The organism is Lyngbya sp. CCY1209, assembly GCF_035615495.1.
In the GTDB taxonomy this organism is placed as follows: Bacteria; Cyanobacteriota; Cyanobacteriia; order Cyanobacteriales; family Microcoleaceae; genus Limnospira.
Window position 1 is genome coordinate 1 of record NZ_JAJENU010000497.1, and the last position, 48685, is coordinate 48685.

33 protein-coding genes are annotated in these 48685 nt (G+C 53.6%); 14 read left to right on the forward strand and 19 right to left on the reverse strand.

The window, feature by feature from the left end; genetic code table 11:
* Positions 1–72: 72 nt before the first annotated feature.
* Both LKE08_RS15545 and pheT read right to left on the reverse strand, forming a co-directional pair.
* Entirely contained in the window at positions 73–219 is a 147-nt protein-coding gene (locus LKE08_RS15545) for a hypothetical protein (protein WP_324705154.1), read from the reverse strand.
* Between the two features lie 401 nt (positions 220–620).
* Positions 621–3080: a phenylalanine--tRNA ligase subunit beta gene (gene pheT, locus LKE08_RS15550; protein WP_324705155.1), complete on the reverse strand. Its 2460-nt coding sequence runs from the start codon at positions 3078–3080 to the stop codon at positions 621–623.
* Between the two features lie 401 nt (positions 3081–3481).
* Between pheT and LKE08_RS15555 the strand changes: the two genes are divergently transcribed.
* Positions 3482–5095 (forward strand): serine/threonine-protein kinase, encoded by a 1614-nt coding sequence (locus tag LKE08_RS15555; protein ID WP_324705156.1) that lies wholly within the window; start codon positions 3482–3484, stop codon positions 5093–5095.
* Between the two features lie 10 nt (positions 5096–5105).
* On the opposite strand, the gene LKE08_RS15560 is transcribed toward LKE08_RS15555, so the two are convergent.
* Positions 5106–5321 carry a hypothetical protein gene (locus LKE08_RS15560; protein ID WP_324705157.1) on the reverse strand — a complete coding sequence of 72 codons (216 nt, stop codon included), beginning with the start codon at positions 5319–5321 and terminating at the stop codon, positions 5106–5108.
* Positions 5322–5530: 209 nt separating this feature from the next.
* Positions 5531–6772 (reverse strand): glycosyltransferase, encoded by a 1242-nt coding sequence (locus LKE08_RS15565; protein ID WP_324705158.1) that lies wholly within the window; start codon positions 6770–6772, stop codon positions 5531–5533.
* A 155-nt stretch (positions 6773–6927) separates the two neighbouring features.
* Here LKE08_RS15565 and LKE08_RS15570 point away from each other — a divergent pair, with 155 nt between their 5' ends.
* From LKE08_RS15570 to LKE08_RS15590, 5 genes are all read left to right on the forward strand, one after another.
* The gene (locus tag LKE08_RS15570; RefSeq protein WP_324705159.1) at positions 6928–8973 is read left to right on the forward strand and encodes a glycosyltransferase; all 2046 of its coding nucleotides are present in this window, start codon (positions 6928–6930) and stop codon (positions 8971–8973) included.
* Between the two features lie 70 nt (positions 8974–9043).
* Positions 9044–9856: a DUF547 domain-containing protein gene (locus LKE08_RS15575; protein WP_324705160.1), complete on the forward strand. Its 813-nt coding sequence runs from the start codon at positions 9044–9046 to the stop codon at positions 9854–9856.
* 101 nt (positions 9857–9957) lie between these two features.
* Positions 9958–10818 (forward strand): DMT family transporter, encoded by an 861-nt coding sequence (locus LKE08_RS15580; RefSeq protein ID WP_324705161.1) that lies wholly within the window; start codon positions 9958–9960, stop codon positions 10816–10818.
* A 535-nt stretch (positions 10819–11353) separates the two neighbouring features.
* Positions 11354–14656, forward strand: coding sequence for an ATP-binding protein (locus LKE08_RS15585; RefSeq protein WP_324705162.1), 3303 nt, complete (start codon positions 11354–11356; stop codon positions 14654–14656).
* 421 nt (positions 14657–15077) lie between these two features.
* On the forward strand, positions 15078–15455 hold the full coding sequence (locus tag LKE08_RS15590; RefSeq protein ID WP_324705163.1) for a hypothetical protein: 378 nt from the start codon (positions 15078–15080) through the stop codon (positions 15453–15455).
* Positions 15456–15579: 124 nt separating this feature from the next.
* Here the strand turns inward: LKE08_RS15590 and LKE08_RS15595 are convergent, their stop codons facing one another.
* The 7 genes from LKE08_RS15595 to LKE08_RS15625 form a co-directional block, all read right to left on the reverse strand.
* Positions 15580–16374, reverse strand: coding sequence for a 2OG-Fe(II) oxygenase (locus tag LKE08_RS15595; protein ID WP_324705164.1), 795 nt, complete (start codon positions 16372–16374; stop codon positions 15580–15582).
* 83 nt (positions 16375–16457) lie between these two features.
* Positions 16458–17771, reverse strand: coding sequence for a DNA methyltransferase (locus LKE08_RS15600; protein WP_324705165.1), 1314 nt, complete (start codon positions 17769–17771; stop codon positions 16458–16460).
* Positions 17772–17835: 64 nt separating this feature from the next.
* Entirely contained in the window at positions 17836–19749 is a 1914-nt protein-coding gene (mnmG, locus tag LKE08_RS15605; protein ID WP_324705166.1) for a tRNA uridine-5-carboxymethylaminomethyl(34) synthesis enzyme MnmG, read from the reverse strand.
* Between the two features lie 155 nt (positions 19750–19904).
* Positions 19905–21434 (reverse strand): adenylate/guanylate cyclase domain-containing protein, encoded by a 1530-nt coding sequence (locus LKE08_RS15610; RefSeq protein ID WP_324705167.1) that lies wholly within the window; start codon positions 21432–21434, stop codon positions 19905–19907.
* A gap of 91 nt (positions 21435–21525) precedes the next feature.
* Positions 21526–22059, reverse strand: a complete 534-nt coding sequence (locus LKE08_RS15615) for a Rab family GTPase (RefSeq protein WP_324705168.1) — start codon at positions 22057–22059, stop codon at positions 21526–21528.
* Positions 22060–22069: 10 nt separating this feature from the next.
* The gene (locus LKE08_RS15620) at positions 22070–24583 is read right to left on the reverse strand and encodes an OmpA family protein (protein ID WP_324705169.1); all 2514 of its coding nucleotides are present in this window, start codon (positions 24581–24583) and stop codon (positions 22070–22072) included.
* 110 nt (positions 24584–24693) lie between these two features.
* Complete coding sequence (locus tag LKE08_RS15625) at positions 24694–25302, reverse strand: hypothetical protein (protein WP_324705170.1); 609 nt, start codon at positions 25300–25302, stop codon at positions 24694–24696.
* A 524-nt stretch (positions 25303–25826) separates the two neighbouring features.
* Here LKE08_RS15625 and LKE08_RS15630 point away from each other — a divergent pair.
* Positions 25827–26855, forward strand: coding sequence for a hypothetical protein (locus tag LKE08_RS15630; protein ID WP_324705171.1), 1029 nt, complete (start codon positions 25827–25829; stop codon positions 26853–26855).
* On the opposite strand, the gene pyrF is transcribed toward LKE08_RS15630, so the two are convergent.
* Both pyrF and tyrS read right to left on the reverse strand, forming a co-directional pair.
* Positions 26856–27569 carry an orotidine-5'-phosphate decarboxylase gene (pyrF, locus tag LKE08_RS15635; RefSeq protein WP_324705172.1) on the reverse strand — a complete coding sequence of 238 codons (714 nt, stop codon included), beginning with the start codon at positions 27567–27569 and terminating at the stop codon, positions 26856–26858.
* A gap of 141 nt (positions 27570–27710) precedes the next feature.
* The gene (gene tyrS, locus LKE08_RS15640; protein ID WP_324705173.1) at positions 27711–28958 is read right to left on the reverse strand and encodes a tyrosine--tRNA ligase; all 1248 of its coding nucleotides are present in this window, start codon (positions 28956–28958) and stop codon (positions 27711–27713) included.
* A gap of 473 nt (positions 28959–29431) precedes the next feature.
* Here tyrS and LKE08_RS15645 point away from each other — a divergent pair, with 473 nt between their 5' ends.
* The 5 genes from LKE08_RS15645 to LKE08_RS15665 all read left to right on the forward strand — a co-directional run bounded on the left by LKE08_RS15645 (position 29432) and on the right by LKE08_RS15665 (position 36187).
* Positions 29432–31246, forward strand: coding sequence for a penicillin-binding protein 1A (locus tag LKE08_RS15645; RefSeq protein WP_324705186.1), 1815 nt, complete (start codon positions 29432–29434; stop codon positions 31244–31246).
* A gap of 135 nt (positions 31247–31381) precedes the next feature.
* Complete coding sequence (locus tag LKE08_RS15650) at positions 31382–31609, forward strand: type II toxin-antitoxin system CcdA family antitoxin (RefSeq protein ID WP_324705174.1); 228 nt, start codon at positions 31382–31384, stop codon at positions 31607–31609.
* A 351-nt stretch (positions 31610–31960) separates the two neighbouring features.
* Positions 31961–33736, forward strand: a complete 1776-nt coding sequence (locus LKE08_RS15655; protein ID WP_324705175.1) for an ATP-binding protein — start codon at positions 31961–31963, stop codon at positions 33734–33736.
* A 255-nt stretch (positions 33737–33991) separates the two neighbouring features.
* Positions 33992–34537 (forward strand): NUDIX hydrolase, encoded by a 546-nt coding sequence (locus tag LKE08_RS15660; RefSeq protein WP_324705176.1) that lies wholly within the window; start codon positions 33992–33994, stop codon positions 34535–34537.
* Positions 34538–34759: 222 nt separating this feature from the next.
* The gene (locus tag LKE08_RS15665; protein WP_324705177.1) at positions 34760–36187 is read left to right on the forward strand and encodes an FAD-binding domain-containing protein; all 1428 of its coding nucleotides are present in this window, start codon (positions 34760–34762) and stop codon (positions 36185–36187) included.
* A gap of 4 nt (positions 36188–36191) precedes the next feature.
* Here LKE08_RS15665 and LKE08_RS15670 read toward each other — a convergent pair whose 3' ends face one another.
* The 3 genes from LKE08_RS15670 to LKE08_RS15680 all read right to left on the reverse strand — a co-directional run bounded on the left by LKE08_RS15670 (position 36192) and on the right by LKE08_RS15680 (position 43000).
* Complete coding sequence (locus tag LKE08_RS15670; RefSeq protein ID WP_324705178.1) at positions 36192–39422, reverse strand: UvrD-helicase domain-containing protein; 3231 nt, start codon at positions 39420–39422, stop codon at positions 36192–36194.
* 44 nt (positions 39423–39466) lie between these two features.
* Positions 39467–42109, reverse strand: a complete 2643-nt coding sequence (locus tag LKE08_RS15675; protein ID WP_324705179.1) for a PD-(D/E)XK nuclease family protein — start codon at positions 42107–42109, stop codon at positions 39467–39469.
* Between the two features lie 66 nt (positions 42110–42175).
* On the reverse strand, positions 42176–43000 hold the full coding sequence (locus tag LKE08_RS15680; RefSeq protein WP_324705180.1) for an Rpn family recombination-promoting nuclease/putative transposase: 825 nt from the start codon (positions 42998–43000) through the stop codon (positions 42176–42178).
* A gap of 171 nt (positions 43001–43171) precedes the next feature.
* Here LKE08_RS15680 and LKE08_RS15685 point away from each other — a divergent pair, with 171 nt between their 5' ends.
* Together LKE08_RS15685 and LKE08_RS15690 are read left to right on the forward strand one after the other, a co-directional pair.
* Complete coding sequence (locus LKE08_RS15685) at positions 43172–43978, forward strand: Uma2 family endonuclease (protein ID WP_324705181.1); 807 nt, start codon at positions 43172–43174, stop codon at positions 43976–43978.
* A 95-nt stretch (positions 43979–44073) separates the two neighbouring features.
* Positions 44074–45630, forward strand: coding sequence for a serine/threonine-protein kinase (locus LKE08_RS15690; protein WP_324705182.1), 1557 nt, complete (start codon positions 44074–44076; stop codon positions 45628–45630).
* Positions 45631–45712: 82 nt separating this feature from the next.
* Here LKE08_RS15690 and rbsK read toward each other — a convergent pair whose 3' ends face one another.
* From rbsK to LKE08_RS15705, 3 genes are all read right to left on the reverse strand, one after another.
* On the reverse strand, positions 45713–46636 hold the full coding sequence (gene rbsK, locus LKE08_RS15695) for a ribokinase (protein ID WP_324705183.1): 924 nt from the start codon (positions 46634–46636) through the stop codon (positions 45713–45715).
* Between the two features lie 60 nt (positions 46637–46696).
* Positions 46697–47338, reverse strand: a complete 642-nt coding sequence (locus tag LKE08_RS15700) for a GUN4 domain-containing protein (RefSeq protein WP_324705184.1) — start codon at positions 47336–47338, stop codon at positions 46697–46699.
* Between the two features lie 305 nt (positions 47339–47643).
* Positions 47644–48567: a TraB/GumN family protein gene (locus LKE08_RS15705; protein WP_324705185.1), complete on the reverse strand. Its 924-nt coding sequence runs from the start codon at positions 48565–48567 to the stop codon at positions 47644–47646.
* Positions 48568–48685 lie beyond the last annotated feature (118 nt).

Below are 48685 nucleotides of genomic sequence, written 5' to 3' on the forward strand. Positions count from 1 at the left end.
AGCATCGGGCATCTTGCCTGTGGATTCAGATCCGATCGCCTCATTTAAGATGAAACAGTCCAGTCGGGTGGGTTAGGTGCCGCGGTAATTTTTCGGAAAAATCCACAACTGTTCATCGGCGCCGTAACCCACCATTTCCCCACCTTCAAGGCGGTTCGGATCTGATTGCCGGTCCGGAGTCCACTTGAGTGGACTTTTGCTATCAGCCTTGAAATTCATTTCAAGGCGGGTCTCAAATTGGCAGATCTGTCCTAACCATTCTGTCGGTTGCTATAACTGATGGGGAGGTAGAAACCGGGTTTCTCTGAGCATTTTGTGGGAGACACAAAGATTGTTGCAGAAACCCGGTTTCTTGCCCACTTTTTCATGGGGAGGAAGAAACCGGGTTTCTAGGGGAGATTTGGATGGGTTGGAGAAATGTTGGTAGAAACCCGGTTTCTAGGTGTCTGTGTGGGGGGTCGGTCATTCTTCACCCCGCGTTCAATTATTATCAACCCGGTTTCTCGCCCGCTTTTTCATGGGGGGAGGAAGAAACCGGGTTTCTAGGGGAGATTTGGGTGGGTTTCAGAGATGTTGGTAGAAACCCGGTTTCTAGGTATCTGTAAAGCCCCCCATGGTGATTAACTTCTCAAATCCACGTCAAATTGTTTGACCAGGGCATCCCGGACTTTTTGTTGCACCGGTTCGATGTCCTCGTCGGTGAGGGTGCGATCGCTCACCCGATACACCAAACGAAATGCCAAACTGCGCTGATTTTCGGGAACATTTTTACCCCGATATTCGTCGAACAATTCCACCGACTCCAACAGCTTTCCGCCGGCTTTGACGATGCAGTTCTCCAAGTCCGCCACGGGGACCGATTCCGATACGAAAAAGGCGATATCGCGATCGGAGGCGGGGAAAGTCGAGTAGGGTTTGAACTGCCGTTTCAGGTTGTCTGCGGCCGTCATCGCCGCCAGCAATACCGCCAGGTCGAACTCGAATAAATAAACCGCTTCTGGAAGTTCCCGTTCCCGCTGCAATTTGGGGTGGAGTTGGCCGAAAACCCCCAAGCGATCGCCGTTTAACCACAGGGAAGCTGTCCGCCCCGGGTGCAGCGTTTCCACATCCGATTCTCGGCGGTATTCTGCCACCAAAGACAGGCGCCCGAATACGGACTCCAGGAGCCCTTTTGCCTCGAACCAACTCGGGGGATTATCGCGACCGCCGCGCACCCAGCGGCCCTCGGCGGGGTCGCCGCCCATCACGCCCGCGATCGCATCTTTTTCGCCGTATTCTTCCCCGTTCCGCCAGAAAATGCGCCCGAGCTCGAATCCGTTTAAGGGTCCGTTGCCGTTTTCCAGGTTGAACACGAAGGCATCGACGAGCCCGGAGAGCATCTCGGTCCGCAAGGCGGAATATTCCACGAACAGGGGATTGCCGAGGACGACCTGATTTTCGCCCTGCCGCTTCACCAGGGAATAGTGCATCAACTCCGTCAGGCCTGCGGCCCGGAACGCCGTCCGCAACTGGCGCCGCGCCTCCTGGTCGGGGGGGAGGTAGCCGGGGACGCTTTTGGTGGGGAGGGTGTCGGAAAAGCGATCGTAACCGTACAGGCGGGCGACTTCTTCGATCAAATCGACTTCCCGTTCCAAGTCCCGCTGGCGGTAGGGGGGCACCGTCACCGTCCAGACGACGGACTCGCCGGTTTTTTCGCGCCGCGTCCCGCATCCCAAAGCGGTGAGGATGTTTTCCACCTCTTCCGGTTGTAAATCGGACTCCATTTCGGTGCCTTCTCCCCGCGTCAGGGGTCCGAGGAGGGCGTTGAGGCGATCGCGCCGTAGGGACACTTCCTGGGTTGCCCCCACCTCGGTGACGCTGCTGGCGGTTTCCTGAAGGGTGGCGGTGCCCCCGGCGAGTTCGGAGATCAACAGGATGGCGCGGCGACAGGCTAAAGCGAGTTCGGCCCGGTTGATTCCCCGTTCGTAGCGGGTGGAGGATTCGGTGCGGAGTCCCCCCTGGGCGCGGGCCGATCGCCGAATCGTAACGGGGGAAAATACCGCCGCTTCCAGCATTAAATTGGTGGTCCCGTCGTGGACTTCCGTTTCCTCGCCCCCCATTACCCCGGCCAAAGCCACGGGTTTATCGTTGGCGGTGATGACCAGATTTTGCTCTTTGAGCTCGCGGGTTTGGCCGTCGAGGGTTTTCAGGGATTCCCCGGGTTTGGCGAAGCGGACGCCGACGGCGAGATCGGAAGATCCGGTCAGGGTGTTGAGACGATCGCGATCGAAGGCGTGGAGGGGCTGTCCCCACTCCAGTAGGATATAATTCGTGACATCGACCACGTTGTTGATGGGGCGAATGCCCGCCGCCTGCAGGCGCCGTTTCAGCCAGTCGGGGGAAGGGGCGATCTTCACGTCCGCGATCGCCGTGCCGATGTAGGTGGGACAGGCCTGGGGTTCGGCGATTTCGACGGCCAACTTCCCGGCGGGATCGCGATCGCCGATCAGCACCCCCGCCGCGTCGGGAATTTTCAAGCTTCCCCCGGTCAGGGCCGCCACTTCCCGGGCGATCCCGACCATACTCAAGCCGTCGGCCCGGTTGGCGGTGGCGGTGACGTCCAAAACCACGTCATCCAATCCCAGTAGGGGTCTGACGTCGCCCCCCAATTCGGGATCGTCCAAATCGAAATGATAAATCCCCTCGGAATCCTTTTCTAACCCCAATTCCGCCAGGGAACAGATCATCCCCTGGGAGGGAACCCCCCGCAACTTGCTCTTTTTCAATTTGAGATCGACGGCGGGGAGGTAGGTGCCGATGGTGGCCACCGGAACGATCAGGTCTGCCGCGGCGTTGGGGGCCCCGCAGACGATGTTCAGGGGGTCTTTGTCGCCGATATCCACCTGACAAACCCGCAATTTGTCGGCGTTGGGGTGGGGTGCGATTTCTACGATTTGGCCGAGAACGACCCCGTCCGCCCAGGTGCTGCGATCTTCAATATCTTCGACCTCAAATCCCGCCACGGTCAGGGTTTCGGCGAGTTCTTCGGGACTGAGGGTGATGTCTACCAGTTCTCGTAACCAATTTAAAGAGATACGCATTATCGTGTTGGTGGTAATTCGTCGTATTCTGTCATCCGCGATCGGGGTGTCGGGAAGGCCGGGAAGGGACACTTCCCAGTCCAACCCCCCATTTTGACATTGCCCGGTTCAAAACGGCGAATCGATTCCGGACTCCCCGTCCCGCCGTCGAATTTTCGGGGGCGATGGCGGGTCGGATTTCCCAATTTGGCCGTCGGTGTGTTGAAATCGAAACTAACGTGATAATAGAAATAGGGGAACCATTCTTTCCTGAGAGGACGTGGGGTGCATCGAATGGCTGTCCGAATCTGCCGGAGGATTCCGATCGCTTCGGAAATCCGTATGATACCGGTGTAGGTAGGCAGCGATCTACAAGTATTTCAGGTCCGGTATCCATTTTAAAGAGAGCGTCTCGAACCACCATGAGTTACTGTACAAATCCGGCTTGTCCCAATCCAGAGAATCCCAATGAGGCCTTGAAGTGTCAGGCCTGTGGTTCGAGACTGCGGTTGAAAAATCGTTACCTTGTCCTGAAGCCACTGGGAAAAGGGGGATTTGGCGCCACGTTTCTGGCCCGAGATTTGTCCCTCCCCGGCTATCCCACCTGCGTGGTGAAACAACTGCGCCCCACCGCCAATTCCAAGCGGGTTCTGGAAATGGCGCGGCAGCTTTTCCAGCGGGAGGCGAAAACCCTCGGTAAAATCGGCGACCACCCCCAAATTCCGCGCCTGTTGGACTATTTTGTGGGGAAACAGCAGTTCTATCTCGTCCAGGAGTTTATCGACGGTTCCACCCTCAAGCAGGAAATTCGCAGCCGCGGACCGTACACGGAAGAACAGACTAAAGATTTTCTGCGGGAGATTCTCTCGGTTCTGGACTATATCCACTCCCAGGAAGTGATTCACCGGGATATCAAACCCGCCAACATCCTCCGCCGCCGTCAGGATAACCGCCTAGTGCTCATCGATTTCGGGGCGGTGAAGGATAAGGTGACGCAGGCGACGATGATGGGGACGGGGGAGACGGCGTTTACTAATTTTGCGATCGGGACTTCGGGATTTGCTCCCATCGAGCAGATGTCCCTGCGCCCCGTCTACGCCAGCGACGTCTACGCGGTGGGGATGACTTGCGTTTATTTGCTCACGGGGAAATCCCCCAGCGCTTTGGAACACGACCCCACTACGGGGGAGGTGCACTGGCGGGAACATACCGACGTGAGCGATTCTTTTGCGCTCATCCTGCAGCGGATGCTGGCTGTGTCGGTGTATCAGCGCTATCAGTCGGCTCAGGACGTGTTGTCGGCTCTGGACAATGAGAGCGATTTTGAGGACTTGTCGGGGAGCATGGCGGTTCAGACTCCCCTGCCGGAAACCCCGGAAGATCCGACGATTTATAACGAAGATCAGACGTCGGTGGTGTTGTCCCCCCGGCAGCAGGAGGCGCAGTTGATCCGGGCGCGGCGGGAACGGCAGCGACAGCCGGATATTACCCAAATTATTGATTCTCGGATGCCGGTGGCGGGGGGACTGAGCGCCTCCCAGGGGGCGCCGGCGGCGATGGTGGACGGTACGGTGCTCCGAACTCGGGGAACTCAGGAGTCCCGCCAGTGGAACGAAAGCAGTTTCAGGGCTGCCTATCGCAAGGGACAGCGGGATTTTGGGGACTGCGAATTGAGTGGTCTGAATTTGGAGGGGGGTACTTGGAAGGGGACGAATTTTTACGAGGCGCGGCTGGCCCGGGTGAATTTCCAGGGGGCGGATTTGCGGGATGCGAATTTCGGGCGGGCGCGGCTGGTCCAGGCGAATTTGCGAAAGGCGAATTTGCAGAATGCGTATCTGAGTACGGCGAATTTGGAGGCGGCGGACCTGCGGGGGGCGAATTTGAGCGGCGCGTGCCTGAGTCGCGCCAACCTGCGGGGGACGAACCTGTGCGGCGCGAATCTGAAGGGGGCGATTGTCGGGGACGAACAGTTGGGGATGGCCCGCACGAACTGGCGGACGATTTTACCCAACGGGAAGCGGGGGTTCGGACTCTAGCGATCGCCTCCTATATCGGGCGGTAGCGATCCTCGGGTTGGACTTCCCCCACCAACCCCGGGTCGGTGTTGATGCAACCGGGCTTTTTGACATATTGGCACACCCGAGCCCACAGTCGGGCGCGGGTTCCGGGGGGTCCGACGGAAAAGAAAACGCGATCGCCTCCGATCGCTTTGACGATCTTCACGCCACAAACCGGGCAGATCTGCTCCTGGGGATTGGTCATGGGAAGTTGTAGTAGGCAACAGGCAACAGGCAACAGGCAACAGCAAGACAAACCGTTCGCCGTCTGGATTTCAGACTCGCTCGATGTCCTGATCGCCCTGGCGGTTGCTATTACAGATATTAACGCGATTTTTTGATTGAGACATTATAGCAGAAGAAGCGGGGGGGAAGAAAGTTGGGAGCCGAGCCGGGACTCTTCCCCCGATCGCATTAAAATCGATGGGATTCGATCCGATCCTGTAGCCATTCCAGCCACCGATTGAGGGTTTGATAAATATTTGTCAATCCCCGAATGTGGGAATATTGCGATCGCCCGTAGAGGAAATCATACAGACTCATTTGATAATTGTCCTGAATGGCTAGATCCAGCCAAAGATTGTTGAACGGTGCGCTACTTTGGTAGTCGGGGATGGATTCTTCGTAGTAGGGAAAGGCTTTCAAACAGGTGTTGAAAAAGTTCTTTCTGCCCCGATATTTTAAATAGTTGAGTCGGGGTTTGAAGGATTTCGGATTTTCCAAGACTTTGTGGATGGTATCGGCTAAGGATTCGGGGTCGAAGGGGGAACACAAACCCGATCCGTCCGGAAAGATGCGATCGCCCCCCCGCGCATATTGGTTGAATTCCTCAAAACAAATGACGGGGACGTTGCAACTCATCGCCTCGCTGAGACTGCGATTTTTTCCCTCCAATAAAGACCCCAACAAATAGGCTCGCGATCGCGAATAATATCGGGGCATTTCTTGATAGTGTTCGGCGGAATATATCACGTCAATGTAATCGGAAGGATCGGTTAAAATCGACCGAACCTCATTCCAAATTTGCCGGACGTGGGGGGCAGCGGATTCCCAGTGATTCCAATCCAGACTCGAACCCGAAATCAAGGTCAGTTTAATTTTATTCCGATATTTTTCTCGGTAAATTTTTAGCGCCTCGGCGATAACGGGCAGGTTCTTTTCTCGGGATACCCTGGAAACGCAAATGATATCGATATCTTTTTTATCGACGGGCTGGGGTGCCATGACATACTCGTTGATGAAGTCGGAATTGTAGCAGGTCATCAGCACTTTATCGGCGCGATCGCGGTTATTTTCTCGAAACCAAGTCGCCCGTTTGGGGTTATTGTAGAGGCAGGAATAGGCATCGGCAGTCTTCGACCACGGATAGGAACAGCCCATCGAATAAGCCAGGGAAAAAAAGTGGCGGGAGAGTTGGGGCAGGACGTGATTTAATAAATCGACGGATTCGCTGTAATAAAATCCTTTGACGAATCGACCCTCGTAAAAAACCGGGGGCAAGACCGTATAAAAACTGACGGTATCAAATCGGTGCGGTTCTGGGTCGGTAATTTCGTAAGAAAAACTGTCCAGATCCCCATAGATTTCCTCGATGGGTTTGTCCACGCGGGGATGATTTAAATATGGATGCTGACGGCTGTAGTCTCCCTGTCCCATCGGTCAAAATCAATCTGACGCCACCGTAATTTTGACACGGGGGACGGCAAACGTCCAGACATTGCCATTCAGTCCGAATTCAATTTCATCTCAGGCAAAACTCAGCTTTATCCCATAGGATTCGACAATTATCAACCCCACTCAATTTTCCAGCCGTGCTCCCCGATGTCAATTCCCCGAATTCTCACCCCGCCGGAAATTCTACCTTTTCCCTCGACGAGGTTCTGGTCATCATCCCCGTCCTCGACGAGGAAGAAACGATCGCGGCGACGGTGCGATCGCTGCGGGGTTTGGGTTTGACCCAGATTCGAGTTGTCGATAACGGCAGTTGCGATCGCAGTGCGATTATCGCCGAGGAGGCCGGCGCCGAGGTGTTGGTGGAACCGATCGCGGGTTACGGTCGCGCCTGCTGGCGGGGGTTGCAAGCCATTCCCGACCCGATCCGGTGGATTTTGTTCTGCGACGGGGACGGCAGCGACGATTTGGCGGAATTGGGGCAATTTTGGGAAGCCGCCCCCACCGCCGATCTGATTTTGGGGGACCGCCGCGCCACCCGCGAGGGACGGCAAGCCATGACCCCGGTGCAGAATTTCGGCAACGGGTTGGCCGCGTTTTTGATTGGGGCTGGCTGGGGCTACCGATATCGCGATTTGGGGCCCCTGCGGCTGATCCGGCGTTCGGCGTTGGAGGCGATCGCGATGCGGGACCGGGGATTCGGTTGGACGGTGGAAATGCAGGCGAGGGCGATCGAATTGGGGTTGAGGGTTCGCGAAATTCCGGTCAACTACTGTCGCCGCCGGGGGGGACGGTCCAAAATTTCCGGGACGCTATCGGGCAGTCTGCGGGCCGGAACCGTGATTTTATCGACGTTGGGGCGGTTGTATTTCCGATATCGGGGCGATGCCGTTTTGACCGGGTTCGCCGCCCTATTTTTGATTTTGGGATGCCTGTGGATGCTGCCTTACGGGGACTTTCGCGCCCCGGGTGCGGTGCCCCAGTTTTGGATCGGCGCGGGACTGATGGGGGTGGGATTCGCCCTCAGTTGGGGGATTGGCCGAATTGACGCGCTCAAATTTTGGGCGATCGCACTTTTGACTCGCCTGCTGCTACTTCCCATGTATCCCGGCGATGACGTTTGGCGATATCTGTGGGAGGGATACATCCAAAATTTCGGTTTCAGTCCCTACCATTTCGCCCCGAGTGCGCCGGAACTCGTGTCGCTGCAAACCCCCTGGTGGTCGCTCATCAACCATCCGGATACGTCCGCGATTTACCCCCCCGTCGCGCAGTTGGGGTTCCGGGGATTGGCCGCGATTGCCCCCTCGGTTTTGCTATTTAAACTGGCGTTTGTGTCGGCGGACTTGGCGGTTTGTTGGCTGCTGGCGCGGCGGTTCGGCGAACAAAAAACCCTGATTTACGCCTGGAATCCCCTGATTATATATTCTTTTGCGGGGGGGGCGCATTATGACAGTTGGTTTATTTTGGCGGTGGTGGCGGCTTGGTTTTGGTGCGATCGCCGGCGTTGGCCCGGGAGTGCGGTGGCGATCGGAGTCGGGGTGGCAATTAAGTGGATGTCCCTGCCGTTATTGGGGATTTTGGCGGGGTTGCAGTGGCCGCGGGTGCGATCGATTTTGATCATTTTCGGGTTGGGAAGTTTGCCGTTAATTTGGACAGCGATTCCCTTTTGTTCGGGTGGGGAATGTCCCCTGATTCCGGCGCGATCGCAGTTCGTTTCTCGGGGCCGCAGCGCGGATTTTTTTCCCTATTTTATCGAGACATGGGGCTGGCATCTTCCCGAAGGAAACTCGATTTACTTGTTGCCATTAGCCGCTGTTTTACTGGTGCTTCTATTGTGGGATTTTCGCAAATATGGCGGCAAGCGAAGCGACCTGAACGCCCGATTTCTGCATTTGTCGGAATCCTATTTTGTCGCCCTGCTGCTGATTAGTCCCATCATTCACGCCTGGTATTTTACCTGGCTGGTGCCGTTTTCGGTGGCGACTCGCAACCTGGGGACTCGCCTGGTTAGCTGTTCGGCTTTCGTTTATTTTGTCTTGCAATATCAGAAGGCGATGGGGAGTTCGAGTTGGTGGATGAGTCGGGAGGATCGGCTGTGGATGTGGTTGCCGTTTGGTGTCGGTTTGGTTTGGCATTGGATGCCTTCTCGGTTGAAAAAATTGTTGCCAAAATCGTCGGTCTGAAATTCGTCGTATTTTCATTATGGAGTCAAATCAAATGCGAAAAATAACTCAAATTTCCCTATCGGTTTCGATGATAGTCTTGATCAGTGGCTGTGCTGGAGGTACGGCTTTAAATGTCGGCGAAAGTTCGATCAACTCCGAACAATCCGCCGCTTTGGTGAGCGATCGCCCCTTCAGTTATGATGATTACGAGACGGTGCTCCAGACCTACGTTGACGATCGCGGACAGGTCGATTATAAAGCCCTGACCGCCAATCCGCAAGCCCTAGAGCAATTCAATGCGGCCCTCGCCCGCCTCTCCCGCGATACCTATGAATCTTGGACGGAGGCGGAACAAATCGCCTTTTGGATTAATGCTTACAATTCCCTGACGCTGCAGGCGATAATCGCCAATTATCCGACTCAAAGTATTCGGGATATTCCGGGGGTTTGGAAGTGGTTGAAGTTTGAGGTGATGGGAGAGGAAATGACGCTGGATGAAATTGAACATGAAGTTTTGCGGAAGGAGTTTGATGAACCCCGAATTCACATGGGGTTGGTCTGTGCTTCCATCGGCTGTCCGATTTTGCTACGGGAACCTTATGTCGGCGGTGAATTGAACCGACAGTTGGACGGACAGACGCTCAAATTTCTCGCCCTGGAACAGAATTTTAAAATTGATCGCGACCAAAATAAGGTTCATTTATCTTCGATTTTTAAGTGGTTCGGGGATGACTTCAAAAATCAATACGGCGGGACGGAAAAATTTGCGGGGACGGAGAAGGAAAAAGCGGTGTTGAATTTCACGAGTCAATATTTGGATGAAAGGAACCGGAAGTATTTGGTTGAAGGGGGCTATGATATCCAGTATTTGGATTACGATTGGTCCTTGAATGAACAGTGAGAGGGTGGGGGGAGATGGCGCCAATTTTCGTCCGATATCTCCCCAATCGCGGCGATTTGCTTTATGGTGGAGAGATCGAAATAGTCTGACCCGAAAATCATATGATGTGGTTGATTCTCTCCCTGCTGACGGCAAGTTTGGAAGCCGGCAAAGATTTGCTGAGTAAGCAAAGTTTGAAAATCTTTGACAGTTACGCGATCGCTTGGATTTTGACGACGTTGACGGCTTTTTTGTTGATCCCCGTGTTGCTGTTGTTGGGAATTCCGACGTTGGGCGATCGCTTTTTGTGGGCGTTGCTGGCTGGGGGGAGTCTAAATATTCTCGCCCTGCTGTTGTACATGAAAGCTTTGGAATCCTCCGATTTATCCCTATCGATTCCGATGATTACATTCACGCCCTTATTTTTGTTAATTACTTCTCCCTTAATTGTGGGGGAAATTCCGACGGTTCGAGATGGGTTCGGGGTATGTTTTATCGTGGGTGGTGCCTATGTTTTAAAGTTGGAGGCGCGACGGCGGGGATATTTGGCGCCGTTTCGGGCACTGTTGAAGGAAAGGGGTCCGAAATTCATGCTGGGGGTGGCGTTCGTCTGGAGTATCACGTCTAATATTGACAAGATCGGCATTCAAAATTCTTCTCCGATCTGTTGGGCGATCGCGATCTTTCTATTTAATTCCCTGATTTTTCTGCCCGTCATGTTATTGTACTCGGACGGAAGTTGGCGATTCATTCCCCGGGAGTGGAGGGGATTACTTCGCCTGGGAATCTGCGGCGCACTGTCCATCTCCTGTCAGACGTGGGCGCTGACTTTGACCTCCGTCGTCCACGTCATTTCCATCAAACGGTTGAGTGCCCCCATCGGCGTTTTGTGCGGGCATTTTATCCTCGGAGAACGGAAAATAGAGGAACGGCTATCGGGGGCGAGCGCGATGGTTTTGGGGGTATTTTTGATCGCGTCATGACCGAAAAATTAATCATTCAAAAAAATTGACCCCAGGCGGCGACAAATCTCTCCGGAGAGAGAGGTAAAAATGTGAAAATTCCGAACGCCCGGTTTCCGAAACGTCTCGGCGTGGCAAATGTCCTTCCCCGGGGGAGATGGGATGCGATCGCGATCATCCGCCCAATTTTTCTTAAATCAATCCGAACAAAATCAGCCGGAAAGGGGAATTAAATTTAATGATTTCTATATTGACATCTTATGGTTCAATCCCCGAAGATCTAAATTAGATTAGGGTACATCCTGAGAACAGTTCCTTTCGGGGTGAGCCGCGATCGCTAACAGAATTGAGTTGACCGGCAAAGTTTGTCAATTGTATCCGGAGACTTTCGGATTTTACACCCGAACCGAAACCCGAGCCAGTTTGAAGCCCGAGATCCCGAAAATCGCAGGTTGAGAGTCCGAGGTCGGATGCCGGGGGAGGTGAAATCGTCCCGTTTTCAGTCGAGAGGATGCTGTTAGCCGAATATCGATGTACGCCCAACACCCAACGATCCATGTCTTCTCCAATTTCTCTCCAAACGCTAATTCGGAGGGTGCCCGTCTGTTTCCGGGGCATCACCCTCGATGCGTTGTGGTTAGTGTTATCGGAAGGCAATCACGATTGCGCCGTCGTCGTCAACGCCGAGCAACATCCCGTCGGACTGGTTCATCTCCGCAGTTTGATGCCTTACATTTCCCCCGGTTCGTCGCGGCGGGGACCCCGGTCAAAACGGGGTCTGGACGATCGCCTGATCGAGCCCCTGCTGCTGGTTCCGGCCCATCTGAGTTGGAAGGATTTTTGGGCCTACTTGCAGCAAATCGGCCAGGATTTGGGGTGGAACCCGATCGCCTCTTTCTCGGGAAATAATGATGAAACCCAGAACCTCTCGCCCATCGCCCTGATCGACGAGACGGGGCAGTTTTTGGGGCTCGTGGATCTGCTGAAACTGCTGCAACTGGCGGTCATGAAGCCCCCCGGCCGACCCAAACGACGCCGGTCTGTCTCCCGGGAGTCGGCGGTGGAGGCGCCCCAAAGCTTTCCCTTCGTGGCGTCCCTGCTGCAACTGTTGGAACCACTGCCCCTGCCGATGATGCTGCAAACGGAAGGGGGGCAGGTGTTGGGTCAAAATCTGGCTTGGCGATCGCAGGTGGGGAACGAACCCGAAGCCGTCCGCGACGCGGCCCGGACGGTGACGAAGTGGGACGGCGGGGAAACCGCTTCTTTCCGGTGTCGGACGGGCTTCCAACCCGGGATGTGCGGGGCTGTCGGTGGCGGCGACCCGACCCGGGACGGCTCCCAAACGGCCGGAGCGATCCTCCTCCAAACCGCCAACGCCCCCGACCCGGAACCCGCCGGCGACGACACCCCCCCTGTCGCTTCTGCCATGCCGCCCTGGTGCCACCTGGGTTCGAGTCCGGACACCTACGTCTGCATTTGTCCGTCCCCCGACAGCCAGGAGCGAGTCTGGCAGTTCGCCCGCCAGCCGTTGCAGGAACCGAACGCCTCCCAAACCCCGAGCGGGCTGTGGCTGATCCTGGCTCAGGATATCACCGAACAGCACCGGGTCGCCCAGGAACTGGCCGCCAAAAATGCCGACCTGATCCAACTCAACCGGCTCAAAGACGAGTTTTTGGCCTGCATCAGCCACGAACTGAAAACCCCCCTGACGGCGGTTTTGGGATTGTCGAGCTTGCTCAAAGACCGCTCTTTGGGGGAACTGAGCGATCGCCAGGCCCGCTACGCCCAACTGATCCACCAGAGCGGGCGCCACCTGATGATGGTGGTCAACGACATTTTAGATCTGACCCGCATCGAAACCGGACAGTTGGAACTGGTCTCGGGAGGGGTGGACATCCGCGCCGCCTGCGATCGCGCTCTGGAAACGGCCCGACAACTGCAACAGCAGGACGGGGGCGGGGGCGGGGGCGAAACCGAATCCCCCGAAACCGGGCAGCCCTTCACCTTGGAGATCGAACCGGACCTCAAGACCATCGAAGCCGACGAACTGCGGCTGCGGCAGATGCTCGTCAACCTGATCTCCAACGCCTTCAAATTCACCCCCGACGGGGGTTCCCTGGGGCTGCGCGTCGGCCGTTGGGAGGACTGGATCGCTTTCACCGTCTGGGATACGGGCATCGGCATCCCCGAGGACAAGCAACACCTGATCTTTGAAAAATTCCAGCAGCTCGAGAGCCCCCTGACCCGCAAATTCGAGGGGACGGGGTTGGGGTTGGTGCTCACCCAGCGGTTGGCCCGACTCCACGGCGGCGACGTCAGCTTCATCTCCAAACACGGGGAAGGCTCCCAATTCACGCTGCTACTGCCCCCGGCTCCCCCCCAAAAGCGCTGGAAATCGGACGCCTTGGATTGGGAGCACAGCCCGTCCCCGACACCCGATTCCCGACGCCCGCCCCCCGCTTCGACCCGGCCGACCCCCCAGGTGCAATCCCGCCTGATCCTGATCGTGGAGGCCGTCCCCCGGTTCATCCACGACCTGAGCGATCGCGTGGCGAGTTTGGGCTACCGGGCGATCGTGGCCCGCACCGGCACGGAGGCGGTGGAAAAGGCGCGGCGGCTGCAACCCCGGGTGATTTTCCTCAACCCCCTGCTGCCCCTGCTCTCCGGTTGGGACGTGCTGACGCTGCTGAAGACGGACGCGGAAACCCGCCAAATTCCGGTGTTCATCACCGCCACCCTCGGGGACAAAAAGCGGGCGGTCCAGGGTTGCTGCGACGGCTTTCTCAGCCTGCCGGTGCACAAGTCGGACCTACAGTCGGCCCTGGCCCAACTCGAACAACGTCCCGAGCCCGAACCCGCCAAGCGGCTGACGGTGCTGTGGTTGAGCCCCGTCGGGGACAGCTACCGCCCCCCGGGGGACAGGCCGGAATCGACGTTTCCCAGACCCTCCCGCGTCCGCGGCAACTTGCAGTTGCCCGGCGGCGGACTCCCCCACCGCCACCGCCACCCCCAGATTTCCCACTGCCGGATTTTGGAGGCCGACGACCTCAACCAGGCGGAACTGCTGGCGCGAATTTGGCATCCGGATGCGATCGTGCTTGACAATACCGACGGCGTGGACGACCGGGTGGCGTTCCTGCAACAGTTCGGCGAACAGGAACATTTGGCGAACATCCCCTTGGTGACGCTGGATTCGGCGACGACGGCCGCGGCGAATCAGGTCGAAACCCTGTCGGTGTTCCCCTGCTTGGCCTCCCAAACTGACCGGAACCGCCCCTCCGACACCGCGACTTCGGCGCTCTTGCAGGTGATTCAGGTCGCCGCCGGGATGAGTTGGAAGCCGAATATTTTGGTGGTCGATCTCTCCACCCTCCCGGATTTTGCCGAGTCGGAGGGGACTCCGATGCCGCGGGAACGGGGCGATGACTCCCCCGCCACATCCTCGAATGACCCCACCGGAAAAATTGAGCGGGCGTTGATTCAATACCTGCAGACGGCGGGGTTCCGGGGGTCCTTGGGGCGGTCGTGGGAGGAAATTCTCCAGCAGTTGCAATTTCTGAGCGTCGATCTGCTGCTGATTTGCGTGCGAGATCCGGCCTCGCCCCTGCTGATGCGGGCTCTGTCCACCCTGCTGCGGGTCGCCTCCCCCCGGGAACATCCCCGGGTCACGCTGCCGCCGATCCTGATTTTGGACCACTCCAGTTTGAAAATTGGCGGGGGTCAAAAATCGCTCCCCGTCTGTCCGGCCCCGGATCTTCCCGCCGACCTGCGGGGACTGATGGAGCGGATGGCGATCGAGTTTTTGTCGGGTCAAATTTCGATCGCGGAGTTGTTGGACCGGATTCGCGATCGCATCTGAGGGGAAAAATGCGGCGACGAATCAACCGGAACAGGTTTTGACCCAAACCGACCGAATCGGGTGGACTCGGCATCGCCCCGGGAATCCGATTCGGTTCGGTTTAGGAAAAGAAGCCAGCCAGAATCAGGGGAATAAATAATAGCGCCACCACGATCGCGGTCAGGGTGATCGGGTCGATTTCGCGATCGTCGGGGGGAGGAGGGTTGTTCATGACAGAAACTCACGTCGCACGTTTGTGCCCACTATAGCAGGGGTCGAGGGTGCCGCAACTTTCAAACGGAATACCGACCGGAACTCGGCCTGCCCCGACGAACTGAAAAACTGCGATCGATTGAATTTCAATTTTGTGGTATAAGCCTTAATAAATTTATCTTTAATGTGAGGAGAAGCACGATTGAACGGTTTGAAATCTATCAAATTGATGGCAATTTCGACGCTGGCGGGAATCGGCGTTTTGGGAATTTTCGTCCCCGCAGCCCGGGCATTTGACCTGATCTGTATGGGTGTCATCCCCGCCGCGCGCCTGTCTTTTACCGTCCCCCACAGTCCGGAGTCCGGCTTCATGCAGCAGGTGGAATTTCGCAACGTGATGACAGGTGCGGGGGTCGCAACATCCGATCATTTGACATTCGATCGCAACAACGAACAGGGTCAGGGAATCTTTCGGGGTAGTGTGCGGGGAATGGCCGATGTGGTTTTAATCGATATGGCGGATTTCCAACCCGAACCGGGAAGCGAAATTTCCGTCGGCTATGACGGCCAGTGGGGTCGCGGAACCTGTGCGCCCTACGACCGCTAATCTTTGGTGTGGGGAATTTTAGATTTTAGATTCCCCGAGTGGGGAGGAGTCAGGAGTGAGAAGTGAGGATTGAGGCGTTTTTCCCTCTTCCCTACTCCCTACGACCGACTCCCCACTCCCCACTTTACCGGTGAATCCAGCCGTTGATCGTAAATCGACTGTCTTCAAACTGTCGGGAAGGACAATAAACCGGAAGCACTTCGTGTTTGAAGCGACTGTCAAAAAAGACGATGCTGTTGTGGCGGGGTTCGACGGTTTTCAATCGATCGCCAATTCCGGCTTTTTCACCGTCGATGTGGGTTTCGTAAAGCCTCAGCTCGCCCCCGTAAAATGCCTTGGGTTCCCGATAAAAATAGTAGACGTAGGACAAAACCCGATTCGCCATTTTGTCGCCGTCCACATCTTGATGGATGCGATAATATTCCCCGTCATTGTGGGCGGTCATCTGCATTTCCAGCCCGGACACCAAAAAAGGGGGGAGGTCGAGTTTTTCGAGGATATCCGGTCTAAATTTAAGAATTTTAAATCTAAATTTTTGATAAAATTTTTCAAAATTTTTCATCAACAAAACGGAAGATTTACGAACTCCTTTTTCTTGTTTTACGACCCCTGACGGCAAAAATTGGTCGCGATTTGCAAAGGCAATTTCGAGGGTTTCTTCCTGCTCTTCGGGGGATAAAAAGTTGTCAATTTGGACGACATTCGGATATAAAATTTCTGAGGTTCCCGAACTTCTGAGAGAACTCGGGTGCCCAGCCAGTTCCAACACTTTCAACGCCATCTCTGCGCGATCGCGCGGCGGGAGTTCCGGGTCGTTCAACGCCGCTTCGATCACATCCAAGGACTGTCCCACCAAACCCGTCAGGCGATGGTCGGGTGCGATCGCGTTTCCGTCATTCCTCCGGCAATCTTGAGCCACAATTTCCCTATCCTAAGCCAAAGCATCTCGATTATTTTATCGCATCTGACCCAATTTTCGATCCGATTCCGAGAATCTAACGGTCAAAGTCGAGACCTATTCAGTCCCCGCGAATGGTTGGCGACCCAAAGGATTCCTTCGTGTAAGGGAAATCGATGTTTTCGATTTTTCCATTTGGTATTTCGATCGCGCCATTTATCAAATTCATAATCTGCAAAACCGGCGGCGATCGCCAATTCTCCCAACCAGCGATCAACGGGAACGTGAATCCCATAGGGTGCGGAATCGCCAATCGCGAAACAGATTTTTGAATCGTCATGACAGACTCTTTTCAGTTCGGACCAGACTTTTGCCATCCCGACAAAATAGGCGGCTATCATCGTATGATAGTGCTTTTTTCCGCCGTGCAATAATCGCTCCGATGACAGGCGATCGCAAACCCCCGCAATTTCTTCTCGGATCGGTCGGAGTTCGGGGGAATTTAAGAGAGTTTCGAGGGACAATCGCGATCGCGATGCGTGTTGGGATGAGGAAACGATCAGATATTGTCTGACTGCCACGTGCAAATCTCCCCAACCGTCAATTTCTCCCCAAAATGACAGTTCAAATCGGGTCGCATCGGCATAATCGTAATTGTTGGCGTAGGGAGGAGAAGTGATGACTAAATCGATGGAGCGATCGGGTATTTCTGGACAATTTCTGGCATCAGATTTGATAATTTTAGCGGCGGGTTGACGGCCGATTTCTTGTAACTCCCTCATGTCGGCTTTCATCATTTCAACCTGTGCCACAAATGCTTCCAAAGGGGGAATGACTTTCTTTTTTGTTTTGTTGGGTAAGATATACTGCCATTGTGCGGTTCCCACGCCGGAACACACTCGGAGAATGGCGGTAATTGCCAGCCAATTCAACTCCGAAGCCGGAGAGCGATCGCTGTAAGATTCCCAAGCCAACTTCAGCTTATTTAACTCCGTAAGTACGTCGGGTGAAAAGCTGCGGATAATTAATGAGGGGTAGTTTTGCGGTATTGCAGAACAGTTTTTTGCAAATTTCAGGATATCAAACGCCCGATTTTCAAATTCTGTAATTGACGATGACCAGAACGTTTTGGCTTTGGCGATTCGACGGACGAATGGATGCGCTTCGATGCCGATGCCGTTGACTCCCAAGCGATCGGCCGCGATCGCAACCGTTCCCGACCCGACAAATGGATCGAGAATTTGAGGGGAATCAAAACCGCAGTTTTCGATGATTTCCTCGACCCATTCCGCCGAAAAACCCGCCGAATACCGAAACCAGCGATGAACGGGCAATTTCATATTATCAGAAAATGTACCCGATCGCCCTTTCTTTTTGGAAACAGTTTCCAACGGAAATAATTCGAGTTGAATCGCCATAAAAATCCTCAAATAATCGATCATAGCCCTCCCCTTGCGAAGGGGAGGGTTGGGTGGGATCAAACTACTTCCCCGCCGCCGCCGGTTGCCGGTTTCGCACTTCCAAATAAATCAACAAGGCGTTGATGTCCGCCGGATTCACCCCGCCAATTCGGGATGCCTGACCGATGGTCAGTGGCTTGACTCGGTTCAACTTTTCCCGAGACTCCATCGACAGGGTTTCGATTTTCATGTAGTCCAAATTTTCGGGAAGTTTGCGGTTGGCGTGGCGGCTGATTTGGTCGATCTGGTTTTTCTGGCGTTCCATGTAGCCGGAATATTTGATCTCGATTTCCGCCCCTTCTTTTTCGGCTAATTCCAACTCCGGACGGCCGAGGCCGTATTGTTCCAATTGGGGATAGTGGAATCCCGGACGCCGCAACAATTCCGCCAGGGTGATCGATCCTTTAATTCGCTGTTGGGTATCGGATGCGATCGCCACCCCCACTTCCTCCCGTTCCTTGACTCGGGTGGTTTCCAACCGTTTTTTTTCGGCGAGAATATTCGCCTGTTTGCGTTGGAACAATTCCCAGCGGCGATCGTCGATCAAACCGATTTCCCGGCCCAACGGCGTCAGCCGCCGGTCGGCATTGTCCGATCGCAGCAACAGCCGATACTCGGAACGACTCGTCAGCATTCGGTAGGGTTCCCGCAGATCTTTCGTACACAAATCGTCAATCAACGTGCCGATATAACTCTGTTCCCGAGGAAAGATTATCGCCTCCTCGCCCCGCACTAATTTAACCGCATTAATTCCGGCGACGATGCCTTGGGCCGCCGCCTCTTCATAGCCGGTGGTTCCGTTGATCTGACCCGCACAAAATAGCCCCTCTATTTTCTTGGTCATCATCGTCGGATAACATTGCGTCGCGGGCAAATAGTCGTATTCCACCGCGTAGGCCGGACGCAGCATCACGCAGTTTTCCAAACCGGGGAGGGTTCGCAACATTTCCAACTGCAATTTCTCCGGCAATCCGGTGGAAAATCCCTGGATGTAAAGTTCGGGAATATTGCGCCCTTCCGGTTCGATAAAAATCTGGTGACTTTCCTTGTCCGCAAACCGGACAATTTTATCTTCGATACTCGGACAGTAGCGGGGTCCTTTCGCGTCCACCCAGCCGCCGTAAACGGGAGATAAATGCAAATTTTCCTGAATTAAACGGTGGGTTTCTGGGGTCGTCCGGGTCAAATAACAGTTCATTTGTTCCCGTTCCACCCACGCTTGGGGGTCGAAACTGAACCACCGCACGCGATCGTCTCCCGGCTGGGGTTCCAAGTGGGTATAATCGACGGAGCGCTTGTCCACCCGCGCCGGAGTTCCGGTTTTCAGGCGCCCGGTTTCAAACCCCAAACGGTTGAGGGTTTCCGTCAATCCCACGGCGGCGAATTCTCCGGCTCGTCCGGCTGGCATGGATTTATTTCCCACCCAAATTACGCCGCCCAAAAAGGTGCCGGTGGTGAGGATGACGGCTCGGCAGCGAAAGGCGACGCCGAAATAGGTTTCGACGCCGATAATTTCGTCGTTATTTCCTAATACTAAATCCGTCACCATCCCTTCGCGGACGGAGAGATTTTCTTGATTTTCGACGATGCCGCGCATCACTGCCGCATATTCCCGCTTGTCGGTTTGTGCCCGCAGCGCCCAGACTGCGGGGCCGCGAGAACTGTTGAGGAGGCGCTTTTGCAGGTAGGTGCGATCGGCCATTTTGCCGATTTCTCCCCCCAACGCATCGACTTCGTGGGTGAGTTGGGATTTAGCCGGCGCCCCGACGGCGGGGTTACAGGGTTGCCACGCGATTTTATCCAGGTTGAGGGTGAGCAGCAAGGTGCGACACCCCAAACGCGCCGAAGCCAATGCCGCTTCACAGCCAGAGTGTCCCGCACCCACCACGATGATGTCAAATTCGTCTTGAAAGTCTACGGGGGAAGTTACTGTCATGGTCGGGATTCGTGCGATGTTCGATTGATTTTTATTTTAGCGATATCGTCTATATTTTACAGGTTTGAATGGGGATCGTGCGATCGCGCCCCTTTAGAATTCCGGATTTCCGAAACTCTCGATCGCTATTGTATCTCAACTCGGGGGCGATCGCCTCAATTTCCCGGCCGTTCTGTTTCGGAAATGGGGGCGAAAGGTGGCGGAGTGCGATCGGGTGGTATAAGACAAAAATTTTCGCCCTGATTGTCGTCGTTATTTTCATCCATATCGAAGAGAAAATAGGTGTTCATTTGACCTTTTCCTTTGACGTAGATCGGCTCTCGCTTCTCGAATAAATACCGGTCTTTTAACAGTTGATATGTCACCTCTGAGACGTGAATTTTTCCGGGTATGCCGTGAGACTCCATCCGAGATGCGGTGTTGACCGTATCCCCCCACAAATCGTAGATAAACTTTTTCAGGCCGATCACCCCTGCCACGACGGGTCCGCTGTGAATGCCGATGCGGATGCTCAATTTTTTGTCCCGTGTACGATTGAACTCGCCCAAAACTTTTTGCATTTTCAGGGCCATTTCGGCGATGGCGATCGCGTGATCGTCCCGCCGGGTGGGCAGGCCACCGACCACCATGTAAGCATCTCCGATCGTTTTTATTTTCTCCAATTCGTAGGCTTCGGTGAGGAGGTCGAAAGCGGAAAAAATTTGATTAAGGAGGTTAACCAAATCCACCGGAGAAAGCTGGGATGCCAACTCCGTAAAACCGACGATATCGGCGAACAAAACTGTCACCTCGGAAAAACTTTCGGCCATGATGCTGGGTTGGCGTTTGAGCTTGTCGGCAATTTTTTTGGGCAATATGTTCAGCAACAGCCGTTCCGTTTGTTCTCGTTCCCGCTGCAAGGCTGCTTCCGACAGCAACCGTGCGGTGATGTCTCTCAAAATCGCCCGGGTGGCGATCGCTTTGCCATCTTTCAATTTGCAATTGATACTGCCTTCGACCGCGATCGTCCGGCGATCTTTTGTGATAAATTCTGACCTCAAAGAATCGATCGCTTCCCCCGATATCAAACGGGAAAAAATTTGCAAAAATTGAAATTTGCTGTCGGGATGAATGATATCAAAAATCGTCAGATCTTTGATTTCCGAGTCCGCATATCCGAGGGTTTCTTTCCAGGCTCTGTTGACGTACATGAAATGACCGTCGGGGCCGAAAGACTGGATCAAATCGCTGGCATTTTCAAACAGATCGCGATATCGTTCTTCGCTTTCCGCCAGAGCATTTAACAAAAGGCTGGTTTCGTTGGTCGCTTGGACTAACTTTTGTTCCAGAACCATCCGTTCTGTCACGTTTGCCAAGAAAATAATGAGCTGCTCTTCCTGGGTTTCTGGATGGCGATGGGGGTTGACAAATAAATCGAAATAAACGGGGGGAGATGCTTCGGAGAAACGACCGATCCCCTTCAATTCAAAGCTGGGCAGTTCTCCCCGCAAAACTTCCGCCAAAATTTCTTCGGTTCCGAACAGTTCCGGGAACCCGTTGCGGACATCCTCGCCGGGAATTAACTGTTCGGGTGGGTCGGCAAAATCCCCCGCCGTCGCCGAAATTTCACGGACGATGAAATTGCCATCCAAAATCAGATATTCTAAGTGATGGGGAACTACAATTTTGGGCCGAACCTGTTTCATGTCGTCCTCGATTTGATTTTCGACACATCTTGACACTCATTAATTATACTGGTTCGAGCTGTCCTTCTCCGGCTCAAATTGCGATCGCGGGTCAAGCGGGTTCCACCATCTTCTCGGCCAATTTTTGAAAAATTTCATCGACATAATCGCCCGTTTTCGCTGAAGTCTGATAAATTCCCACGGCTTTTTCGCAGATTTCGGGCGGGACGCACCGGGTCAGCTTTTGCAGTTGGGACTCGCCCACCAAATCGGATTTGTTCAAAGCGACGATTATTTCTCCCTTGGGATTCACGGATAAAAACAAATTAAAATGTTCGATCAGGCGCTCGATCGTTTCTGGGCGGGTCAGATCCGCGACCAACATCACCCCGGCGGCCCCCCGCAGGTAAGAGGGCGCGATCGCCTTGAATTTCGTGTGTCCTTCGATATCCCAAATTAACAACTGCAAATTCAGCGTTTCTTGCCCTTTTACATCCCGCAATTCGACATTTTTCCGGGAAATTTTGACTCCCACGGTTGATAAATATTGGTCGCTGAATTGGCGATCGACGAATTGCCGGATCAGGCTGGTTTTGCCGACGCTGAAATCGCCGACCATGCACATTTTTTTGGAGATTGTAGACATTTTATTGAGGTTATTCTGCCGATTTTTCTATGATTTCAAATACCACAGTTCTGCCCAACAGGAAAGGTTGATGAGATGCGACATCGGTCGGTGGCTCCGGGTTCCCCACCACTTCCAGGCGGTTCGGGTCGATACCCTGTTGAGTGAGAGCGTCCCGCACGGCTTCGGCTCGCTTGAGGGCCAATTGCTGGTTTTTGGCGGCATTGCCCCTGACATCGGTGTGGCCGATTATTTTGAGGGAGAGTCGGGGATAGCGATGGAGAACGTCTTTGATGCGGGCGATGATGGCGATATCTTTGGGGTTCAATTGGGCCGACCCCCCGTCGAAGTAAATGCGGTTTTCGATGTGTACCGGATCGACTTTTAAGGTGCTGAAAACCGACCGGACTCCGGGAATTTTTTCAAAGGCTTCGGAAATTTTATGGGCATCTTTCATTTGCCTGACTTGACCATCGATCGCGACTTGGCGATCGCGATAATTGGTTTGAATTGAAATGCCGGGAAGTTCGTTAAAGAGGGCGGTCAATCGCTCCACTTCCCCGGCGGTGGCGACGGGATCGGGGGGGACATCGACGGCGATGGTTTGATTGTCCAATTCCAACTCTGGGGCGGTGGATAACGCCAGACTTCCCGCCAAGTTTCGCAGTCTTTCATTGGGAACTTTTCCGGTTAATTTTAAGCGATCGCCGTCCACATCCACGCCGATTTTATAAATCGCTAATTCGGGGGTCGAGTCCAACAATTCGGCGGTTTGGGTTTCGATGCGCCGTTCCCGGGCATTTTGAGCAGAAAAATATCCCCAAGGCACGAGGACGGCTAACCCCAAAAACACCCCCACACCGAGCAGCGCGATCGGGAGCCGATTGGATTTATTTTCGACCGGAAATTGTATCAATTTCTCCAACAGTTGATTGACGGCCGCTGGAATGCTTTCGCGATCGCCGTCAAAGTTTTCGATCGCGTCGCCGTAATCCAAAACGATTGTCCCCATCGTTTTCCGCATTTTGGCAACAAATTTTTGGGTCGGTTCCCCTTTGATGACGACGGCTAAATAGCAGTAACCCGCCACTTCCAGAATAATTTTGGAAGCACCATATTCAATTTCGTTGAGTTCCGAATAATCGTCCGGTTGAACGATGCAGTCGCTGACGAAACTCCGGATCGCCGTCAACATCCCCCCGATCATTTCCGATTCGAGGCTATGGCTGCCGGAGGTTTGCACGTCGGACATAATTAATCCCGAACTTTTATGAATTAAAAATATAGCTTGGATGCTGAACGGCATCGATTCCTGCAGGATCAGTTCAGCTTCCGAAACCCCTTGAAATTTGGCTCGAACTTTTCGGGTGACTCCCTCCACGCTCAAGGCGTTGGCAACTTTTTGGTTGATATTTTGAATGGCTTCGGTCAGGTATTTGCTGATGGTATTGCCGATCACCGGATACAACGCATCCACCATCGCATCCCGTTCCAGGCGAACTTGTTCTTTGATCGCCCTCCCCATTTCCGGCGCCAAGGCGTTGGCGATCGCATCCCGATCCAGTTTTCTTTGCTCCCGAATCGCGATCGCGACTTCGGGCGCCAGGGCTTGGGCCACTTCTTCGGGAGAGTTTTTAATATGCTGAGAAATCGCCCCGGGTAGCAGGTCGGCGATCGCATCGATCATTCCCGATTTATTTTGTCGCTTTTTACTGGTAATGATTTCATCGATGATCGGCACGATTGAAGAAATGACATCTTCTTTAGATGCGGTAATTTCGCGGCTTATAATTTCTTGTATCGCCGGAACCAAGAGCTGAAAAATTTTGTCCGGATCGTCAAAGTTCTCCTGAACCGTTTGGAGTTTCTGATCGGTAGAAGCGATTTTTTCGTGCAGCTTCGGTAACTCAGTTTCAAGACAAGCTTTCGTGATTTCTTCAAATTCTGATAACTTTGAACCGAGCAGTAAATCCTGCAAGGCGTCGAACGGATCGGAAACATCTTCTGCCGGTTTGATTTCTGTATCGGTTTCGTCGCCCCCGGCAGACTCCGAGGCGGTCTGTTTTTGATGCCAACGATCGGAGGAAACATCACCCCCCGAATGGGAGTCCCCATTTCCATCCTCCGTCCATTTCTCCTCCGACTGGCCGCACTCGTCGGGGTCGATTTCAATTAACCGCAGCCTCTCGGTTCGCAATTCCTCACCTTCGGGCACCAATTCCGAGGAGGTGACGGGTGGGTTCGGCAAATGGTCGCGATCGCCGGAAAACCGCTCTTCGAGTCGGACCGCCCGATTTTCCTCGGGCTGATGGGAAAAAGCCTCTACCCTGTTTTCCGGCTCGCTCTTTTCATTCTCAACCCTTGAATTGTCTGCGTCTGGGAATGGCGGCAAATTTTCGGGGATGCGATCGGCGTCGGACTTTCCGATCAAAACATCCACCAACAGATTGACCAATCCTTCCAGTTGTTCTTCCGGCTGGTGGGATTTTAAATCGACATCTTTCTGCCCGTTCATGGTGGCCGTTTTTTTGTTGGATCTGCCCATCGGATGCTACCCCCAATTTTTGAATTGAATTGTCGCGGCCAAAGCATCCCGAATTGACCTCGCCCAATTGATGCCATTTCAAACCGCCCCTTTCCCACGGTCAAAACGGTTTATTTATTCTCGGTCCCTTCCAGCAGTTGAATGTCGGTGTACATATTCGTATCGGCGGCTTCTTGGAGCTGCGGCACGAATTCGGTTCCCTTCAGCTTCATCCCCATTTCAAATAGGATTTCCGCCATGTCATGTTTGGAAACCTTCGTATCTCTGATCATCGACAACCGCTGATCGAGCTGCTCGAACACCTGTTTTTTCAAGTCCCTAAAGTCCTCTTGCAAGCGATCGCGGGTTTCGGTAAATTCTTCCCGGAGCAAGGTGGTCTGACTGTCGAGAGATTCGTCGAGGGCTTCGATGCCGTTGGAAAACTTGCGGTTGAGCCGTTCGAGCTGCTGTCGCAGTTCCGCCGCCTCTTCTTTGCTTTCGCTGCCGAGAGTCTTGATCTTTTTTTCCAAGGATTCGTTGGTCGCCCGGATTTCGGTCGATAAAATACTCTTCACCTGTTGGGCATAATCGTACAGTTCCTGCTGGAGTCGGGACAGGTCGGACTCCATTTTCTCGAAGCGATTATTAAATTCCCGAATATTTGAACCAAAAATTATATCGCGAATTTGCTCGATGTTCGCCAGCCTTTCGCGCATTTCTTCTTTGGTTATATCTGACATAACTTCTCCTTTGACGATCGCCAGTATTCTGGTGACTTTTGGGGTTATTTGGGGGCGACTGTAATTGTCGGTATGACAATCGCCTTTACCATTGCATAGATGCCCGAATAATTTCTTTGATTTTTGTCTGGATAGACCCTCCAATCCTGACACCGAGCTGTCAACTTGTCAAGATCGTTCGCTCCGCGCAATGACCCTTTTTTTACATTTAGCCTTCTTAATATTATATCAGATATATAGTTCCATGTCAATGTTTTGCAATAATTATTTATATTAAACGAGTCAGCCGCCCATCCCGCGTATAATTAATTTCGGAAACCCTTCTCCGACTGTTGATCGCCCCCCGGCATCGGGGTAAGGAAGCGAGGATGAAAAGGGAGATTTTCGCCAGGGAGCCGGTTTTTCAGTTTCGCCGGGGCACAGTCCGGCGAGATCGGCGCGAGGGACGCGGTTGATCGGCTCCCCCGAGCCCCGGAAACCGGGTGTCAATCTTTCGGTAGAATTGTACGGCATCAATTGACGAGATGAATATTCCTTCTCTGCTCAACGTCGCGATCGGTTTGTTTTTAGTTTACCTCATTTTGAGCCTGCTGGTTTCCGACCTGCAAGAACTGATTTCGGCGTACTTATTTGATTGGCGGGCCAAAAACCTGAAATCGTCCATCGAGAGTATTTTGGGAGCGGAAATCGCCCGGAAGTTGTACGAACATCCGTTAATTCGATCGCTGAAAAATTACAAAATGGATCGCGACAAGGGGGCGGCGGGTCCGTCTTACATCCCCGACGAAATCTTCGCCCTGGCGCTGATCGACCTGTTGATGGAAGCGGCGGGGATCGAAGAAAGAATCGTGTCGCTTTCCGTGGAAGACTTCCGGGAAGCGATCGCCTCCGATGAAGTCCAAAAGCTCCTCGACAAAGAGCGGATCGAACTGATGCGATCGCTGGCCAACAAAGCCCAGATCGACGGCGACAAGAAACCCTTTATCAAATCCTTGGAATCCGAGTTGATCGGGTGGTTTAAACAGTCGATGGATCGCGCCTCCGGAGTCTTCAAGCGTCGCGTAAAAGGGATGATTTTGGTGCTCGGTTTCGCCGTCGCCGTCCTGCTGAATGTCGATACTTTAAATCTCGCCACCCGCCTGTCTTTGGAACCCGTCCTCCGCGAACAGGTGAGCCAAAATGTTGACTTCGTTTTGAGCGAAAATGCCCTGTCGAAATATCTCGACTGTTTGGAACGCGCATCTTTAGAACCCAAAGATTGCCAAAGCCTCGTCAGCCCGAATTTTTTAAACGGGGTGGAACGGGAGTTTTTCTCTCTCCCCGTGGGTTGGAACGCCGCCAATTTAAGTTATCAATTCGGGGCCGACTTTTCCAGCTTCAAACTGCTGCGGGCGATTTTAGGTTGGACCCTGACCGCGATCGCGATCTCGATGGGATCATCGTTTTGGTTCGACCTCCTCAACCGGCTGATCGACGTCCGCAACACCGGCAACAAACCCCCCGCCGCGATCGACTTCCAAAGCTCAAAATCCTCGGATTCTTCTCACTCCTAATTAAATCATTTTGAGTTCTTCCGAAATCAACTTCAACGCCGCCGACGGGTTATTCGCCTGGGTGATGGGGCGCCCGATCACCAAATAATTCGCCCCCGCCTTCACCGCTTCCGAAGGGGTGCGCGATCGCCGCTGATCGCCCTTTTCCGCCCAACTCGGACGGACACCGGGACACACCAGCAAAAAATCATCCCCGCAGGTCCGCCGCAACTGTTCCACCTCCTGGGGAGAACAAACCGCCCCCGCCAAACCGCAGTCCTTCGCCAACAATGCCATGTGTAAGGCGTACTCCGGCAGTTCCAGGGGAATTTTGAGGTCGAAAGCCAATTCCCGGGCGTTGAGGCTCGTCAGGAGGGTGATGGCGATCAATTGGGGGGCGGGTACGCCCGCCTCTTTCGCGCCGATCTCCGACGCTTCCTGAGCCGCTCTCAGGGCGACTTTTCCGGCGGTGGCGTGAATGGTAATCAAATCCACCCCGTAACTGGCGGCGGCGCGGCAAGCCCCCGCCACAGTGTTGGGAATGTCGTGAATTTTCAGATCCAAAAAAATGCGTTTGTTGCGCTGTTTGAGCTGCTTTAAAATTTGCGGCCCGCAACTGACGAACAGCTCCAATCCCACCTTCCAAAACGAAACTTGGGGCAGGGTTTCGATCAGGGCGATCGCATCCGCCTGGGTGGGGACATCTAAGGGGACAATAACATTATCGATCGTCATGGTTGTCGAATTGGGGTGTGGGGGGTGGGGTGTGGGGTGTGGGGAAAGTGAAAAATGAAATATGACCGATTCTCTTTCCCTTCTGGGTGGGGGCAACCTTATAGGGTTGCCCAATTCTGGAGAACGTCGGGGATTGGGGGTTTAAACCAACCGGACAAATTTCTTTTTTCCAACTTGCAGGACCCGGCCTTTGAGTTCGTCGGGGGAGTCGAAAGTGAGGTTGGGGTCGGAGACGCGATCGCCGTCGATCCGCACCGCACCGTTCTGAATTTGTCGCCTCGCATCGCTGCCGCTCTTGCACAGGTCGCTGGCACCCAAAATATAGAATAACTTGGCGGGGAACTCCACGGTTTCCAGGGAAAATTCCGGGACGGCTTCGGCCCGTTTCGCATCTCCCTGCACCAAAGTTAAAGCCGCCTTTTGGGCTTCCGAAGCCGCCGCTTCACCGTGGTATTGGGTGACGACATCGAGGGCTAATAATTTTTGGCGATCGCGGGGATTTTCGGGGAGTTTATCCAGGGGGCGATCGGTGAGCAACTCGAAATATTCGGCGATCAAACTGTCGGGGACTTTCTCCAATTTCGAGTACATGGTCAGGGGATCTTCCGAAAGCCCGACGTAATTTCCCAGGGACTTGGACATTTTTTGCACCCCGTCCGTCCCGATCAAAATCGGCATCAATAAACCGAACTGGGGGCGCTGTCCGAAATAGCGCTGCAAATCCCGCCCCACGGCGAGGTTGAATTTCTGATCGGTTCCTCCCAATTCCACGTCCGCTGCCACGGCCACCGAATCGTATCCCTGCATGAGGGGGTAGAGAAATTCGTGCAAATAGATGGGATTTTCCTTTTCAAACCGGAGAGAAAATCCCTCCTTCGCCAACATCTGGCCTACGGTCATCCGGGAGAGCAGGTCCAAGATTTTCGCCAGGTCGAGTTTGGACAGCCATTCCGAATTGCGGCGAATTTCCAGGCGTCCGGGGGTGTCGAAATCCAAAATCGGGCGCAGTTGGTCCAGGTAAGTTTGGGCGTTGCGTTCGACGTCCTCGGCGGTGAGTTGCTTGCGGACCTCGGATTTGCCGGTGGGGTCGCCGATGCGGGCGGTCAAATCGCCGATGATCAGGACCGCCGTGTGTCCCTCGTCCTGGAACGCCCGCAGCTTGCGAAAAATGATGCTGTGTCCGAGGTGGATATCGGAACCCGTGGGGTCGATCCCCAACTTGATCCGCAGGGGGCGATCGCTCTGAGCCAACCGCCGGCCCAAATTCTCCTCGGGGTTGGGAGAATCCGGCAGTTCCGGGAAAACTTCGTTGATGCCCCGGCGCAGTCGGGGAAAATTTTGCAGAGAGGCTCCGGGCGAGCTCTCCGCGACAGGTTGACTCACAATCATGGCAGGATAGAAACTTTTGCGAATGCAGGGCGAGATGCGTTAATCTTGATTCCTGATCAACGAGTGTGGGCATCGTGACCCAACTCACACAGAATCCTATCATTTTCCGATCGTTTTCTGTCGGGATTGGGATGTCGGGTTCCCCCGCCCGTCCGGATCGATCCGAGATGTTGCGGAGGTTCCCACTCACCCGATCGGCAAACGGAAGAAAAAGATTTGAGTCCGGGGATTGTCGCCGATGCGATCGCACAGAAGCAGATGCTATATCCTTGGATTCAGTGGGGTGAGGGCTGACCCGGACCGAACCCCGAAGTCAGATCCCCTGTTACCCTGTTTTCCTGGAGCGGAGTGAAATTAACGTGTCATCAACAAACGCAATCCGACGCCAACGACGGCTCGAATCATCGTCGGGCCTATTTGACTTCATTCAGTCAGTCAGCAAGGTCACGGCCGGAACGCTGCTGGGTACGACCATGTTAGCCAGTTCTGTGGTGGCCGGAGGTTTGGTTGGTCTGGCCGTGAGTTTCCGCAACCTTCCGGACGTGCGGGTGTTGCAGAACTACGTTCCCACCGAAACGACCCACATCTACGACATCAACGGCAAACCCCTGGCCAGCCTCCACGACGAGGCGAACCGGGAGGTGGTTTCCCTCGACGAAATTTCCCCGGACCTGAAGCGGGCGGTGCTGGCGATTGAAGACAGCAATTTTTACTACCACAAGGGGATCTATCCCACGGGGATCGTGCGGGCCTTCGTCGCCAACCTGGAGAGCGGGGAAACGGTGGAGGGGGGTTCGACCCTGACGATGCAGTTGGTCAAGAACCTGTTCCTGTCCCCCAACCGGACGATCAGCCGGAAAGCGGCTGAGGCGGTGATGGCGATTCGCCTGGAACAGATTTTAGAAAAAGATGAGATTTTGGAGCTCTACCTCAACCAGGTGTATTGGGGCCACAACTTGTACGGGGTGGAGACGGCCTCCCAGAGTTATTTCAACAAGCCGGCGTCGGAGCTGAACCTGGCCGAGGCGGCGCTGATGGCGGGATTGATCCCGGCGCCCGAGGATTACAGCCCCTTCGCGAACTACCAGCTCGCCAAACGACGGCAGGCGATCGTTTTGGACCGGATGGCCGAACTGAAGTGGATCACCCCCCAAGAGGCGGCCGAGGCCAAGAAACAGCCACTTTTGGTGGGCACGATCACCTCCTTCCGCACCAGCCAGTTGCCCTACGTCACCGAGGCCGTGGTGCAGGAGTTGACGAAGCAGTTCGGCCGGGACGCGGTGTTGAAAGGGGGGATGCGGGTGCAGACCAGCATCGACCTGAACTTCCAGCGCATGGCCGAGCGGACGGTGAGCGAGTGGCATGACCGCCTCTACTACCGGGGCATCTACCGCGATCGCACCAACGGTCAGATCGCCCTGGCCGCCGTCGATCCGACCACCCACTTCATCAAGGCGATGGTGGGGGGGTCTGACTACAAGACCAGCCAGTACAACCGCGCCATCCAGGCCCGCCGCCAGCCCGGGTCCTCCTTCAAGCCCTTCGTCTACTACACGGCCTTCGCCTCGGGCAAATACGGACCCGATTCCGTCGTCAACGATACCCCCGTCAGCTACCCGGACGGCTACGGCTACTACTCCCCCCGCAACTACGGCGGCGGCTTCTCCGGGGCCGTCTCCATCCGCTCCGCCCTGCAATCCTCCCTCAACATCCCGGCGGTGAAAATCGGTCAGGCCGTGGGACTCAACCAGGTGATCGAAGTCTGCCGCATCCTCGGCTTCACCAGCCCCATCGAGCCGGTGATTTCCCTGCCCTTGGGATCGGTGGACGTCACCCCGATGGAAATGGCCGGGGCCTTCGCCACCTTCGCCAACGACGGCTGGCATTCCGACCCCACCGTTATCGTGCAAGTCACCGACAGCCAGGGTAACGTCCTGCTCGATAACCGGCCCAAACCCCGCCTGGTGCTGAACCAGTGGGCTGTGGCTTCCCTCAATAGCGTCCTGCAAGGGGTGATTACCAGCGGGACGGGAACCCGGGCTAGACTGGGACGGCCGGCGGCGGGCAAGACGGGAACCACCTCCTCGGAGCGGGATGTCTGGTTTGCCGGCTACACGCCACACCTGTCCACCGCCGTTTGGGTGGGCAACGATGACTACACCCCCCTGAGTGCCGGTGCGACGGGGGGAACCGTCGTGGCTCCGATCTGGCGGGACTTCATGAGCCAAGCCCTGGTTGGCAAACCCGAGACGGGCTTCACCTCCCCCTCCCAGTTTGAAGCGCCCTAGCCGGTCCGATCTCATTTCCCGGCGAAGGATGAATCGGACAGAGATCGTACAATGGAAAACAACACCGCCTTCGCCGGGATTTCCGGTCGGGACAGCCCTACGGTGTTCGCTTTCATGCATTAGGATCTTGTCGTCATGAATTTAAATACTTCTTCTTCCTCCAATGCCGCCAGCAAAGTGGAAGTGTCGATCCACATCGATTCCGAGCTGCTCGATCAAGTCAAGCACTTGACGAACGACCCGAGTAAAGTGATCGAAACCGCTCTGCGGCAGTGGCTCCGGGGAGAGCGCCCCGAAGATGATCTGGCCCTCAACCTGCAGCGCAACCCCCCCGTTCCGCCCCGAGGCGAGTGGAATGATTGAACCCCTCCTCCGGGTTCCGGGCTCGGGTGACGACTCGATCGCCCGTCCCCAAAACTTGACGCGATCGTTGCCGTCGCGGACCGCCCGGTCGGGGAAGAATTGGGGTCGCCATCCGGTCGGGTCTGCCCTGGCTGATCGCCCGCAGCTTTCCTGGTATTGGAAATTCCCGGCAATCGATCGGATTCGATTTCCGATTTCTCATTCGAGGTGGAAATAGAGTGCTGCCGAGAGTTCGCCAATGTTGCAGGAAGTAAGCGCCAAAGTCAACAAGTTCTATTGTTGGGTAACTTTGGGTCAGTCTGATTTAACGGGTAACGAAACGCTTTTGCCAATCCTCCGTCGCGAATCCTCATGAATGCTGACACGGATTCCCCGCTCCCCAATTCGGCTTCTGCCGAGCTGTTTTCGGGTTTGGAAGCCGACCTGGTTTTTGTTCAAAATCAATCGGGTCAATATCTATATTTTTCCTGGCGACGGGGCGATCGCCATCCCATTCGTGCCGATCGCATCGTGGGCACTTCCATGGAAGACTCCTTCAAACCGGTCGTCCTCCAGCCCTATCTGGAACGGGTGCGCCGAGTCCTGGAAAGTTCGATCCCGGAACGGTTCAGCTACCCGTTCGGTTACGAAGACCAATATTTCCCCGTCGAATTGATTGTCAGTCCCATCCTCAAATCCGACGGCACCGCCACCGAGATCTTGGTAATGGGACGGCTGCTGGAGAACGTGCAACTGCCCCCCAATTCGGCGGCCGACGAAGTGATCGCCTACCGTTCCCTGCCCTCCAACTTCGACATCCAGCAAAAAATGCTGGTGCAAATTGCCGGGACCCTCTGCCGCACCGTCCCCCCCAGCTCCCAGATTTACCAGACCATCCTCGGCCAAATCGCCCAAAAAATTCGCCGCACCCTCGATTTGAAGCAAATTTGGCAGCAGACCGTTGACAGCCTCGGCCAGGTGTTGGGGGTGAGCCGCTGCATCATCTGCCCCCACCGCCCCGGCCGGGATGACGGGTACAATAACTTGCAAACCCAGGTGGTCGCCGAGTACCGCCAAGAGGGCACCCGGATGATGCTGGGGTTGGACTTGTCCGTCGAGCGCGAATTGGGCTGGGCCCAAGCCGTGAAAACCCTCGAACCCGTGGTCGTCGAGCGCAGCGTCCCGGAAAACGACCCCTACCGCCGCCACTCGATCCTCGTCGTCGCCACCGCCTACCAGGACCAACCCAACGCCCTGATCGCCCTCCACCAGTGCGATCGCTTCCGCCAGTGGACCGCGGCCGAGATCGATTTCGTCCGGGAACTGGCCACCCACGTCGGCACCGCCCTCGCCCACGCCACCCTCTACCAAGAATTGGAAGAGGCCCGGGCCGAAGCCGTCGCCCTCTCCCGCCTCAAAAGCGAATTTCTCGCCAACACCTCCCACGAACTGCGGACCCCCCTTAACGGGATCATCGGCTTTCTCAAACTCGTTTTGGACTGCATGGTGGACGACCCGGAGGAAGAGCGGGAGTTCATACTCGAAGCCCACCGCGCCGCCCTCCATCTCCTCAATTTGATCAACGATGTCCTCGATATCGCCAAGATCGAAGCGGGGAAAATGGAAATCGACCTAGCCCTGGTGAAAGTCGGGGAACTGCTGCGGGAAGTCGAACAGTTCACCCGCCCCCAAGTCCAACAAAAAGGTCTGAATTTCACCATCCAACCCGCCGCTTTGAACGACGAATTGATCGTCTATGCGAACTATCAAAGATTGTTGCAAGTTATGCTAAATTTGGTGGGAAATGCGATCAAATTCACCCACGAGGGCGGCATCAACATCAGCACGGGAATGGTCAAACAAAAAGTGGTCATTCAAAATCAAGAACTGCCGGGATTCATCGAATTTCGCGTCGTCGATACCGGCATCGGCGTCCCCCTGGAAAAACAAGACCGCTTATTCAAGGCATTTTCCCAGGTGGACAGCGGATACACCCGCCAATACGGCGGCACCGGATTGGGTCTGGTCATCTCCCAAAAACTGGTGCAGGCGATGGGCGGTTCCGTCAAGTTTTACAGCTTGGGAGAAGGGCTCGGATCGACGGTGACATTTACGGTTCCCCTGTACCAAGAACCGGTCAACAATTAACAATTAACAATTAATAATTATTAATTTTATTTTTTTTGACGGCTTTCGGGGGGGTGGGGGCTGGGAACCCTTGACCTTGATTTGTTGTGCTGCGATGATTTAATCTGGAAAGATACCCGGCCTCGAACTTTCCCACCTCCGGATGGGAGGGCGGACTCTCGTCTGGGTTCCCCGGCGGAAATGGCGCCCGATTGGGTCGGTCCGTTGGGTATCCAAAAAATCGAGACTTAAATTAACACTCAACCCTAAAATTCCATGCGACCCGGTTCCGAACCCCCCGAAATTCTCCAGCAGCGTCTCTTTTACCGGGGACGCAAATTCAACTTCGACGTCAACCGCCTCCGCCTCCCCAACGGCGTCGAGGGGGACTGGGAGTGCGTCCGCCACCCCGGCGGCGCCCTGGTCATCCCCGTCACCCCGGAGGGCCAATTGGTTTTGGTCAGACAATATCGGTTTGCGGTGCAGGGGCGGACCCTGGAATTTCCGGCGGGCACCGTGGAAGCCGGCGAAGATCCCGCCGATACCGTCAAACGGGAAATTGAAGAAGAAACCGGCTACCGCGCCCGCCAGTGGCGGAAGTTGGGACAATTTATCCTCGCCCCCGGCTACTCCGACGAAATCATCTACGCCTTTTTGGCTGAACATCTGGAAAAACTCGACACCCCCCCGGCCCAAGACGACGACGAAGATATCGAAACGGTATTGATGACCCCCCAAGAGGTGGAAATGGCGATCCAAGCCGGTGAACCTTTGGACGCCAAATCCATCGCCAGTTTTATCCTGGCAAAACCGTTTTTATGACGGGAATCGGGAGACAGCTAAGAAACCGGGTTTCTATTCAGATTGTAGTGGACTGTTTCATCTTAAATGAGGCGATCCGATCTGAATCTACAGGCAAGATGCCCGATGCTCCGTTTTGAATTTTGCCTCATTTTAGCCGAAACGGTCTAGTAGGGGGGAATACGAGATCCTTTGAGAAACCCGGTTTCTGAAATCAACAATTCTCAATTCTCAATTATTTCAATGTCCGATTTAATCCTATTTTGGCACCGTCGCGACCTGCGAATTTCCGACCACCGGGGACTGGCCGAAGCCCGCCGCCGCAGTTCCCAGATCGTGGGGGTGTTTTGCCTCGACCCGAATATTTTGGAGGCGGATGATGTCGCCCCAGCCCGGGTGACTTACCTGATCGGTTGCCTGCGATCGCTGCAAGAACGCTATCGGGAAGCGGGGAGTCAACTGCTAATTCTGCACGATGAACCCGTGCGGGGATGGTGGAACTTGGCAACCGCTTTGGAGGCGAAGGCGGTGTATTGGTGTCGGGATGTGGAACCCTACGCGATCGACCGCGATCGCGCCGTTGCCGAAGCCTTGAATGACGCGGGAATTGAGGTTGAAACCTATTGGGATCAACTGCTACATTCTCCCGAAGAAATCTTCACGAGTTCTAACGAACCTTACAAGGTTTACACCCCCTATTGGCGGAAGTGGAATCAGCAGAAAAAAGATCGCCCCTTCGAGACGCTGGCGGACGTGACGGGACTGACAGACAGCCAGCAGGAGGCGGCGAAACAAGCGGGGGCGATCGCACTCCCGACGGCGAAGGATTTGGGGTTCGTGTGGGAAGAACCGTTGATTTTAGAACCTGGGGAAGAACCGGCCCGCGATCGCCTGGAGGACTTTTGCGATCGCGCTATTTACGAGTACGACGAACAGCGAAATTTTCCCGCCGTGGACGGTACATCTCAGTTGAGTGCGGCGATTAAATTCGGGGCGATCGGCATCCGCACACTGTGGGCGAAAACGGTGGAAATAATGGAAAATACCCGCAGCGACGAAGCCCGAAGTCAAATCCGGGCGTGGCAGCAGGAAATCGCTTGGCGGGAGTTTTACCAGCAGGCATTATATCACTTTCCGGAACTGGCGAACGGGCCCTATCGGGAACCCTTCGATCGCTTTCCTTGGAGTGACAATCAAGAGCATTTTCAAGCCTGGTGCGAGGGTCAAACCGGCTATCCGATCGTGGATGCGGCGATGCGACAGTTGAATGAAACGGCGTGGATGCACAACCGCTGCCGGATGATTGTCGCCAGTTTTTTGACTAAGGATTTGATGATCAATTGGCAGTGGGGCGAAAAGTATTTCATGCAAAAGTTGATTGACGGAGATTTGGCGTCTAATAACGGCGGGTGGCAGTGGAGTGCCTCCAGCGGCATGGACCCGAAACCGTTGCGAATTTTTAATCCGGCATCCCAGGCACAAAAGTACGATCCGGAGGGGGAATACATTCGCCAATGGCTGCCGGAGTTGCGGAATTTGGAGACGGCGGATCTGGTGACGGGGAAAATTTCCTCTCGCGATCGCGAATCCTGCGATTATCCGGAGGCGATCGTCGATCACAAGCAGCAGCAAAAACAATTTAAGGCAATTTATAAAGATTTGAAAGGTTAATTTTTTACATTGCTTCGCTCTGTTCATCCCAGCGATCTGCACAGATTTCAGAATAGCGACAAGTCCGACATTTGGGGGGAGACGGTTGGGCGGGATAGTCTCCTTTCTCCATGTGGCGGACGATGCTTTCCGCTTTTTGGGCGGTCGTTTTTAAGACTTCCGGAGACAGACTGTAAAGTTGTCCGTGTCGCAAGTAGGCGATGTGGGCTTCGGGTACATTTAAAGCTTCCGAATAAGCCCAAAGTTGCAGGTGGTGGTGCTCGGGTTTCAGGTCGCGATCGCTTTTATAATCCAACACCCAATTGTCCCCGACGCGATCGGCTCTGCCGTTAAATCTGATGCCAGCCCAGGTCAAATTGAGCTCAACTTCTCGACGATTTTCCGTTTCCCAAAACTGCCGAAAGACCTCCGTATTATCGAAATCTTTGGCGAGGTTAATTGCCTCAAAAATTAATTCGTCATCGATCCAAGATCCGGCGACATGACGCAATTTTACCACATCTCGGATATCCCAGTCTAAAGCGATATGGACAAGTTTGCCAACTTCCATTCCCCGGTTGGCCTCTTCCGACAAGCCGGGATGCCCGAGAACGTAGTTAAATTCAAACTGCTTCGGACAGCGATCGTATTCTCCCAAAGCCGTGACGGGCAGTTCAAACAAACCGGAACCCATATCCCCAATTAAAAGGGGTCGATTCTCCGACGGATTCGGGGGACTCGGTGGGACGGGCGGGATGAGATTTTTCGGGTTAATTTCAAGGGTTTGAATGGGGATATTTGCCACTTCTAAACCCCGCCGCAACCGCTCTAAACTTTCCCCTTTATCGTCGGCAGCGGTGAGCAATAAATAATCTCGACTGCGGGTCAATGCGACGTAGAGAATCCGCAATTCTTCGTCTTCTTCCCGCCGTTTTTCGAGATGCTGTAAATAGTGATAAAGAATCGGTTTTTTGTTGTTTTCTTCATTTTCCTTACAGTTGATAGCGACCCCATATTCCGGGTCGAAATAAACGGATGCCGAACGGTTTGGAGGTTGCCGCGTCAAGTCCGAGACGACGACGACCGGCCATTCTAATCCTTTGGCGGCAAAAATGGTCATCAATGCGACGGCATTTTCGCTACTGATGGGGGGGCGATCGACTTTTACCTTTTTGTCTCCCAAGCGTTTGAGACGGCGGACGACGCCGAATAAATCGTCGGTTCCCCGTTCCAAGGTTCTGACCAATTCTCGGAAGCCGTTCCAGTCCGCTTCGCGGCGGTTCGACCCCGGTAAATTGGCGATCGCGGCGGTGTATCCGGTGAGGCGATCGGCCCTTTGCAATAAGCGAGAGGGTGTCTCGATATCTCGATATTTTAGCAGTTCTTTTAAAGTGTTGATTGAATGTATAAATTGCCCCGGCGAAGCGTCGGTCAAATGTTGCCACCAACTGAGCTTTTCTGCGGAATTTTGTGTGGAATTATTCTGCAATTTGTCGAGGCTGAATTGGAGGAGGATGCGATCGCTGATGGCAAAAAACGGACTCCGCAAAACCGCCACCAACGCGATGTCATCCCCCGTATCCGCCAAAAACCGCAGCAGGGACCAAGCATCCTTGGCTTCTCGGGTTTCCAACAGGTTCCCACCCCCGGCGGGGGCGACGGGAATTCCGGCGGCGGCTAAAGCCTCTCCGTACACTTCCAGGGGTTCCCAGGTTCGGGTTAAAATGGCGATATCGCCGGCTTCAATCGGCCGCAGTTTTCGCGTCTCTTTGTCAAAAACTGGGGTTTGACTCTCCAGCATTGATTTTAAGGTTGTGGCGATAAAATTTCCTTCGACCATTCGCCTATCATTTTTATTCGTTTCTTGGATTTTTGGAACGACAAAAACTTGCAAGGGTTCCCTCTCCGATGGGGTCTCGGTTCGGGCGGCGTTCAAGTCCTGTCGCCCGTCTCCCAACAGGGGAGAAAAGACGCGATTAATTTGATGCATTAATCTTTGATGGCTGCGAAAACTTTCGCCGAGAATGATTTCGGTTCCTTGTTTTTTGAGGATGCGATCGCGGAATGTTTGAAAGACGCGAATATCCGCCCGCCGAAACCCGTAAATTGACTGTTTGCGATCGCCAACGACTGTCAAATCTGCCGTTTCGGTCAAGATTTCCAACAGTTCGCCCTGGACGGGGTTTGTGTCCTGAAATTCATCGACGAGAAACGCCTGCCAACGTTTTCGATAATACGTTTGGACTTCCGGATCTTGCAAGGCATTTAACGCCCCAATTTCGAGGTCTGGAAAGGTCAAAACCCGGCTTTGCCATTTCAACTGTTGCAGGTGATCCTTAACCTCCCGATAGCTTTCTTTCAACGCCGCCAGCATTTCCGTCAATTGGCGATCGGCTTCTCCGACTTCTAATGTAATTAGATTCTGTTTTAGGGCGGATTTTATCAAATCCTCTCGCAAGGTTCTCAAAGCATCCTTGACCTGACCTAGAACCTCTTCGCCCCAATTTTTTTTACTGCCGACTCTCAGATTAATTTTCTTCAGTTCTTCGAGATTTTCTCGAATATTTTCGCCCCGTTCGAGTTCAAACATGGCGGCGATCGTCGCCTGTCGGATCGCCTCCAATTTGTCGCCGGATTTGCCAATATTTTCGGTCAGGATTTCCTTCGCTTCTTCCCATATGGGATTTTGGGTGAGTTTTTCCAATTCGCGATCGCGCACTTCTGCGGCAAACTCCGACCAGTTCAAGTCTCGATTTAACGCCCGTTCCGCCATCAACGGATCGTCCGAAAATGCTTCCAATATTTTGGACAATAAAGAATAGGGAATTGTCTCAAAAACTTGGATCGGCAACCTTGACAAAGCCGCTTCCAACCCCTCGGACAGCCAAAGTTTTCCTTCCAGATCTTCCAAAACCCGGAAGTCCGCCGTCACCCCGGCAGCTTGGGGATGTTCGCGACAAATTCGACTCGCCAAAGCGTGAATGGTGCTGATGGGGGCGGCTTCCAATTCGGCGAGAATATCGCGGTGCAAGGAGGGTTCCGAAGTGACGCGAGAACGAATCCGCGATCGCAGTTCGGTGGCGGCTTTTTCGGTAAAGGTGACGGCGACAATTTCCAGCGGCGACAGTTTCCGTTCCCGCAAATAATACAAGTATCGTTCCGCCAACATATGGGTTTTTCCGGTTCCCGCCCCCGCCGTTACGACGACACTTTTCGGGGCGTTGGCGGCGGCGGCTTGGGAGGGTGTCAAACTCATGATTTCGTGTTTTATGGTATAATTAAAAAGGATGGTTTTATGATTTATTGTTCCTGTTTTTCCATCGGCGATCGCTTGCGACTGAGGCGGGTTCCCTTCCGGCAAACGGCATCAAACTCGCAGTATTGACAGGCTTTCTGTTCGATATCGGGATCGACGGGATAAGAACCCGTCTCTAAATGCCGTTTCACCTTTTCGGCAAATGCTTCCAACGTCTCCGGATCGGGTTTTGACTTGGACAAATACTTTTGTTTTGTGAGAGAATAGAATTGAGATTCTAATATTTTTTCATTTTCAAAATTTTGAGCGATCGCATTTTCGTAGAGTGCCAGTTGCAGGTCAATTTTGGCCCGCCCCGACTCATCTTTAATGCCTGGGGGAACACTGCCGCTGGTTTTGTAGTCCAACAGGACCAAACCTTCCGGGGTGCGATCGATGCGATCGACAACTCCCCGAACTTTTAAACCGTACCAGTCGGCTTGGAATGAAGTTTCCAATTGCAAAATTTCCGCATTCTCTGGCAAGAAACTCTCCGCCCTCAAATTCAATTCTAACATCTCCAAATGTTCCAAACGCCTGCCCTCCCAATTGGTCAAATTGGGGACTTCGATATCCTGTTCGGCTTCCCCAAAAGTCGCCTCTATTTCCTCTCGTCCCAGGCGCATTAAATCCGCCCTATTTTTAATCTCTTTCAACAGCAATTCCAAACAACGGTGATACAACCGCCCTCTCAAACTCGGACTCAGTTCCGCCTCAGCTTCCGGCAGATCTTTCAAGTGTAACAGATAGTTGGCGAACCACTTGAAGGGACATTGACCGATCGCGGTCAATTGAGAGGCGCTAAACGTGCGTTTTTGGGGGTCAGTTGGAATTCCGATAACGCCATCATACTCGTCCGGAATTTCGGAACTTTCCCGCCGTTCTTCGATCTGCCAAGCTCGAATGGCCTGGGGTGCGATCGCATCATCCGAAGGTAATCTTTCCGGCTGTTGCAAATAATAACGTCTGGCTTCCTCAAGACTCGCCAGGGGAAGGCTATCTGGGGGGGTTGCCGTCAGCCCCAAACGGGTGGCGTAGGAACTGGGAATCAGGGACGCTTTTTGCTGTTGTGAAGGATAAGAAAATGTCAGAGATTTCGTGGGAATTCTGAGCAATTCGTAAAAAGAGAGGGCTTCGCTTCGGGCGACATCCACCGCCGTTTCCAGGGGAACACCTCGCCGTGAAATCTGCTGGCGATCGTAAAAGTCCAAAACTGGGTCATTTTCGATGAGTGCGGGTAGCATTCCCTCCGCAAATCCCAGCAGAAAAACCTGTTCGTAACTCGCCCCTTGCAGGGAAAAAGGCGTGTGAACTTCCACCCCACCTCGTCCCGGTTGGATGGGAGCGGTCAACAATGTCATGATTTCCAGTATTTCCCGACAAAATGCCGGTTTGGAGATGCGATCGCCTTCCGGTCGCGAGAGTTCCACCAGGGATTGATCTAATTTTGAATAGGCGACAATTTCCCGACTCCAAACACCAGCATTTTTTCGGATTTCAAATTTTTTTAAAATCATTTGAATTCGCTCGATCCAATTTCCCCTGGTGTCAGATTCTGGAAATTCCAACACCGATAAATCCAGCCCCAACTGCTGCCAATCGTCCAAATTATTGGGTCGAGTTTGTCGCGCTTTCGCCCACAAATTTGGGGTGAGCTGTCGCGCCAACGGATGGCGGAGTAACTTAGCCGTTTGTTCAAAGGGGAAATTGTTTTGGACGACTTCTAATAACAATTCCATCCACGCCCCAATTTGCGTATCTCGCAAGGGGATTTGATAGAAGATTCGCAAGGGCAAATTGTACTCCCAAGCGATATCCAACAATAAAGGCCCATAAGTGCGTTCGTCCCGGGTGGCGATCGCAATTTCCCGAGCCGACGTTCCCCGTTGAATTAAATCTTTGACTTGGGCGAGAACGCCACGAATTTCTGCTTCTAAATTTGGATAAACATGAAATTGAATAGAATGGGAAATTTTATCCTTTTCCAAAAAACAGCTTTGCAGTCGTTCTCCCAAGGTCAAATGTTCGGAAATTTCCCCCGCATCGACGATCCAACCGCTGTCCTGTAAGGTGGCGATCGCCTGCTGATTCTTCGCCATAAAATCCGCGTCCCCGGAAGGCAAAACCCAGACGCTATTTTCTCCGGCAACGGCATCGATAAACTTCACTTGATCCGGCTGCGGTTGGAAATAGCCGTAAATGAATAGATCTGCGGGTTTCGGACGGTACGAAGCCGCCCACCAAAACAGTTGGGCGCGATCGATATATCCCCGTTCTTTCAATTCCTCTTCATAGCGACGGGTGAGTTCCGCCAGTTCTCTGATCCGTGGCGAATCATAGCCGATCAACTCTTGCAAATCAACTCCCGATCGCAGTAACATTTGACGGGAAGGTATCAGCGTCCTCGCCGTCCCTTCTGGGTCATTGGTCGTCAGATTTTCAGCCACAATTTTTCGCCAGATGCGATCGCCGGTCAGGGGAGGCGCGATCGCAATCTGATGGCGACTCAAAACCGAAATTGCAATCCGATCCAGGGGTCTGTGAGGCACGCCCAGGCGTCGGGCAGCTTGCCGACTGGGAGTAATGGCAGTCAGCGTTTTTTCCGGCTTGTTTGCGGCTGTTGGATTGAGGAGAAGCGATCGCGCCATCGGTCAGTTGAACCCTTCAACAATATCGTGATTGTACGAAAAGACTGCCGATGCCGTCAAATTTTTTTAGCGATCGTCGAGCGCCGCCCTCACCTGTTCGACTTCCAAATCCAAAGCCGTGGCGATCTGTTCCACCGTCAACCCCAATTCCAACAGTCGGGGAATGGATTCTAACTTACCCAAAATTCGCCCTTCCGTGCGCCCTTCTTCTCGTCCTTCCGTGCGACCTTCCGTGCGCCCTTCTTCCAAGGCTTCCTGATAGACTCGGGTTTGTTTCAAATCGCTGAGGCTGAACATGGCTTCAATCTCCTCCCGACTGAGGCGGGGTAATTTGTACATCAAAATGCTTTCGATCAATTGTAATAGTTCTCGCTGCGATCGCCCACCGGTTATTTCCTGGGGAATGCGGCGGAGCAAATCTCTGGCTTTGGTGATCGCCCGTTCCTCCGAGGCGACGATCAATTCCACCGTTTCCAAGCCGATGGAAGCGGGGGATTCGAGTTCATCGAGGTAAATCCGGGATACCCGCTGCGGGTTGAGAAGTTCCCGATAGCGTCGGGTGTCGCCGGTATCGACGCTGCGGTTCGGAAAAATGACCACCCCTCGCCAATCGTTGGCGCGATCGCTTTTATCTAAGTATAAGAAAATTTCGGTGAAAAAGCGAGAATAAAATTTGGAGTCGGGTTGAAATTGTACCTCACCAAAATAAATCGGTGGGTCGGGAGCGTCCGAATTGGGAAGAAATACCCCGTCAATGCGGAACGCCAGTTGTTTGACCTCGACCGATGCAAATTGATACTGGTTGGCTTCTCCCGGGGGGCGATCGATCAATTCAAAGAAAATTCCCGGGAAGGATTGAAAGAGGCGATAAAATATCGTGTCATTTTTCACGGATAGATATCGAATAATATTTCATTTAATTGTATCATATTGATTGAGAAAATCGACCCCACCCGGTCGAACCACTGATCAAAATTAAGATTGAGAAGTGAGTCGTCAAAAAGTTTGACACTCCGGATTGGATTTCTGCTAAAATTAGCTAAAACTGGCGGAGGTTCGATCATGACTCAAGAAACCGCAACTAACCCGCAGGCGATCGGCGATCGCGAACCCATCGCGCCGTCAGATTGGGAGCACCCATCCCCCCCCACGGATTTAATCTTTGATGACGGAGAACCCTTGGAAAGTAACCGCCACCGCATCGCCATGAACGTGCTGATCCGTTCCGCACAGCAGGCCCTCCTGCCCCGTCCCGATAGTTTTGTCGGCGGCAATATGTTCGTCTATTACAGTCGCCACCAGGCGATGAACCGCGACTTTCGGGGTCCCGATTTTTTCGCCGTTTTGGGAGTTGAAGGCGATCGCGAACGCCAAGGTTGGGTGATTTGGGAGGAAGGCGGACGCTATCCCGACGTCATTATCGAGCTGCTTTCTCCGAGTACGGCATCTGTCGATCGAGGTGTAAAAAAAGACCTCTACGAACAGACTTTCAAAACCCCGGATTATTTTATTTTCGACCCCTTCGATCCCGATTCTTTGGCGGGTTGGCGTCTGGATTTAACCCAAGGCTACCAACCCCTGTCTCCCAACGATCGCGGCTGGCTGTGGTGCGAAACGTTGGGGTTGTGGCTGGGAACTTGGGAGGGTGCGATCGACCGCGAACCGATGACCGGAACCTGCCACTGGTTGCGATTTTACGACCCCGAGGGCAATTTGGTTCCGTTGCCGGAAGAGGCGGCTCAACAGCAAGCCGAACGGGAACGGCAGCGGGCCGAACAGGAATCCCAGCGGGCCGAACAGGAACGACAGCGGGCCGATCGCCTAGCCGAACGGTTGCGAGAGTTAGGGATTGACCCGTCTGCGCTTTAATATATTTAAGGTGCGAGATCTGTAACGATTCAATTGGTTTGAATTTTATCCCGGTGCGACGGGTATGCTATCGCCGATCGCCTAAATTTCCCCAAATGATGAATACTGCAATTCCCCCCGGTCAAATTCTCAGAAATCACTATCTCATCGTCCGCGAACTCGGTCATGGCGGATTCGGACGCACCTATTTGGCGAAAGATAAAAATCGATTTGACGAATTGTGCGTGTTGAAAGAATTCGCCCCCCAGGTTCAAGGCAGTTACGGATTGCAAAAATCCCAGGAATTGTTTGAACGGGAAGCGCAAATTCTGTATCAACTCCGACACCCCCAAATCCCCAAATTTCAAGAACTGTTTCGGGAAAAAATCGGCGATCGCGGCTATCTTTTCGTGGTGCAAGATTATGTCGCCGGCTCGACGTACCGGGACTTACTCAAACAGCGACTTCGAGAAGGAAAATGTTTCACAGAGGCAGAAATTATCCGACTTTTAATCGACCTACTTCCGGTTTTAGAATACATTCATTCCCTCGGAGTCATTCACCGCGATATTTCTCCAGACAATATGATTCGGCGGGAATCGGACGGGTTGCCCGTTTTGATCGATTTTGGCGGAGTCAAACAGATCAAAGCGCAGGTGGAGTCGCAATTTTCACCTCGAAATGTTCACGGAAGCCCAGCAACTCGGTTGGGTAAGTTGGGTTACGCGCCGGATGAACAAATGCAGATGGGAATTGTCTATCCCCACAGCGATTTATACGGGTTGGCAGCGACGGCGTTGGTGTTGTTGACGGGGAAAGAACCCCAGCAGCTTATTGACAGTTATAACTTAACTTGGAATTGGCAAAAAGATGTCAGTTTGAGTTCCAAATTAAACCGGATTCTGAGTCGAATGTTGGCGCATCAACCCCGCGATCGCTACCCTTCCGCCCGTCAAGTTCTACAAGCTTTAAATGATACTTCAGAATACTCCAGTCCCTCTCCGACGCTACCGCCCCCGGAGTTGACGACGGCAAATCCCACCCCGACTAAAAACCAGAGTCAGCAGCAAACCCAGAAACAATTAAAACCCTTCAAATTGTCGTTCCGTTTGGGTACGATTATTTGGGTTTCGACATCAGTTTTGGTGATGGGAAGTGTGGGATGGGTTGTCGGAAATTATTGGGCTGATCGCCTGTCTAACTCACCTCAAAATAGCGATGATTTTGGAAAACTATCCGAACCCAAACGACAGGAAATTTTGCGCGATCGCCGTCGGGAATTGGGACTGGATTACAACTTTTTTATCGACCTAGTGAACGAGGAATTTTACTACCGCTATCCCGAACAAAGGGGACGACTGCTGACGCCAGATCCAGCCGATCGCCCCTGGCGAAAGCGGTGGGATGAAACAGCAAATCAAGTCTTAAATCGTCTGGAAACCCTCAGCGACGAATCTCGGCGAGGACTGGGAACTTACACCCAACGGGATCTCAACCGTTGGATCGAAGAAGCCAACGAACTCGACATCAGCACTTCAACGCTATTCGATCGCGCCGACACCGAATTTTATCAACTGTTTCCGGAACGTCGCGACGAGAAACGTTTGGTCGCAGAACCCATCATCCAAGTTTGGCGGGGCATCGTCCACGATCGCCTTTTGGAACTGCAATAATCATCATAAAAATCAGTCAAAATTACCACAAATTAATGGTCCTTAAATCTGTGTAATCTGCGTAATCTGCGGACTCAACCTCCTAATTCTCCGTAGCCGTGAGAACCGCTTCCAACGTTTGGCGATCGGGAAGCGAAGATTGCGCCCCAACTTTTGTGGTAGATAACGCCCCCGTCGCCGCCCCCCACAAAATCGCCTCCCGCAGCGATCGCCCTTCGTCCAAAGCCGCCGCCATCCCCCCGTTAAACGCATCTCCCGCCGCCACGGTATCCACCGCTTTCACTGCAAAGGCGGGGACAAAAAAGGATTCTGATTTTGTCGCCCAAAATACGCCCTTGGCACCCAATTTAATCACCGCAGCTTTCACCCCCCGATCTAATAAAAACGTCGCCGCTTTTTCGGCTGTTTCCGCATCATTAACCGAAAATCCCACCAGTTGGCTGGCTTCCACTTCATTGGGGGTGATGATCTCGATAAGCGGATAAAGTTTGTCGGGAAAACGATCCGGAACCGGGGCGGGATCGAGGATGACGCGGACTCCCGCAGCCTCGGCGGCGCGGACGGCAACTTCGACAGCTTCCCAGGGAATTTCGAGTTGTAATAACAGGGATGTCGCCCCCGAAAATAAAGGTTTCAGGCGATCAACATCTTCGGGACTGACGCAACCGTTCGCCCCCGGAATGATGATAATTTGATTTTCCCCGCTATTGTCAACCGCGATCGTCGCGACGCCGGAATGGGTGCTATTATCACGCAAAACGCCCTCGCAACCCACCGAATTCGCCCGCAACCCTTCCAAAAGGCGATCGGCGAACGTATCGCCCCCGACTCGCCCCACCATGTGGGTTGTCGCCCCCAACCGCGCCGCCGCCACGGCTTGATTGGCGCCCTTTCCCCCCGCGATCGTGATAAAATTGTAGCCCTGAAGGGTTTCTCCCGGCTGAGGAAGTCGCGGCGTTTGCGCCACCAAATCCATATTGATACTGCCAAAAACTAACACACTCATTGTTGATTCTTCCCTCACAATTACTCAAGTTCGTTGTTGGGCTTTAGCCCCATCAATGCGCTAAAGCGCAACAACAACAGTTAAATTCATCCACAATGATAAACCCTCCGCCGCCGTTCCAGTTCCCACACCATAACACGCCCGCCGTCGCCAAGCAAAAACCGGAAGGTGTCCGGGGGGCGCATTCAAATTGAACTGCAATTCTTCGTAATATTTCCAATTGTCTCCATCCCGCCACCCGACGCGATCGCAAAATTGTCCGTAATCTCGATCCGCGCTCTCCCAAATTTCCCGCTGCATTTTCAACCCGAATAATCCGCCACTGTAATACTCCCAATAATAGGCGATCGTGCGAAGATCTGTTGCGGGAAACTGTCCGATATCTTCCCCCGTCAGCCAGCCCTCACCTTCCCGCCCCATCACATATAATAAAATCTGCCAAGTGTACTCGTCCGCCGCCTTCCAATCCCCCGCCGCCAACAATTCCATCAACGGCGTATAATCCATCCCCACCTCAGATAAAGGCGGATTTTCAGTTTCCGTCCGTTCCAACCATCCATCCAGTCGCGAGACAGTCTCCGTCAGCCGTTCCGGGTTGATTGTTTCCAGATAATACAGAACCCATTCCAACTGATTTTGGAGGTTTTCCCGTTCGATTTTTGACGCTTCCAATTCCGATTCTATATTTTGTATTTTCGGCAATAAATCGGCGACTGTGACCCTTTTTTTCTTCGGTTTATTTGATACTTTACTTTGTAGATCCTGAAGTTTTCGCCATGTTTCCTGCGCCCATTCCAACCGCTTTTTATCAATTTCAGACTTGCCATCCGTCAAATCCCAGCCACAAACCTGACAATTTTCCGGGGGATTCCGATCCGAATACTCAAAACTACAAACCGGACATAAAAACATAATCTAAATCGAGAAAAAACCTCTGTAGGGGCGCAAGGCTTGCGCCATCAAAAGCTTGCTTATATCAATAAATACCATATTTTTTGATTTTTATTCTAATGCTGTTCGACAGAATAACCCCGATCGCGCAACATTTCGACCAATCCCTCTTCTCCCACCAAATGCCCCGCACCGACGACGATCAAATAGTCTTCGTCATCTCCCAAAAATCCGTCGATCTTCGCCATCCATTTTTGATTGCGATCGCGGAATATTTTATCCTCCAAAACCGGATAATCTTGAAATCCAGTCAGAATCAAATTCTCGAGAGTTTGCGTATCTCCCGTTTTCCAAGCGACCAGCATATCTTGAAATGAGGTTTCCAAGGTGTCAATTTCTTCGAGAGTCTGCCGCAGCAGTTTGTCCTGTTCTTCCGGGGGAAGTTCGTCGAATAAACTGAGTTGTTCTTCCACCGTTTCCAACGTGAGGATTTGTTTTTGATCCGCGATCGCCTTTTCAAAAAAGTAGCGATCGACCCCGTATTGGGGATCGAAACCGAGCCTTTGCAGTTGCAACGCCACCAGAGAAACGGAGACGAACCAGGGTTCAAAATTGCTAAAAATCTGGATCGGAAATCCCAGATCGTTCATCGTATTTTCGACGACTTGATAGGTTTCCGGCTGGACTAAATCCCGCAGCGTTTGTCCTCCCGGCGGTGTCGCCTTTTCCAACATCACCGACTGCGTTTCCAGGCTTTCCAGTTCATTCAAGTCCAATTCAAATACCACCTTTTCCGCTTCCTCAAAAGCCGTCTCCATCATCGGCGGGAGGGGATAATCATTTTGACTCAAGACGTGAATCGAACCCAACAGATAAACCTGATTTTGGGGCGTTTCAACTTCCCATAAAAATTGTTTGGATTCCGCCGCTTGCGAGTCCGCAACACGCGATCCGGACAGGATATAAATTGTGGAGATCAAGCCGACACTCGTCAAACGTCCGACGGCAGTCCATAAGAATGATTGAATAATTTTCGGCATTGCTGAAAAATATATCGTCAGTGAATCCCAAGGCGCGATCGCACCCCAATTGTAACACTTTCTCCCCCCAATTCTCCCCCCAATTCTCCCCCCAATTCTCCCCCCAATTCTCCCCCCT

What these genes read in the sequence shown, in the direction of transcription:
- LKE08_RS15675 (WP_324705179.1), bottom strand. Translation starts at nt 42,109, where the DNA reads ATGGCGCGATCGCTTCTCCTCAATCCAACAGCCGCAAACAAGCCGGAA.
- LKE08_RS15665 (WP_324705177.1), top strand. Translation starts at nt 34,760, where the DNA reads ATGTCCGATTTAATCCTATTTTGGCACCGTCGCGACCTGCGAATTTCC.
- mnmG (WP_324705166.1), bottom strand. Translation starts at nt 19,749, where the DNA reads ATGACAGTAACTTCCCCCGTAGACTTTCAAGACGAATTTGACATCATC.
- pheT (WP_324705155.1), bottom strand. Translation starts at nt 3,080, where the DNA reads ATGCGTATCTCTTTAAATTGGTTACGAGAACTGGTAGACATCACCCTC.
- LKE08_RS15620 (WP_324705169.1), bottom strand. Translation starts at nt 24,583, where the DNA reads ATGGGCAGATCCAACAAAAAAACGGCCACCATGAACGGGCAGAAAGAT.
- LKE08_RS15555 (WP_324705156.1), top strand. Translation starts at nt 3,482, where the DNA reads ATGAGTTACTGTACAAATCCGGCTTGTCCCAATCCAGAGAATCCCAAT.
- LKE08_RS15600 (WP_324705165.1), bottom strand. Translation starts at nt 17,771, where the DNA reads ATGGCGATTCAACTCGAATTATTTCCGTTGGAAACTGTTTCCAAAAAG.
- pyrF (WP_324705172.1), bottom strand. Translation starts at nt 27,569, where the DNA reads ATGACGATCGATAATGTTATTGTCCCCTTAGATGTCCCCACCCAGGCG.
- tyrS (WP_324705173.1), bottom strand. Translation starts at nt 28,958, where the DNA reads ATGATTGTGAGTCAACCTGTCGCGGAGAGCTCGCCCGGAGCCTCTCTG.
- LKE08_RS15560 (WP_324705157.1), bottom strand. Translation starts at nt 5,321, where the DNA reads ATGACCAATCCCCAGGAGCAGATCTGCCCGGTTTGTGGCGTGAAGATC.
- rbsK (WP_324705183.1), bottom strand. Translation starts at nt 46,636, where the DNA reads ATGAGTGTGTTAGTTTTTGGCAGTATCAATATGGATTTGGTGGCGCAA.
- LKE08_RS15615 (WP_324705168.1), bottom strand. Translation starts at nt 22,059, where the DNA reads ATGTCTACAATCTCCAAAAAAATGTGCATGGTCGGCGATTTCAGCGTC.
- LKE08_RS15610 (WP_324705167.1), bottom strand. Translation starts at nt 21,434, where the DNA reads ATGAAACAGGTTCGGCCCAAAATTGTAGTTCCCCATCACTTAGAATAT.
- LKE08_RS15655 (WP_324705175.1), top strand. Translation starts at nt 31,961, where the DNA reads ATGAATGCTGACACGGATTCCCCGCTCCCCAATTCGGCTTCTGCCGAG.
- LKE08_RS15565 (WP_324705158.1), bottom strand. Translation starts at nt 6,772, where the DNA reads ATGGGACAGGGAGACTACAGCCGTCAGCATCCATATTTAAATCATCCC.
- LKE08_RS15645 (WP_324705186.1), top strand. Translation starts at nt 29,432, where the DNA reads ATGTTAGCCAGTTCTGTGGTGGCCGGAGGTTTGGTTGGTCTGGCCGTG.
- LKE08_RS15590 (WP_324705163.1), top strand. Translation starts at nt 15,078, where the DNA reads ATGGCAATTTCGACGCTGGCGGGAATCGGCGTTTTGGGAATTTTCGTC.
- LKE08_RS15630 (WP_324705171.1), top strand. Translation starts at nt 25,827, where the DNA reads ATGAATATTCCTTCTCTGCTCAACGTCGCGATCGGTTTGTTTTTAGTT.
- LKE08_RS15685 (WP_324705181.1), top strand. Translation starts at nt 43,172, where the DNA reads ATGACTCAAGAAACCGCAACTAACCCGCAGGCGATCGGCGATCGCGAA.
- LKE08_RS15690 (WP_324705182.1), top strand. Translation starts at nt 44,074, where the DNA reads ATGATGAATACTGCAATTCCCCCCGGTCAAATTCTCAGAAATCACTAT.
- LKE08_RS15625 (WP_324705170.1), bottom strand. Translation starts at nt 25,302, where the DNA reads ATGTCAGATATAACCAAAGAAGAAATGCGCGAAAGGCTGGCGAACATC.
- LKE08_RS15650 (WP_324705174.1), top strand. Translation starts at nt 31,382, where the DNA reads ATGAATTTAAATACTTCTTCTTCCTCCAATGCCGCCAGCAAAGTGGAA.
- LKE08_RS15545 (WP_324705154.1), bottom strand. Translation starts at nt 219, where the DNA reads ATGAATTTCAAGGCTGATAGCAAAAGTCCACTCAAGTGGACTCCGGAC.
- LKE08_RS15580 (WP_324705161.1), top strand. Translation starts at nt 9,958, where the DNA reads ATGATGTGGTTGATTCTCTCCCTGCTGACGGCAAGTTTGGAAGCCGGC.
- LKE08_RS15705 (WP_324705185.1), bottom strand. Translation starts at nt 48,567, where the DNA reads ATGCCGAAAATTATTCAATCATTCTTATGGACTGCCGTCGGACGTTTG.
- LKE08_RS15575 (WP_324705160.1), top strand. Translation starts at nt 9,044, where the DNA reads ATGATAGTCTTGATCAGTGGCTGTGCTGGAGGTACGGCTTTAAATGTC.
- LKE08_RS15585 (WP_324705162.1), top strand. Translation starts at nt 11,354, where the DNA reads ATGTCTTCTCCAATTTCTCTCCAAACGCTAATTCGGAGGGTGCCCGTC.
- LKE08_RS15660 (WP_324705176.1), top strand. Translation starts at nt 33,992, where the DNA reads ATGCGACCCGGTTCCGAACCCCCCGAAATTCTCCAGCAGCGTCTCTTT.
- LKE08_RS15670 (WP_324705178.1), bottom strand. Translation starts at nt 39,422, where the DNA reads ATGAGTTTGACACCCTCCCAAGCCGCCGCCGCCAACGCCCCGAAAAGT.